Genomic DNA, 56,930 nt, shown 5'->3' on the forward strand with positions numbered 1-56,930 from the left:
CTGTTCCCCGCCGCGTTCGCGCGCCGGCGGCGCGGCGTCCCGACCTTCGGCGTCGCCGTCACCGTCGTCCTCGCCTCGCTGCTCACCGTCTACAACTACACGTCGGGTTCAGCCAAGGTCTTCGAGATCCTGGTCCTCGTCACCACGTTCACCGCGACCGTGCCGTACCTGCTGGCCACCGCCGCGCAGATCTTCCACCTCGTCTCGGGGCGGCGCGAACGGGTCGACCGGGCACGGCTGGTGCGCGACGCCGTGGTGGCGGGCGGCGCGGCCGCCTTCTCGCTGTGGCTCGTCGCGGGCGCCGGGTACGCCGCGGTCTACCAGGGCGTGCTGTTCCTGTTCGCGGGCGTCCTCGTCTACGCGGTGATGGCGGCCCGCCGGAACAAGGCTGCAGAGGGCCCCTCACATGTGCTCTGACCTGCTATTTCTCTCCGACCTGCGCAAACTTCCACGCTTCGGCCCACGTCAGCCCCTTCCGACCCGCCTCGGGCCGCCTCGGGCCGTCGTCCCTGTTCCCGTGGGAACACCACCGGGAACACCGGAACGCGCAGTGCCCTGACCAGCCCGTACCCCCTCGCCGGCTCCACGGGCCCGCAATGGCCGCCATGTTGACCGAAAGCCGCCCCGCGTCAGCACTCCGGCTCAGGGGGGCGCTGCATCAGCGCGGCCGCGGCCTCGTCGAGGGTGACCGTGCCGTGCAGCAGAGACGAGATCACCTCGGTGATCGGCATCTCGACGTCATGAGCGCGGCCAGTGCGAGGACCGCCTCGGCGGACTTGACGCCCTCGGTGGTCTGCCGCGTGGCGGCGGCGGCCTCGTTGACGGTCATGCCTTGGCCGAGGTGGGCGCCGAAGGTGCGGTTCCGGGAGAGCGGGGAAGGCAGGTGGCCACCATGTCCCCCAGGCCGGACAGCCCGGCGAGGGTGGCCGGGTGGCCGCCCATGGCCGTCGCCAGTCGGGTGGTCTCCGCCAGGCCCCGGGTGATGAGCATGGCCGCCAGGTTGTCGCCCAGGCCCATGCCGTAAGCAATGCCGGCCGCGAGGGCGATGACGTTCTTCACCGCGCCGCCCAACTCGCAGCCGATCACGTCGGTGCTGGTGTACGGCCGGAAGTACCGGGTGTGACACGCCGTCTGCCGGCCGTCGCCGGCCGGCAGCACCCCGGTGAGATCTTTCAGATCTCGTAGGCCGGCGCCCCGATCGGGACGATCCGGCTCGGCTCGCGGCCGAAGCCCTCGATCAGCAGGTGGTCCTCGTACGCCTGCACCGTCGCGTACGAGGTGGTCGTGGTGTCGACCATGCCCTTGAAGTTGACGAAGTGCGTGCCGCGCGTGAACCCGTAGTTCCCAGCGTGGTTGTGCCCGTTGAACCAGGCCACGACGTTGTCGTACGAGGTCACGAGGTCGATCAGCTGCGTGTCGTTGTACGCGTTGTGCTCATTGACCGGGTAGATCGGGTGGTGCGCGTTGAGCACGACCTTCTCGCCGTTACGGTGGGCGTGCGCGAGCGTCTGCTCCAGCCACGCGAGCTGCTCCGCGCCCACGCCGCCATTCCAGGTCTGCGCGTTGGGCTTGCCTGCGGCCCGCAGCTCGGCGAGCATCCGCTGCGCCAGGCCGTACTTCTCAGACCCCACAGGGTTGCCGTACGTGCTGATGTCGTTCGTGTCGACGACAATGAAGCGCCACCCGTCACGGCGGAACTGGTAGTACGACGACGGCATGGCGAGGGCCTCAAGCACCTGCTCGCGCGGCATCTGGAAGTCGTGGTTGCCGAGTACGTGGCGCTTGGGCATCCTCAGCTTCTCCCAGATCGGCATGACAGCCGCAAAGCTCTCCGGGTACTCGTCGACGAAGTCGCCCAGGTGCAGTGCGAAACGCAGGTCGGACTCGTTCAGTGTGCCGACGGCCTCTTGGAGCTTGGCGATCGACCGCCGGTAGAGGCGGACGGGACCGTCGGGCTTGTCCGCGTACTGGCAGTCGGCGATCACACCGAACCGCAGAAGCGGATTGCCCTGCGCGGACGCGGACGCGGCCGGCGCAGCGACGGCGGCAGCGACACCCAGGCCGAGGCCGAGGAAGCCGCGACGGCTCGTCGTGAGCGCCAGGTCGTGGACGTGCTGATGGGAGTCGTGAGGCGTGTGCATCGTGCACTCCAGGCTGGAAGTCGTCTTCATGGCGGGAACGCCCCGCAGCGAATCGCCCGAACGTACGATGCCGCTTGCACCACGACTCCACACGCGCATGAACTCGACCCGAACTTCTCTCGGGAGGTTGGTGTGGTAGCCCCCGATCCTGCGGAGCCTCGACCCCGGTCCCCGCACTCGCGCTCACCGGCGCGTCGCGACAGCGCTCGCCCCACCATCACGTACGCAGAGCCGCTCGCGCCAGAGCACGAGGAGCCGGGCATAGGTCTCAGCGTGCTGCGGGCCGCACTCCCCGCTTCCTCGCCGCGCCGGTTCGACCCAAGGGTTGTTGGTGTCCGCCTCCGTGTCGAGGATTTCGCCTCTACGGCGCCGTCGGCGGGTCGGCCGACTGCTCGAGCGAGGTGGCGCGGTTGGGCTCCGGATCGGGGCACATGCGGCAAGACGGCGGTTGACCTCGTCGACGGCGTCCCGCAAGCTGCCGCCACCGTTCTGCCCCACTTCGTGCTGCACGCGGCGCAGGCCGGTCTCCAGGTCACCGAGGCGCTGCATGACACCCGGCAGCTCGGGGACACCGGGGCGCCCCTCCTCGCCGTACCAGTCGTCAAGGAACTGCCCTGTGCGGCCGAGGAGATGCGAGGAAGTTGCCCGGCCCACAACCAGCGGCGGCAAAAGTCTATTCAGCCGACCCGCCGACCGTGTCTGGTTCCGGTCCCTCATACCCGGACAGGCGGCGCGCCGTGGCGGCGACGATTCCGGCATCGACGAGCGCCTGGCAGTCGCTGAGGGTGCGCGCCGCGTCCTCCGCCTGGAGCGCTTCCACGCGATCGGCGACGCCCACCTCCCAGGCCATACGCCGCGCCTGATACTGCTCCTCGGTCAGACACTGGCCCGGCTTGGACAGGCGGGGTCGCTTCTCGCTGGTCGTCTCGATCAGCCCGAGCGTGCCGTCCTGATACAGCACGTAATGCTTCGTCAGAGCAGCGACGTGGGGCAGTTCCTCGAAGGGGGTGTGTGCATGAGGCTCCTCACAGGCTGATCAGGATCGCCCTCAAGAGCGACTGGATCCGGTTGTACGTGGCACCGGTGCTGCCTCGGCCGATCTCCACAGACATCGTGATGGTGCTGCCGGCGCCCGGTCCCAGGGCCGCGAGGACCTGGGACACCTTCGTGAGCTGGCTGTGGATGTTCGTGATGGCGCTCGACCCGCTATTGCGCATGTAGTACATCTCGTCGCCGTCCGCGCCCCACGCAGCGCCAGCGCCCGCTGGCAAATTGAACGAGACGTCAAACTCGCACTCGAACAGGACGATGGCCGGTCGGCACTGGCCCGCTGCTACGAACGCCGGATCGACGTCATCAACGCCTTCTTCGACCTCGCGGATGCCGTCATCACCGTACGCAGCCTGATCCGCCGCGCCTGGACCACCCACCGCTGGGACGACGCGTCCCAGCCGGCGACCATGACCCCGCCTATCTGCGCGAGCTCTTAACGGCTGTGTGTCTGTCCTGCGATCCAGTCGGCTGCATTGATGCAGTCAGCCAGATGGCGGCCGGTGAGGGCGTTGAGGGCGACATCGAGGCGTTCGATGTCGCGCATCTGCTGGAGGCGGGGGGCGAGGGTGCGAAAGCCGCCTCCGGCGAACCCGGCGTCGGTCAGGGCCTGCTCCTGTTCGGGGGGCAGTGCGGCGTCCCGGCGTCCGCTGAGGGTGTTGACCCTTACCGGTCCCGCCCCTTCGGTCGAGGTGAAGACCTGGGCGTTTCCGGTGTCGTAGTAGCAGCTACAGGCCCGGCCGAAGGACTGTGACAGGGACCTGAGCATCGGGCGGGCGCAGCCCACGTAACCGGTCATTCCGTCGACTTCGACGGCGACGGACCATTCGCCATCGAGGCACGCGGCGGCGATCTGGGGTGTTTCCTGGTCTTCGGGGGCGTCGATGTTCTCCATCGACCATGCGTATTCGTGATGGTCCCGCAGTTCTTTGACGAGGTCACCGACCGGCTCGGGCGCCGTGGTGACACCGAGCGCGGTGAGCAGGTTCCGGGGCGTGGTGGGGGCGAGGGTGAAGCAGGCGGCGCCAAACTCGCGGTGCCAGGCGGACAGGTCCATCAAATGTGTGTCTTTCTGTCGTGCACGGGAAGGGGCGGCAGTCTTCAGGTGCCGGCCGAAGAACCGGGCCCCGTCCTCCACCTCGAACCACGGGGTGCCGGTGTGCCCGCCCAGATTGGCGTGCAGCGTCTTCTCCTTGGTGCCGAAGGCGTCGAACAGGTCCAGGGCCCGCTGCCGGGGGCTCCCTTCATCGTCCCACTGCAGCAGGAACAGCAGTGGAATGGTGACCTGCCGGGCCTCCTCGCGCTGGGCGCGGGTCACGTAATCCCCGGCGAAGAAACCGGCGGCCGCGATGCGCGGCTCGAGGACCGCCAGCCGAATGCCGATGGCGGTCATCCCCGAGTACCCGACCCGGCCGCCGATCTCGGGCAGCGAAAGGAGGGCGTCCAGGGGGGTCCGCCATTCCGGGACCGCCTTTTCGACCAGCGGGCCGATGAAGGACTCGAAGATCTCATCGACCGGCTCGCCGGCCAGCATCGCCCGGCGGAGGTCGGCGCGAGCCTGCTCGTCGGCGGCGGAACGGGGCCGGTCACCGCACCCGGGGCGTCAATAGCGGCCACCGCGTAGCCGTACGCCGCCGGCTGCCGGGCTCGGCCACCAGCCGGGATTCCCCCGCCCGTATCGCTGGGCCTTGTAGGCGAGCATGTGCGCAGCGGACCGCATGGACGCCGGCAGGTGCCGCCGGCGGCCCTCCGCCCGGGCACCGGCAGCGGAAACGGCATGGCGCACCACCGGCCGGGCCGGTGGTGCGCCGTGCGGGGCCGGTTCAGCCCACCTCGACGAGCAGGTCGCCGCCCTCCACCTGCTGGATGCGGTTGATGGCCAGCCTGGTCACCCGGCCGGCCCTGGGGGCGGTGATGGCGGCCTCCATCTTCATCGCCTCGATGGTGGCCACGGTCGCGCCGGCCGACACCTCGTCGCCCTCCGCGACCGCGAGGGTCACCACACCGGCGAACGGCGCCGCAACATGGCCGGGGTTGGCCCGGTCGGCCTTCTCGGTCACGGGGATGTCGGATGCCGCCGCGGCGTCGCGCACCTGGATCGGGCGGAGCTGGCCGTTCAGCGTGGACATCACGGTGCGCATGCCGCGTTCGTCCGCCTCGCCGATGGCCTGGAGCTCGATGAGGAGCCGCACGCCGGGCTCGAGGTCGACGGCGTACTCGTCGGCGGGGCGCAGCCCGTAGAAGAAGTCCTTGCTGTCCAGCACGCTGGTGTCGCCGTAGGCCTGGCGGTGGGCCTCGAAGTCCCGTGTCGGCCCGGGGAAGAGCAGCCGGTTGAGCGTGGCGCGGCGGGACTTCTCCAGGCCGGTGCGGTCCTCGGCGGTGAGCTCGGTGACGGGCCTGGCGTCCGCGCGGCCGTTGAGCGCCTTGGTGCGGAACGGCTCGGGCCAGCCGCCGGGCGGGGTGCCCAGCTCACCGCGCAGGAAGCCGATCACGGAGTCGGGGATGTCGAACCGGTCCGGTGCCGCCTCGAAGTCCTCCGGCGCCACACCGGCGCCGACCAGGTGCAGGGCGAGGTCGCCGACCACCTTGGACGAGGGGGTGACCTTGACCAGGCGGCCCAGGATGCGGTCGGCGGCGGCGTACATCGCCTCGATGTCCTCGAAGCGGTCGCCGAGGCCCAGCGCGACCGCCTGGGTGCGCAGGTTGGACAGCTGACCGCCGGGGATCTCGTGGTGGTAGACGCGTCCGGTCGGCGAGGCCAGTCCCGCCTCGAACGGGGCGTAGATCTTGCGGACGCTCTCCCAGTACGGCTCCAGGTCGCCGACCGCCTTCAGGTCCAGGCCGGTGGGCCGGTCGGAGTGGTCGGTGGCGGCGACGATCGCCGACAGCGACGGCTGGGAGGTGGTGCCGGCCATGGAGGCGACCGCGCCGTCCACGGCGTCGGCGCCGGCCTGGACGGCGGCGAGGTAGGTGGCGAGCTGGCCGCCCGCGGTGTCGTGGGTGTGCAGGTGGACCGGCAGATCGAACTCGCGGCGCAGCGCCGAGACGAGCCTGGCCGCGGCGGGCGCCCGCAGCAGCCCGGCCATGTCCTTCACGGCCAGGACGTGCGCTCCGGCGGCCACGATCTGCTCGGCCAGGCGCAGGTAGTAGTCCAGGGTGTACAGGCGCTCGGAGGGGTCGGACAGGTCCCCCGTGTAGCACAGGGCGACCTCGGCGACCGCCGTCCCGGTCTCGCGTACGGCGTCGATGGCCGGCCGCATCTGGCCCACGTCGTTCAGGGCGTCGAAGATGCGGAAGATGTCGATGCCGGTGGCGGCGGCCTCCTGGACGAAGGCGTCGGTCACCTCGGTCGGGTACGGGGTGTAGCCCACGGTGTTGCGGCCGCGCAGCAGCATCTGGAGGCAGATGTTGGGCACCGCCTCGCGCAGGGCGGCCAGGCGCTCCCAGGGGTCCTCGGCGAGGAAGCGCAGGGCGACGTCGTAGGTGGCGCCGCCCCAGCACTCCAGGGACAGCAGCTGGGGCAGGGTCCGTGCCACGATCGGGGCGGCGGCGAGGAGGTCCTTGGTGCGCACCCGGGTGGCGAGCAGCGACTGGTGCGCGTCACGGAAGGTGGTGTCGGTGACGCCGATGGTCGGCGACTCGCGCAGGCGGCGGGCGAAGCCGTCCGGGCCGAGTTCGACGAGCTTCTGCCGGGAGCCGGCGGGGGGCTCGCCCGCGGGCAGCGGCGGCAGTTTGGTGACCGGGTCGATCACCTCGGGGCGCTCCCCGTGGGGCTTGTTCACGGTGACGTCGGCGAGGTAGGTGAGCAACTTGGTGCCGCGGTCGGCGGAGGAGCGCGCGGTCAGCAGGTGCGGGCGCTGTTCGATGAACGACGTCGTGACCCGCCCGGCCTGGAAGTCGGGGTCGTCCAGTACGGCCTGGAGGAACGGGATGTTGGTGGCGACCCCGCGGATGCGGAACTCGGCCACGGCGCGCCGGGCCCGGCCGATCGCGGCCTTGAAGTCCCTTCCGCGGCAGGTGAGTTTGACGAGCATCGAGTCGAAGTGCGCGCTGATCTCGGTACCGGCGTGGGTGGTTCCGCCGTCCAGGCGGATGCCCGAGCCGCCCGGGGAGCGGTAGGCGCTGATGCGGCCGGTGTCCGGGCGGAAGCCGTTGGCCGGGTCCTCGGTGGTGATACGGCACTGCAGGGCGGCGCCGCGCAGGGTGACGGTGTCCTGGGAGAGCCCGAGGTCGGCCAGGGTCTCGCCGGCGGCGATGCGGAGCTGGGCCTGGACCAGGTCGACGTCGGTGACCTCCTCGGTCACCGTGTGCTCGACCTGGATGCGCGGGTTCATCTCGATGAAGACGTGGTTGCCGTCGCGGTCGAGGAGGAATTCCACGGTGCCCGCGTTGCGGTAGCCGATCTCCCGGGCGAAGCGCACCGCGTCGGCGCAGATCCGCTCGCGCAGCGCGGGGTCGAGGTTCGGCGCGGGGGCGAGTTCGATGACTTTCTGGTGGCGGCGCTGGAGCGAACAGTCACGCTCGAACAGGTGGATGACGTCGCCCTGGCCGTCGGCGAGGATCTGCACCTCGATGTGGCGCGGGTCGACGACGGCCTTCTCCAGGAAGACGGTGGGGTCGCCGAACGCGGACGCCGCCTCCCGGGACGCCGCCTCGATGGACTCGCGCAGCGCGGCGGGGTCCTCCACCCGGCGCATGCCGCGCCCTCCCCCGCCCGCGACCGCCTTGACGAACACGGGGAAGCCGATGTCCTCGGCGGCGCGGACCAGTTCGTCGACGTCGGTGGAGGGCGCGGAGGAGCCGAGCACCGGCACGCCGGCCGCGCGGGCGGCCGCCACCGCGCGGGCCTTGTTCCCCGTCAGCTCCAGCGTGCCGGCGTCCGGTCCGACGAAGGTGATGCCCGACTCCTGACAGGCGCGGGCGAGTTCGGGGTTCTCGGACAGGAACCCGTAGCCGGGGTAGACGGCGTCCGCGCCCGCCCGGCGCGCCGCGCGGACGATCTCCTCGACGGAGAGGTAGGCGCGGACCGGGTGCCCGGGCTGGCCGATCTGGTAGGCCTCGTCGGCTTTCAGCCGGTGCAGCGAATTGCGGTCCTCGTACGGGAAGACGGCGACGGTTCGCGCGCCCAGTTCGTAGCCGGCGCGGAAAGCGCGGATCGCGATCTCGCCCCGGTTGGCGACCAGCACCTTGCGGAACATGCTCTATCCCTTCGGCCTGCCGGTGAAAGGACCATGGTGTCGGGCATGCCCTCGTCATGCCATGTGAGCCGGGCCACTCATCCCGATTGTCTCCCGCGCTTCCGCCGCTGTCGTGGTGCCGTCGTCACCCGCCGAGTGCCGCGTGGACGACGCTTGCGGCCTCGTCCTGGACCTGGGAGAGGTGGTCGGGGCCCCGGAACGACTCGGCGTAGATCTTGTAGACGTCCTCGGTGCCCGAGGGGCGGGCCGCGAACCAGGCGTTCTCGGTGGTCACCTTGATGCCGCCGATGGGCGCGCCGTTGCCGGGCGCCTCGGTGAGGACGGCGGTGACCGGTTCCCCGGCGAGGGTGTCGGCGGCGACCTGGGCCGGGGACAGCTTGGCCAGGCGGGCCTTCTCCTCGCGGGTGGCCGGTGCGTCGACGCGGGCGTAGGCGGGTTCGCCGAAGCGGGCGGTGAGTTCCGCGTAGTGCTGGGACGGCGTCCGGTCGGTGACGGCGGTGATCTCGGAGGCGAGCAGGGCCAGGACGACGCCGTCCTTGTCGGTGGTCCACACCGAGCCGTCCCGGCGCAGGAACGACGCTCCGGCGGACTCCTCCCCGCCGAAGCCGAGCGAGGAGTCGATCAGCCCGTCCACGAACCACTTGAAGCCCACGGGCACTTCGACCAGCCGACGGCCGAGGTCCGCGGCGACCCGGTCGATCATGCCGGAGGAGACCAGCGTCTTGCCCACGCCCGCCTCGCCGGGCCACCGGGTGCGGTGGGCGTAGAGGTAGGAGATGGCCGCGGCGAGGTAGTGGTTGGGGTTCAGCAGCCCGGCGTCCGGGGTGACGATGCCGTGCCGGTCGGCGTCGGCGTCGTTGCCCGTGGCGATGTGAAAGCGGTCGCGCTGCCCGATGAGCGAGGCCATCGCGTACGGCGAGGAGCAGTCCATACGGATCTTGCCGTCCCAGTCCAGCGTCATGAAGCGCCAGGTGGGGTCGGTGAGCGGGTTGACCACGGTCAGGTCGAGTCGGTGCTGTTCGGCGATGCGGCCCCAGTAGGCGACGGAGGCGCCGCCCAGCGGGTCGGCGCCGATGCGCACGCAGGCGGTCCGGATCGCGTCGAGGTCGAGCACGCTCGGCAGATCGGTGACGTAGGCGCCGAGGAAGTCGTAGCGGCCGGTGCCGGGCGCGGCCAGCGCGCGGGTGTAGGGGACGCGCCGCACGTCCTTCAGGCCGCCGGCGATGATCTCGTTGGCCCGGTCCTGGATCCAGGAGGTCGCCTCCGAGCCCGCCGGGCCGCCACTGGGCGGGTTGTACTTGAAGCCGCCGTCGCCGGGCGGGTTGTGCGACGGGGTCACGACGACACCGTCGGCGAGGCCCGAGGTGCGGGAGCGGTTGTGCGTCAGGATCGCGTGGGAGACCGCCGGGGTGGGGGTGTAGCCGTCCGCCGTGTCGATGAGGACGGTGACGTCGTTGGCCGCGAAGACCTCCAGCGCGGTGACCCGCGCGGGCTCGGACAGGGCGTGGGTGTCCGCGCCCAGGAAGAGGGGGCCGTCGGTGCCCTGCCGCGCGCGGTACTCGCAGATGGCCTGGCTGGTCGCGGCGATGTGGTCCTCGTTGAAGGCCGTCGCCAGGGACGATCCGCGGTGTCCGGAGGTGCCGAACGCCACCCGCTGTCCCGCCTCGGCCGGGTCGGGGTGCAGCGCGTAGTACGCCGTCACCAGCCGGGCCACGTCGATCAGGTCCTCGGGTCGGGCCGGCTTGCCCGCTCGCTCGTGCTGCATGGCACCCACGCTCCTCCGCGTCGTCGTGCGTCCGCTGTCCGCTCGCGATGTCATCTTCCCCCGTGCGCAGGTCGCTGGTCAGGCTCGCGCCGGTCCTGGGTCATGGGCCGGTGGTCGCAAGCGTGAAGAAGGCCGTTCGGGGCAGCCCCTCCAACACGCACTGGACGCCCGGAGCCTAGGGCCTCGTGTCCGCACGGGTCGTCCGCCGTGGGAGAGTGGTCCCCTACACAGGGCATGTCGGGAGGAAGAGCAGTGCCGGAAGGGCGCTCGAAGCGTTCGAGCAAGTCGCGTCTTGCGGTGATCGCGCTGATCGTCGGTCTGGGCACCTGGCTGGGCGTGGTGTGCTATTCGATCGCGACGGAACCCCCGCCCGGCGCGCCGAGCGTGGCCGCGCTGGCCGACAGGGTCCAGAAGGCGGCCGCCGACCGGGACTCGGACGGCTTCCAGGCCCTGTTCGACGCGGACACCGTCTCCGACGACTACGCCGCCGACTATCTGGGCCGCCTGGGAGAGCACGCCCCTCGGTTGCAGGCCCGGGTCGAGCACCGCGACGGCCACGACTTCCTGCTGCTGCGCTCCGCGCAGGGCGACTCCCTCTGCACGGCCTGGCACATCACCGAGCGGGACGGCCGCCGGCTGCTCGACGGCGTGCCACCGGCCGGGAACCTGTGTGCCCGCTGAACCTGTGCGGCGCTGCCGGAAGACCGGCATGTCCGCAGCTGATCCGCGCCCTTCCGGTTGCGGATGCAGTCCCTACCGCCGTCGGCCATCCTGAGAGGAACCACGGCGCGAAGGAGTATGCGATGAGCATGCTGGACAAGCTCAAGGGACTGCTGAAAGGTCACGAGGAGCAGGCCGGCAAGGGCATCGACAAAGCCGGTGACTACGTCGACGAGCGGACTCAGGGAAAGTACCGGAGCCAGGTCGACACCGGTCAGGACAAGCTCAAGGAGCAGCTCGGCCGGCCGGACCCGGGCCAGGACCAGCCGCCGCGGTGACGCTCCCGTGATCACGGCCCGGCACGGTGGGCCGGCGCAACGGGCTCGGGCGGCCCCCGTGAGGAGGGCGGCCCAAGCGTTTTCGTCATAGGCCGGGCGGGACGGATCCGCGGTCTCAGGGCCGTGCGAGGGCCAGGGCCAGGACCGCCGCCCCGGCCAGCACCGCGAGGGCGACGAGGACGAACGCGAAGCACCGCGCCCGCAACTGCTGGTAGCGCTCCTCGTACTCGCCGCGCAGCGCCCGGCACCGTTCGGCGACCCGCTGGAGGTCCGCCCGGGCCCGCAGCAGGCAGTCGGAGACGTAGTGCTCCTCGATCTCCTCGCGCTGCGCCGTGGTCAGCCACTGCATGGGCTCGGTGAAGGCTCGGGCCCGCTGCTCGGCCTCGGCGACACGGGTCTGCCACAGCAGATAGCCCTCGACCTGCTCGACCAGTCCGGCGGGCCCGGCCGGCTGCCCGTCCGGGCGTTTCGCCGCGTCGGTCATCCGGGCAGGCCCAGGTTCTCCCGCTTGTCCGTGACCGAGACCTCCGGGTGGTGCAGGTCGAAGGCCGGGGACTCGCTGCGGATGACGGGCAGGGTGACGAAGTTGTGCCGCGGCGGCGGGCAGGAGGTCGCCCACTCCAGGGAGCGGCCGTAGCCCCAGGGGTCGTCGGTCTCGACCTTCTGGCCGTACTTGGCCGTCTTCCACACGTTGTAGAAGAACGGCAGCATCGACAGCCCCAGCAGGAACGACCCGATGGTGGAGATCTCGTTGAGCGCGGTGAAGCCGTCGGTCGCCAGATAGTCGACGTACCGGCGCGGCATGCCCTCCGCGCCCAGCCAGTGCTGCACCAGGAACGTGGTGTGGAAGCCGACGAACAGCGTCCAGAAGGTCATCTTCCCCAGGCGCTCGTCGAGCATCTTGCCGGTCCACTTCGGCCACCAGAAGTGGAAGCCGGCGAACATCGCGAAGACCACGGTGCCGAAGACGACGTAGTGGAAGTGGGCCACCACGAAGTACGAGTCCGAGACGTGGAAGTCCAGCGGCGGCGAGGCCAGCAGGACGCCGGTCAGACCGCCGAAGAGGAACGTCACCAGGAAGCCGGTCGCCCACAGCATCGGCGTCTCGAAGCTCAAGGACCCCCTCCACATGGTGCCGGTCCAGTTGAAGAACTTCACCCCGGTCGGGACCGCGATCAGGAAGCTCAGAAAGGAGAAGAACGGCAGCAGCACACCGCCGGTGACGAACATGTGGTGCGCCCACACGGTCACCGACAGGCCCGCGATCGAGATGGTGGCGCCGATCAGGCCCATGTAACCGAAGATCGGCTTGCGGGCGAAGACCGGGATGACCTCACTGACGATGCCGAAGAACGGCAGGGCGATGATGTACACCTCGGGGTGCCCGAAGAACCAGAAGAGGTGCTGCCACAGCAGCGAACCGCCGTTGGCCGCCTCGAAGACTTGGGCGCCCCACTTGCGGTCCACCTCCAGGGAGAGCAGAGCGGCCGCCAGGACCGGGAAGGCCAGCAGCACCAGGACGCTGGTGAGCAGCACGTTCCAGGTGAAGATCGGCATGCGGAACATGGTCATGCCCGGGGCGCGCATGCAGATGACCGTGGTGATGAAGTTGACCGAGCCGAGGATGGTGCCGAAGCCGGACATGCCCAGGCCGAGGATCCACAGGTCCGCGCCCAGGCCCGGGGTGTGGATCACGTCGTTCAGCGGGGCGTAGGCGAACCAGCCGAAGTCGGCGGCGCCCTGCGGGGTGAGGAAGCCGGCCACCGCGATGAGCGAGCCGAACAGGTACAGCCAGTAGGCGAACATGTTCAGCCGCGGGAAGGCCACGTCCGGGGCGCCGATCTGAAGCGGCATGATCCAGTTCGTGAACCCGGCGAACAGCGGCGTCGCGAACATCAGCAGCATGACCGTGCCGTGCATCGTGAACATCTGGTTGAACTGGTCGTTCGACAGCAGTTGCAGGCCCGGACGGCCCAGCTCGGCGCGCATCAGCAGCGCCATGACACCGCCGATCAGGAAGAACATGAAGGAGGTGATCAGATACAGCGAACCGATCGTCTTGTGATCGGTCGTCGTCACCCAGTTCACCACCACGGCACCGGGCCGCAGGCGACGACGGGGAGCGGCGGTTTCCCGCGTGGTGTGCTGGACGTCTGTCATGCGGCCCGTGACACGCTTTCTCTCAGGAGATGGGTACGCGAAGGTCCACGCGGTGTCCCGCAGGGCCCGGGCCCCATCCTTCCGTTTCGCGCCGCCGAACCGGAGGCAGCCGTCGCCGAGACGGAGTAACGCCCGGCGGATTGCACCCGGTTGGCCTACGCGCCTCACGCTCATGGCGGGCAGGCGCGCGGCGCGGCCTGCAGGGCGGCGGACGGGGGCAGCTGGGCCGGGCTCACCCGCTCCCCCAGGACCTCGGACATGAACCGCACCAGCCACCGCTGGGACGGGCTGCGCGAGGACTCGTGCCGGGCGTACAGCGCCACCTCGATCGGCTCGGTGTCGAACGGGAGCCGCACCATGCGCAGTCGGTGGAACGATGCGAAGACCTCGCCGACGTGCTCGGGGACGATGGCGATCAGGCCGGTCTGCTCCAGCAGGCCCACCTGCGCGCGGGCATCGGCATCTGGGTCGCCTCGTTCATGGGGCTGCCTGGTCTACGGCCTGAACACCTGGCCGCCCAAGCTGATGAACGACGCCGGCTACCCCGTCCCCACGGCCGTCACCACACTGCCCCGGGACAGGGATCGCCCGTCACCCGGCCCGGCCGCCCGTCGCCTGGCCGGGGAGCACCGGTGTACCCGGGACGGTGGGCCAGCCGTCGGCGGGGCTCGCGGCCGTCACGGACGCGGCCGTGCCCGGGTTCTCGACGCCCTCCACGCCCTCGGGCAGGGCGAACTCCGCCCAGATCACCTTTCCGTGCGGGGAGTAGCGGGTGCCCCAGTGCTCGGTCATCTGCGACACCAGGAACAGACCGCGGCCGCCCTCCTCGGTCGTCGCGGCATAGCGCAGGTGCGGCGAGGTGCTGGTGCCGTCGGACACCTCGCAGATCAGCGTGCGGTCGCGGATGAGCCGGACGTGGATCGGCTCGCCGCCGTAGCGGATGGCGTTGGTGACGAGTTCGCTCAGCACGAGTTCCATGCCGAAGCCGAGCTCGGACAGGCCCCACTCGTCGAGCGTGCGGGCGGCCGCCACGCGGACCCGGGCGACGGCGGCCGGGTCGGGCGGTACGTCCCACTCGGCGACCCGGTCGCACGGCAGCGCCCGGGTGCGGGCGATGAGCAGGGCGACGTCGTCCTTGGGACGCGCGGGCAGCAGCTCGTCCAGCACCGCCTGGCAGCTCTGCTCCGGCGAGCGGTCGGGGTGGCCCGCGAGGACCTGGCGCAGCATCTCCATGCCGACGTCAAGGTCCCGCCGGCGGTCCTCGACGAGACCGTCGGTGTACAGGGCGAGCTGGGTGCCTTCGGGGAGCTCCAGCTCGGCGGTCCGGAACGGCATGCCGCCCAGGCCGAGCGGCGGCCCGTGCGGCAGATCCGGGAAGGTGACGCTGCCGTCCGGGCTGATCAGCGCGGGCGCGAGATGACCGGCGCGCGCCATGGCGCAGCGGCGGGTGACGGGATCGTAGATCGCGTACAGACAGGTGGCTCCGACGACGGCCGCGGCGGCGCCGGTGGAGGCCTCGTCCTGGTCGATGCGGCCGACGAGGTCGTCCAGGTGGCTCAGCAGCTCGTCCGGGGGCAGGTCGAGCGTGGAGAAGTTGTGCACCGCGGTCCGCAGCCGTCCCATGGTGGCGGCGGCGTGCAGGCCATGCCCGACCACGTCCCCGACGACCAGGGCGACCCGCCCGCCGGGCAGCGGGATCACGTCGAACCAGTCACCGCTCACGCCCGACTGTGCGGGCAGATAGCGGTAGCCGACATCCAGCGCGCTCAGCTCGGGCAGGGCCCGCGGCAGCAGGCTGCGCTGCAGGGTGACCGCGAGCGCGTGCTCACGGGCGTACCGACGGGCGTTGTCGATACTGACCGCGGCCCTGGCCACCAGCTCCTCGGCCAGGGACAGCTCCTCCTCGTCGAACGGGCCGCGCTCCTTGGAGCGCCAGAAGTTCGCCATGCCCAGTACGACACCGCGGGCCTGGATCGGGGCCGAGATCAGCGAGTGGATGCCGTAGTTCACGATCGCCTCGGCGCGTTCCGGGTCCTGCGCCTGCCAGCCGTACGCCGACGACAGGTCCGTGACCAGTTCCAGGCGGCCGGTGCCGAAGCTGCGGGCCTGGGGCGTGGACGGCAGGAAGTCGATCAGCCGGCCCTTCTCGTAGAGCGGCGAGTCGTCCTGGACGCCGTGTACGGCGACGCGGCGCAGGCCCGTCGCGGTGGTGGCGGGCTCCTCGCCCTGCAGTACGCCCTCGGCGAGGTCCACGGAGACGTAGTCGGCGAAGCGGGGGACGGCGACCTGGGCGAGTTCGTCGGCGGTGCGGGCCACGTCGAGGGTGGTGCCGATGCCCAGTCCGGCGTCGTAGAGCAGCTCGAGCCGTTCCCGGGCGACCTGGGCCCGGCCGGAGACGGCCTGGAGTTCGGTGGAGTCGCGCAGCGTCACCACCGTGCGCCCCTGTTCTCCGTCACGGTGTGTGGGCCGCTGGTTGACCGCCAGCAGGCGGGATCCGGCGAGGTGCACCTCGTCGGTGGCCATGCGGCCGGAGGTGAGCAGTTCGACCGTCTCGGACTCCAGCGTCGGGAAGTGCGCCACCTGCCTGCCCTCGGCGTCCGCCGGCAGGTCCAGCAGCCGCCTGGCCTCGTCGTTCGCCAGCAGCAGCCGTCCGTCGTCACCGATGATGAGCACTCCTTCGCGTACGGAGTGCAGCACCGCGTCGTGGTGGTCGTACATGCGGGTCATCTCGTCCGGAGCGAGGCTGTGGGTCTGCCGCCGCAGCCGCCTGCCCACGAGGGCCGTCACGCCGGTGGCCAGGCCCAGCGCCGCCGCCCCGGCGCCCAGGATGATCGGTATCTGCCGCTGTACCTGGCTGGTCACGTGCTTGACCTGGAGCCCGGCGGAGACCAGCGCCACCACACGGCCGCCGTCCTTGATGGGAACGGTGGCCTGTACCTCCTCGCCGAGCGGCCCGTGGACGCTCTCGGTGAAGACCTTGCCGTCCAGTGACGGCTCGATGGTGCCGACGAAACGCTGCCCGATGCGGTCCGGCAGGGGGTGGGTGTAGCGGATGCCCTTCGTGTCCATGACGACGATGAAGTCGACCCCCGCGGACCTGCGCGCCGTCTCCGTGAGGGGCTGGAGCACCTTCGACGGGCCGGGCGTCCGCAGTGCGTTCACGACGCCCGGGGAGTGCGCGAAGGTCTGCGCTACCGCCACGGAACGGCGCTTGGCCTCGGCGTTGATGTCGCGCTGCGACTGGAGGACGAGAGCGAAGACGGCGAAGGCCACAAGCAGCACCACCAGCGCCACCTGCAGAACGAACACCTGTCCGGCGACGCTTCGCGGGCTCTTTCCCAGCAGCGAGCGCAACGATATGCGTCGAAGACGGGTAAAACGGTCGGCCATCCGGCATTTGTAACATCCACCCTCCCGCATCGTCACGACCTGCACGGTTGATCGTTCAGCGAGAGCCCTGCCCGAACCGCGCGGGCGACTCTCGGATCCCGGGCATTGCGGCGGGTGAAAGCGCTGTCCTCGACAGTGAGTACGAATTCGACGAACCGGTCACCGACGCGACGGCAACCCTCGGCGCCCGGGTGCGGACCGTGCGCAAGCAGCAACGGATCGTAGCGGCCGCGCCGTCACTTTCCCGACCCCGCTCCTTCGCCGACCCGGCCGGGCGGTCGCCGTGGACCGCACGTGCCGCGCGGTCGGCGTCGTCTCGCAGCAGACCATCGGCGACGAGGCCGTACCGGGGCAGAAGCCGACGCGGGGGCCGCAGCAGAAGCCGGCGCCGACGCCGGAGCACCGGACCCGCCCACGGTCCGCAAGCGCAGCCGTACGGCAGGCGGGGACCGGGGCCGCCCTCGCGACATCGCGGCGAACACCAACCGCGACGTCACGCGCAGACAGACCGCCGCGCGGCCCCTTGGGCGCGCACACCTACGCGCGCCGCAGCCGTGCACGGACGCGCGGACTCACCGCCCCACGCACAACCCGCCAACGCGGCCGCCACCAGACGCGAACCCACGCGTACACGGCCACGACGCGTCAGCGGCGCGAGCCGCGACCCCGCACGGGCCACGTCCCCGCACGACCGCCGCAAAGGCGCCGCAGCCATGGGAGCCGCAGGCGCGTGCGGCCCGCGCCGAACACACGCCACCCGTACGCGACCGACCCGACTCCAGGACCGGGCAGGCGGCGCGGGCGTCAGCTCCGCACGAGCCGCAGCCCCGCACTACCGATGCGGAGGCGCCACAGACATGCCCGGCCCGCAGACGGACGTGCGCCGCGGACGTGGAGGCGCCGCGGACATGGAGGCGCCGCGGACATGGAGGCGCCGCGGACATGGAGGCGCCGCGGACATGGAGGCGCCGCGGACGTGGAGGCGCCGCGCCGCCGGGCGTGTGCCCCTCCCGCGGGCGTCGCGGGCGTCGCGGCGAGGGCGGTCACGTCCGGGGCCACGTGCGCAGCATCGTGTCGAGGCGGTCGAGGATCCAGGTCCAGGTCTCCTGGGGGTCCGGGGCGCTGTGGGCGAAGCCGCCGGCCAGTTCCAGGCTGACGTAGCCGTGGAAGGCGCTGCCCAGCAGCCGGACGGCGTGGGTCTGGTCCGGCTCGGGCAGGTCGTAGCCGCGCAGGATCGCGCGGGTCATCTGCGCGTGCCTGCCCCCGGCGCTCACGGCGGCGGTCTCCGGGTCCAGCCGGAGCCGTGCCGCCGCGTAACGGCCGGGGTGTTCCCGGGCGTAGTCGCGGTAGACGTTCGCGAAGGCGGCGAGGGCGTCCTTGCCTGCCCGCCCGGCCAGCGCGTCGGCGGCCCGGTCCGCGAGTTCCTCCAGGGCGAGCAGGGCGATCCTCGTCTTGAGGTCCTGGGAGTTCTTCAGGTGCGAGTACAGGCTCGCGGCCTTGACGTCGAACCGCCGGGCGAGGGCCGAGACGGTCACGTGCTCGAAACCGACCTCGTCCGACAGCTCCGCCCCAGCCCTGACCAGGCGATCCGTGGTCAACCCCGCACGCGCCACGCCGCTCCTCCCATCGGAAACCGCCAAGAGCCTGAAGCCATTGAATAACTACCTAAACCTATTAGGCAAACAGGATGGCGGTCGAGTCCGTCCGTCGCGCCCCCCCTGTATTGGCATGGACCTGATAACCCAGTTTCCCGCTAGGCTGCTCTCCGACCGGTTGAGAGCGCTCTCACGAGGCGTCGGCCACCCGGCGGACCCGGTCCCGGGCGACCCGGGCCGCGGCGTACCCGGTGCCGGCGACGAAGCGCATCATCGGCCCGAACATCGGGGCGGCGAGCGATCCGGTGAAGTACAGACCCGGCACCGACGATTCGAACCCCGGGCTCAGCCGCGGCGCCCTCGAACCCGGCACCCGCCTGAGCGCACGGCGCACCGCCGGCGACAGGAACGGAACGGCGTCCAGGTCCAGACGGTAACCGGTGGCGGCCAGCACGTGGTCGACGTCGAGCACCTCCGCCACACCGCCCGGCCCGACGACGTCCAGCCGTACGCCGGACCCGGCGGTTGCGGCCCGTACGACCCGGCGCGAGGTGCGCACCGGCACGACGCCCGCGACCCGGTCCCGCAGCCACCAGCCGCCCGACGGCCGCAACGCGCGCCGGAACAGCAGCAGTCGGGCCGCGGCCGGCAGAAGCCGTACCGCGCCGGGGGCCCGGCAGACCACGGCCAGGATCCAGCCCGTGCCCAGGGGCGAGGCGGGCCTGCCGATCCGCCGCGCCCAGGACCGGCCCGGCTGCGGCGCCGTCCCCCACAGCACGGCGCTCTCCCGGACCAGCACCTGGGCCCGGGCACCGGACTCGTGGAGCAGGGCGGCGCTCTCCAGGGCGGACTGGCCCCCGCCGACCACGGCGACCCGACGGCCGGCGTAGCGGGACAGATCGGTGTGCTGGCCGGTGTGCGACACCGGCGCGTCGGGCCCAGGACCTTCAGGCGCGAGGCCGCGCAACTCGCCGGGGATGTGGGCCAGTCCGTTCAGCCCGGTGGCCACGACGACGGCGGCGGCCGCGAATTCCTGTCCGTCGTCCAGCCGTACGGCGAACGCCGCGCCGGACGTGGCCGGGGCGACGGCCACCACCCGGGCCGGCTCCACCTCACCGACGTACTGCTTCTGGAACCACTGTCCGTAGCGTACGAACACCTCGCACGGGATGGGCGTCAGTTCGGTCAGCTCCGGCTCACCGTGCACTTGGAGGAAGTCCGCCAGCCGCCCGCCGGGCTCCGGGGCTGACAGGTCGACGGCGTCCGGCGTCGACTTCAGGAACATCCCGGTCGCCATGGCATGCCGCCAACTGCCCATGACCTCCCCGAAGACCCGCACCGGGACGCCCGCCCCGCGCAGGTGCGCGGCGACCGACAGCCCGTACGGCCCGGCGCCGACCACCACGACCGGAAGCGCTCGGCGCCCCGGCCGCGCTCCCCCGCGGGCAGGCTTCTGCCCCGGAAGCGACCGCGTCATGCATCCCCCCGCTGGTCCACTCGCCGCCTTCCCCAAGGCCGGCGTGACACTCCGGGATGTGCGCGCCGGCACAGCACCGCCGCGCATCTCCCCCCTCCGCCGCTCAGTGTTACCCATCCACCGGTGCCGGAATGCGATATGGGGGCACATTGTCAAAAATTGGTCGGAGTGTTCACCGGCCGCACCCGCGCGAGCCTCAAGGAGATGGAGAGCGCGCACCCGGCTCCCGTCCTCGCGGCGGAGGACGGGAGCCGGGTGCCAGGACCTACCGGTCCGTAGCGGCGGGAGAACCGACCGCGGGTGGTGCGGTCATCAGCTTCCCGAACAACGCCATGCAGGTGGAACAGTGTCCAGCCCGCTGTGCGCTCACGCCGTCGACGTGCTGACCCAGTTTCTGGCCGCACAGGGTGGTGGTCGTGTGCTTGGCCATGACGTGCCAGACCAGAGCCCCACCGGGCTTCTCTACTCCTGCACACATCTCATACATGATCGGCTCCACTCCCTCGATGGACGCCTCTCTCACTCAAGGAGACACCCAGTGGGCCATCTGCACGCAGCCACGGACGGCCATTCAGGTGAAAAACGGGCCGGCGGTGGTGCCATCATGGGGCCCATGCGAAAGGGTGGGGCGTTGCGGACGGCGGCTGTGGTGGCGGCCGGTGGGGCGCTGGCGATGTCGCTGACGGCCTGCGGCGGCCCGGGCCACCGGCGCCCGGCCGGCCACGGCGGGAAGGCGGAGCACGCGCCGGGGCGCGACGCCTCCTTGAGGCGGGTACCGGGCATCGGTGACCGGATGTGGCATCGGGTGCCGGCCGGGTCCCGCCAGGTGGTCGCGGTCTACGGCGCGGGCCCAGACTCCCCCGACTCGACGGTGGAGCTCTTCGCCGAGCACGGCTCGCACTGGGAGCGGACGGGTTCCTGGCCTGCCCACAACGGCAGGAAGGGCTGGACGACGGACCATCACGAGGGCGACCGGCGCACACCGGTGGGGGTGTTCACACTGAGCGACGCCGGCGGCGTGCTCGAGGATCCCGGGACGAAACTGCCGTACACCCGTTCCGCCGCGTTCCAGGCTCCCCGGTCCTGGACGAAGAACGCCTGGCACGATTTCGACTACGTCATCGCCATCGACTTCAACCGCGTCAAGGGAACGTCGCCCAACGACCCCACCCGGCCGGAAGGACATTCCAGGGGCGGCAGCGTCTGGCTGCACATGGACCACGGCAGCGGCACGTCCGCCTGCGTGACCCTGTCCAAGTCGGCGATGCGGTACCTGCTGCGCTCCCTCGACCCGGGTCAGCACCCCGTCGTGGTCATGGGGGACAAGGCGGAACTCGAAGCCTGACGCCACGCGGCGCAGCCGTCGGCCGGTGCCGCCTCACCGCCGCGCGGCGTCGAGCAGGGCGATGCGGGCTATGACGCGCTTGCCCACCGGCTCGCGCCGCACCTCGAAGCGCTCCACCACGGCCATCACGATCTCCAGACCGTGCTGGCCCACCCGCCCCACATCGGCGGCCCTGGCCACGGGCAGCACCGGATCGCTGTCCCAGACCGCGACGTCCACGGCGTCACCGGCGATCCGCAGGTCCATCAGGACGGGACCGGCGGCGTACTTGCGGGCGTTGGTGACCAGTTCGCTGACCACCAGCTGGGTCAGGTCCACGGCCCGGTCCGACACCGTCACTCCGTGGCCGGTCCGCGCCCGGCTCAGGAACGCGGCCGCGAGATGGCGGGCCTCGGCGATGCACGCGCCGTCGCCGTCGAGGGCCGCCGCCATGCGCATCACGCCGGTGTCCGGCGCCGACTCCTCGTCACCGAGGAGGACGGATTCCGTCCCTACCGCCTTCACCACCCTGTTCACGGCCTTGTTCACGGCCTGCACATACCCCCCTTCCGGCCGGGCACGAACCCGGCCTTCGTGTCGGCTCCGTCACACGCGCGACCGCCCGCCTCGGCGGCGCACCGGGCGGGAAACGGCGGCGGCCTCGCCGCGTCCACGGACCCGTTGCCGGCCTGGCCGCCACCGTCGGCGCCCTGCTTCGGTTCCTGCTGCCCGTCCCCTCGCCGGCTCCGGTCCCGGCCGTTCCGCTCCGGGTCCTCTGCGCGTGTTACGTCTCACCGAACTTCTCCCACGCGTCGCGGCCGGCCAGGAATGTGAATCCCCCCGCCCGTACGGAGTTCGCCCAGGGGATGTTCAAGCGCCTCACGAATTGCCCCGCATCGCACGGCCGGCGACGATCAGGGCGCCGTGGATCACCATGTGGTACGAACGCCCGTTCGGCGGGCAAGACGAAAGCCCCACTCCCATGATGGGAATGGGGCTCGCCCACGAGCGCCGGGCAGGCCTCGCACCTGCATCTCCCCGCAGGAAGCGGGGCGTCCTTCCTTGGACCACCAACGCACAGCCGATCACCGGGAGTTCCGGTGACTCGCTCAAGATCGAGCATAGCGCAGACACCCGGACCCGGCACGTCGCCGCGCGGGCCGTGGGCCGTATCGCCCCGCCGCCAAGGCGATGGTGGCCGAGATCGCCAGACGCGCCGCGCCAGTTCTCCCACATATCGGCGCAAAACGTGTGTTATTCGAGTCATGCACACATATACGCGGCGCACCTTGCTCAATGCCTCGGTCACGGCTGCCGCTTCGGGACTCCTGACCGCCTGCTCCGGGGCCGACTCCCACTCGGAGCCCGGCCCGCACTCGGGGTCCGCGCAGGGCGCGGGGCGGAGCTCGGGGTCCGCGCGGGGTCCCGGCACCATCGACGGTTTCCGCCCGTTCGTGCCCAAGGGGCCCAAGGGGTACGTGAACCCGTCCGACCCGGAGGTCCTGGCCGCCGAACGCAAGCGCGGGTCCGGGCCGGTGCGCACATACCGGTTCACCGCCCGGGAGACGTCGTTCGACCTGGCCGGCAAGACCGTCAGGACCTGGGCGTACAGCGACAGGATCCCCGGCGAGGTGGTCCGGGCCACCGCGGGTGACATCCTCGACTTCACGCTCGTCAACCGCCTGCCCGTGGGGACGACGATGCACTCGCACGGTGTGCGCCTGCGCTGCGACATGGACGGCGTGCCGGAGCTGACCCAGAAGACCATCAAGCCCGGCTCGGAGTTCAACTACCGCTTCGTCGTGTCCCACCCCGGCACGTACCTGCTGCATTCGCACGAGGGCATGCAGCTCGACCGCGGCCTGTACGCACCGCTGATCATCGACGACCCCAGGGAGCCCTTGTCGTACGACAAGGAGTGGGTGGTGGTCCTGGACGACTGGGTGGACGGCCTGGCCGGTTCCACTCCGGACGCCGTGCTCGCGCAGCTGCAGAAGGTCAAAGGCCCCGTTCCCAAGCGCATGGGCGGCATGGACATGGGCCGCGGCCACGGCGGGCATTCGGCCCCGCGCGGCTCGTCGCACGGCCCCGATCGCATCCTGCGGGGCGGTCTCAGCCGCATGCTGCAAGGCATGGGCGGCAACGTCGACTACCCCTACTACCTGATCAACGGCCGTGTCCCGCACGCTCCATCGGTCTTCCGGGCCCGTCCCGGCGACCGCATCCGGGTGCGGTTCATCAACGCGGGTGCCGACACCGCCTTCCGAGTGGCCCTGGGCGGCCACGAGATGACGGTGACGCACACGGACGGCTACCCGGTCGAGCACCGTGCGACGGAGGCGCTGGTGATCGGCATGGCAGAACGCTACGACGTCGTCATCACCGCCAAGGACGGGGTGTTCCCCCTGGTCGCGCTGGCCGAGGGCAAGGACGCGCGCGCCCTGGCCGTACTGAACACCGGAAAGTCAAAGGACCTGCCCGCGCCCTCCGTCCACCCCGACGAGCTGGACGGCCGCTTCATGCCCGCCCACAAGCTGGTCCCCGCCGACTCGGTGGCGTTCTCCGACGACAAGCCGGACCGCGAGATCCAGATCAAACTGACCGGCAACATGAAGTGGTACGACTGGAGCTTCGACCGCAGACCGTACTCGGTCGAGCAACGCCATCCGGTCCGCCAGGGCGAGCGGGTCAGGATCACCTTCTTCAACCGCACCGGCATGTGGCACCCCCTGCACCTGCACGGGCACACCTTCGCCATCACCGGCCCGGACGGCGGCGGAGCCCGCAAGGACACCGCGATCGTGCTGCCGCAGGACAGGCTGGTGGTGGACTTCTACGCCGACAACCCGGGCCTGTGGATGCTCCACTGCCACAACCAGTACCACTCCGAGTCCGGGATGATGACCATCCTCGGCTACCGCAAGTGACCGATGCGCCCGAGCGGCCGCTTCGGACGCCGCGCGCGGCCGGGCTGGCCGGGGTGCTGTTCGCGCTGCTGCTCGCGGCGGCGATCGTCCTGATCCGGCTGGGGATTCCCGAGGGCGCGGGCGCGGTCACCTTCCAGGAGTCCACCGACTCCGCGCGGCGCGGTGCGGTGCGGTGCGGGCGGCACTGGCTCTGGTGCCGTTCGCCGGCAACTTCTTCCTGTGGTTCACCGGCGTGGTACGCGCCCATGTCGGGGACGCGGAGGACAAGTTCCTGGCGACCGTCTTCCTCGGCAGCGGACTGGTGTTCGTGGCCGCGATGTCCGGGGCGGCCGCGGCCGCCGACGCGGTGCTGGCGGTCGCGCATCCGCCCGGTGCGTCCGGCGGGCCCGCCGCCTGGGACTTCGGCCGCCACTTCGCGTACACGCTGATGACCGGGTACGCGATGCGGATGGCGGCGGTCTTCGCGTGCTCGCTGTCGGTGATGGGGCACCGGCTGGGGGTGCTGCCGCGGTGGCTGACGCTGCTGGGGCTGCTCACCGCCCTGGTGCTGCTGCTCGCCGCGTCGAACGTGCCGTGGGCCGAGCTGGTGTTCCCCGCGTGGGCGCTCGTTCTCAGCGCGCACATCCTGCTGGCCGGCGGCCGCCGGGCGCGGCCCCGGACCGTGCCTGCCGTTTGACGCTGCTCCCGACAGGGCCGCGCGGCCCCCGTCACCCCTTCGCCGCGCGGCCCCCGTCACCCCTTCGGCGGGTCCTGGCGCGCGGGGACGGCACCGGAGCTTCGATCCTGACGTGGGATGACCGCCGTCCGAGGGTGCCCGCCGAGCGGGTGGTTCCCGAGGACCTGGCCGCCGGAAGGGCGGGTCGCCAATGAGGCTTGTCGTCGATCTCAACAAGTGCCAGGGATACGCGCAGTGCGCGTTCCTCGCGCCGGGCGTGTTCACCATGCACGGCGAGGAGTCGCTGGTCTACAACCCGCGGGCCCGCACGGAGCAGCGGGAGAAGGTCGCGCGCGCCGTCGCGGCGTGCCCGGTGCAGGCGATCATGGCGGAGGGCCTGCACGACACGGGCGAGGAGCCCGTCGGCGCCGGGCGGGAGGCCTCCGATGCCCGCTGAGGCGTTCCACGAGTGGCTCGGACGCGAAGGCCGGATCGTGATCGTCGGTGCCTCGCTGGCGGGACTCAGAGCCGCCGAGACGCTGCGTGCCGAAGGGTTCGCCGGATCGCTCACCATGATCGGTGACGAGCCCTACGAGCCGTACGACCGTCCCCCGCTGTCCAAGGCGGTGCTGCTCGGCAAGGCGTCCCCGGACCACACCGAGCTGCCCCGGCGCCGGGACATCGACGCGACCTGGCGGCTCGGGGTCGCGGCAGCGGGCCTGGACATGGCGGGCAAGCGGGTGCGGCTGGCCGACGGCGAAGAGGTGCCCTACGACCGGCTGCTGATCGCGACCGGTGTGCGCGCCCGGCCCTGGCCGAAGGACGACGAGGCCCAGCTGGATGGGGTGCTCGTGCTGCGCACCCGGAACGACGCGGTCCGTCTGCACCGGCGGATGAAGGCCCCGCCCCGCCGCGTACTGGTCATCGGGGCCGGCTTCACCGGTTCGGAGATCGCCTCGGCGTGCCGGGACCAGGGCATCACGGTCACGGTCGCGGAGCGGGCCGACGCTCCCCTGGTGGGCGCGCTCGGCGGGGTGATCGGCTCGGTGGCCGCGGAGCTGCACCGCGAGAACGGGGTGGACCTGCGCACCGGCATCATGGTCACCGGCCTGGAGGGGGACGCGACGGGCCGGGTGCGGGCCGCGCACCTGTCCGACGGCAGTGTCGTCGAGACGGACCTGGTGGTCGTCTCGCTGGGCGCGACCCGCAACACCGACTGGCTGGCCGGCTCCGGGCTGGGTGCCGGCCCCCGAGGCATCGCCTGCGACGCGGGCTGCCGGGCCTTCGACTTCCGGGGCATCGTCACCGACGACATCTACGTCGCCGGTGACGTAGCCCGCTCCCCGCATCCGCTGTTCGGCTACCAGTTCCTGTCCCTGGAGCACTGGGGCAACGCCGTCGCCCAGGCCGAGGTGGCCGCGCACAACATGATCAGCGCCAGCGCCGACCGGCGCCCGCACATGTGGGTGCCCGCCTTCTGGTCCTCGCAGTTCGGCGTGAACATCAAGTCGGTCGGCGTACCGTCCATGGGCGAGGAGGTCATGATCACCCAGGGGTCGCTGACCGAGCGGCGGTTCGTCGGGGTGTACGGCTACCAGGGCCGTGTGATCGCCGCCGTGAGCTTCGACAACACGCGGTGGCTGGAGTTCTACCAGCGGCTGATCGAGACGGGCGCGCCGTTCCCGGTGGAGTTCACGACGGTGGACCGCCGGCCCGAGGGCCGCAAGCCGGTGCCGGCCGACTTCCCCGACCCGTCGCTGCCGACGCACGGCCCGACCGTGACCCTCAGCGGTTACTCCCCGGCCGACCGGCAGCTGGTCTTCAGGCCGGCCCGCCACTGAACCGGCGCGCCCCGACTCCCATCCCGGACCTCAACGCCCCAAGGACCCGACATGACGCACGCCCCGCTCCTGCGCCGGATCACCGACTACGCCAACCGCGCCAACCCGTATCCCCTCTACGAGGAGCTGCGCAAGACACCGGTGCTGCACGAGGAGGAGGACGGCCCCTACGTCGTGAGCTCGTACTACGACATCCTCGGCCTGCTCCACGACCCGAGGGTCAGCTCCGACGCCGCCAACCTCACCGCCGCCGGCGCGGACGAGCTGTCGGGACCGGAGGCCACGGGGCTGCCGCCGAGCTTCATCAGGCTCGACCCGCCCGAGCACGACCGGCTGCGGCGGATCGCCAACAGCTCCTTCGGCCCGCCGCACCGGCCCCACCGGATCGATTCCATGAGCGGGGAACTCAGCGGGATCATCACCGAGCTCATCGACGGCTTCGGCGACGCCCGGGAGATCGACATCGTCGACCAGTTCGCCTACCCCTTCCCGGTGACGGTGATCTGCCGGCTGCTCGGAGTGCCGCGCGAGGACGAGCCGCGCTTTCGCACCTGGGTGGACCCGATCGTCGCCGCCCTGGACCCGGAGACCCGGCAGCGCACCGACGACGACTTCCAGCGCGCCGCGCAGGAGGCCCGGATGCAGCTGGGCATGTACCTGGCCGGTCTGGTCGAGCAGCGCACCAAGGAGCCCCACGACGACCTGCTGTCCGACCTGGCGGCCAGTCACGGCCCGGACGGGACGATGTCGATGATGGAGGTGCTCAGCACAGCGGTGCTGCTGCTGATCGCGGGCCACGAGACGACGGTCAACCTCATCACCAACGGCATGCTCACCCTGCTGCGCCACCCGGAGCATCTGCACCGGCTGCGCGAGGATCCGGGACTGTCCGTCAGGATCGTGGAGGAGCTGCTGCGTTACGAGCCTCCGGTGCAGCTGGTGCCGCAGCGCACCTGTGTCGCCGACATCGAGCTGCGCGGGGTCTCGATTCCCAAGGGTTCGCGGATCTGGCTGATGCTCGCCGCGGGCAACCGGGACCCGGAGCGTTTCCCGGATCCCGACCGGTTCGACCCCGACCGCGAGGACATCGAGCACCTCGGCTTCGGCAGCGGCATCCACATCTGCTTCGGCGCGCCGCTGGCCCGGCGGGAGGCGCAGCTCGCACTGGCGGAACTCGCCCGCCGCCTGGACAACCCCCGCCTGGTGGAGGATCCGCCGCCCTATCGGCAGAACGCGGTGCTGCGCGGTCCGCGCCATCTGAAGGTCGCCATCGACTCGGTGCGTTCGTAGAGACACAACCCACGGCCCGGATCTGGAGCCGACCCCAAATCCAACCGACCCCAAATCCAACTCTCGCTACAGCCTGTGCGGGCCCAAGAACGGGAAAAGAGTCTGGACAGATTTAAAAAATAGGACAAAATGGTCCGTATCCCCCCACACCACCGCTTCGAGGAGCCGCCCCCGTATGGCGTACGGAGCCGACCACAACGCCACCCCGCCTCCCCACCCCGATCTGGGGCTGGCCCGCGACTGCGAGGACTGCCTGGGTTGGGGAACCGTCGTCACGCATGACGGTCACCACGAATTGTGCGCCACCTGCCAGCAGGACGCGGAGGACGACGACCCGCCACTCGACACGGACGCGGCGCCGCCCCGCACGAGTGGTACGTCGCCCGACTCGGTCGTAGCGTCATTAAGGAGCCAGGACGTCGTCGGCCGGGAGCGGACATGGGGAGACACACAGTGAGGACAGCGGTCGCGCTCTGCGCCGCGGGGCTGCTCACGGCCGGCGTGGGAACGGCCTCCGCCGCACCGGCGGCCTCCCACGGGGACACGCGCTCGGCGCACGCCGTGCAGCGGACGGGCGGGCAGCCGGTGCTCGTCGACTGCCTGTGGAAGCCACGGCACCGACCCGGCACGTTCATCCTCGCCTGCGGTGACGGCAACAGCGTCCTGTCCTCGTTGCGGTGGTCGCAGTGGAACGAACGGTCCGCGACGGCCAGGGGCTTCAACCTAGTCAACGACTGCAAGCCCTACTGCGCGGCCGGAAGGTTCCACGCGTATCCGGTGATCGTGCGGCTGGGCAGCCCGGCGCCCTGGAAGAAGCGCCCGGAGGTGCGGCACTTCACCCGGCTGAGCCTGTTCTTCACGGCGGCCCGGCCGGAGGGCTTCCCGCGGGTGCAGACCTATCCCCTCTGGGACTGATCCGGCCGCCCCACGGGCCTGATTCATCGGGTTCACAAGGGCGGCTCGTTGAAGAGTTCCAGCAGCCAGCGCGCGCTCTCCGCGCTGCCGGGAGTGCCGGCGCCGCCGCCGGACACGGACGGGAAGACACGGCCCCAGGAACAGGCCCGGGCCAGAGCGGCGAGCCGCCAGGCCAGTGTCACCGCGCGGGTGAGTTCCGCTCGGCTGCGGCCCGCGCCGGTCCACGGCTCCAGGTAGGCCTCCCGCAGCCGGGGCAGTACCTCCGGTCCGTGCCGGGCCCGGGCCGAGCGGGCGGGGACGAGCAGGCTGCAGAACGGATGGGAGACCACGGCGTCGCCCCAGTCGAAAAAGGTGAACCGTCCCGGTTCCGGTTGGAAGAGCTGGCCCTCGTGCAGGTCCGCGTGGTCGAGGGAGTCCGGGACGCCGACGGCCGCGAGCTCCTCGCACCAGGCGACGAGGCGCGGCCGGAGGCCGTCGAGTGCGCGCCGGTCGTCCGGCCGCAGCGCGGAACTCTCCGCGAGGACCCGGTCGAAGAGGTCGGGCAGGGCGCGGGTGCGTGCGCTGGGCACGCCCAGCCGTTCCATCCGCCGTGCGTGTGCGACGAGGGTGTGCTGAAGGCCGGCGTACTGGCGCAGCAGGTCCTCCCAGACACGCGGACCGGCCCGCCCGTCGTCGAGCGCGGTCCGCAGCAGTTCTCCGCCGTCGGGCAGCAGCGTCCAGGCGCGGCCGTGGTCCACGGCGAGCGGCTCCAGCACGTGCTGCGGCGCCCAGCGCGTCAGCGCCGCGGTCAGTGGTCCTTCGAAGGCGCTGTCCGGCGGATTGGCCTTGAACCACACGGCGCCGCGCCCCTCGACCGGTACGCGGACCAGGACGGACCACGGCCGCAGCCGTACTCTCAGCTCCCCCACCACACGCAGTCCCCGCGCGGCGAGTTCGCCGTCCACCCACTCCAGGGCGGCGCCCCGCCAGGCCGCTTCCTCCCACGGTGTGACCGCGTCCGGGTGCCTGCCCCGGTCCACGGTCGTCGACGTCCGGTCCCGCATCGCGCCATCCCAGCATCGCGCCCGCCGGACCGCCACGGATTTTCCTCCGCCGGCCCGGCTCAGCCTCCCGGGCACTGCCCTGGACAGGGTGCCGGGCGCGCGGACGGGGACGGCCGCACGACATCGGAGGCGGCCGCGAGGCTTGTGAAGGTCCCGGTCTGGGCACTCGGAGGTCCCGGAGCCGCGGTGGTCCCCAGCGGGACCCGAACGCGGCGGCGGGTGATCATCCAGGCAAGGGGAGAACGTGACGTGACGCTGCGCATCGGGGCAGAGGAAGAGTTCCACGTGCTGGACGTGGAGAGCGGTCGGCTGGTGCCACGCGCCCGCGCCGTACTGGACCGGCTACGCAGGCCCGGATTCACCACCGAACTCCACCAGTCCGTCGTGGAGGCCAACAGCTCGGTGCACGACACCCTCGACGCCCTCCTCGCGGACCTGGCCCGGTCACGGCGGCTGCTGGACGCGGCGACCTCCTCGCTCGGCCTCGCCGCGGTGGCCGCCGGCACCGTGCCGCTGGCACGGGTGAGCTCCGGCAACGTCACCCCCGGGCGCCGCTACCGGCACATGGCCGACGAGTACCGCAGGGTCGCCGACGAGCAGCTCATCTGCAGCGCGCAGGTGCACGTCGACATACCGGACCGGGACACCGCCGTACGCGCCATGTGCCTGGTCGCGCCGTGGCTGCCGCCGCTGCTCGCGCTGTCGGCCAGTTCGCCGTTCTGGCTCGGCACGGACACCGGCTACGCGAGTTGGCGGACGATGCTGTGGCAGCGCTGGCCGACCGCCGGACCACCCGGCTGCTACGCCGACGCCGCCGCGTACGACGCGGCGCTGGAGGAGCTGATCAGCTCGGGCGTCATCGGCGACGCCGGCATGATGTACCACGACGTACGGCCCTCCGCGCACCAGCGCACGCTGGAGCTGCGGATCTGCGACGCCTGCCCGCGCGTGGAGACGGTCGTGCTGGTCGCGGGGCTGTTCCGGGCGCTGGTCCGGGACGCGTGCGACCGGCTGGCCCGCGGGGACGGTGGCCGGTGCGACGGCCACCACGAGTGGCTGCGGGCCGCCGGCTGGCGTGCCGCCCGCTCGGGCCTGGAAGGCGCGCTGGTCGACCCGGTCACCCGGCGCGCGGCCCCCGCCCCCGACGTGCTGCGCGGCATGGCGACCCGGCTGCGCCCCGCGCTGGAGGCGTCCGGCGACTGGGAGACCGTGCACGAACTTCTCACCCGGGCTCTGGCCTGCGGCAGTGCCGCGCACCGGCTGCGGCGGGCGGCCGAGGACGAGGACCTGCTCGCCAGCATCGACCTGATGGTCGCCGAGACCCGCGGCGTCGCCGGCCCGCGCGCGGTCGCGCCGGCCCGCCCCGTCCGCAGCCCCCGTCCCAGCCCGATCGCCGGAGGCGCCGGAACCTGACGGGCCCTTCTCATCCCGGCCCGACCCGCCTCATCCCGGCCCGACCCGCGCGCCGCCGCCACCGGCGGTGCCCGACGACCGTCCCCAGGAGAGTGGTCATCGCCATGTCCCCCGTCCCCGCCCCCGCAGCCACCGCCGACTGCCCGGCCGTCCCGGCCTCCGTCGCAACCCCGCGCGCCTCCGTCACCGACGGCAGACCCCCTGCGGCGGCCGAGGAGGCCGCCGCGGAAGGGAGGGCCGTCTGATGTGCGGGCTCAGCGGCGAGGTGCGGTTCGACGGCCGGCAGCCCGGCCTGGCCGCGGTCGAGCGCATGACCGACCGGCTCGCGCCCCGCGGGCCCGACGGCCGCGGGCTGTGGTCGCAGGGCCCCGTCGCCCTCGGCCACCGGCGACTGAAGATCATCGACCTGACGGACAGCGGCGCGCAGCCGATGACCGACCTCCGGGCGCGGGTCGTCGGCGTGTTCAACGGGTGCGTCTACAACTACCGTGAGCTGCGCCACGAGTTGGCCTCGCGGGGCCATCAGTTCTTCTCGGAGTCCGACACCGAGGTGGTCCTGAAGGCGTACCGGGAGTGGGGCACCTCCTGCGTCGAGCACTTCGTCGGCATGTTCGCCTTCGTGATCGTCGAGCAGGACAGCGGGCGGGTCGTCCTGGCCCGCGACCGGCTGGGCATCAAGCCGCTGTACCTCGCGGAGTCGCCCGGACGGCTCCGGTTCGCCTCCTCGCTGCCCGCGCTGCTGGCGGCCGGCGGCGTGGACACCTCCGTCGACCCCGTCGCACTGCACCAGTACCTCAGCTGGCACGCGACCGTGCCCGCGCCCCGCACCGTCCTCAACGGCGTGCGCAAACTGCCGCCGGCCACCGTCCGGGTCGTCGAGCCGGACGGCACGTACCACGACCACTGCTACTGGCAGCCGGCCTACACCCGCCGCCCCGAGTACGCCGGTCTGAGCGCGGAGGACTGGACGGACGCGGTACTGGAGGCGCTGCGCACGGCCGTGCGGCGCCGGATGGTCGCCGACGTGCCGGTGGGTGTGCTGCTGTCGGGCGGCCTGGACTCCAGCCTCATCGTGGCGCTGCTGGCCGACGAGGGGCAGTGCGACCTGGCCACCTTCAGCGTCGGCTTCGAGTCCGAAGGAGGCGAGGAGGGCGACGAGTTCCACTACTCCGACCTCGTGGCACGGCGCTTCGGCACCGACCACCACCAGCTGATGGTCCCCTCCGACCGGGTCTCGCAGTCCCTGGAGAGTGCTGTCATGGCCATGAGCGAACCCATGACCAGCCACGACGCGGTCGCCTTCCACCTGCTGTCCGAGCAGGTGGCCAAGGAGGTCAAGGTCGTGCAGAGCGGTCAGGGCGCCGACGAGGTCTTCGCCGGCTACCACTGGTACCCGGCGATGGCGCGCGTGCCCCGGCACCACGCGGCCGACACGTACGCCGAGACGTACTTCGACCGGCCGCACGCCGACCTCGCGCGCATGCTGGACCCCTCGGTGCTCCCCGGCCATGACGTGTCCGGCGACTTCGTGCGGGCGCACATGGCCGCGCCGGGCGCCGAGACCGCGCTGGACGCGGATCTGCGGCTGGACACCCACGTGATGATGGTCGACGACCCGGTCAAGCGGGTGGACAACATGACCATGGACTGGGGTCTGGAGGCCCGCGTGCCGTTCCTCGACCACGAACTGGTCGAGTTGGCCGCCGCCTGCCCGCCCGGACTCAAGCTCGCGGACGGCGGGAAAGGGGTCCTGAAGGCTGCGGGCCGCACGGTGCTGCCGCGGGAGGTCGTCGACCGGCCCAAGGGCTACTTCCCCGTCCCGGCGATCAAGCACATGGCCGCACCGGTACTGCTACGCGTCCGCGAGGCTCTCTCCGCCCCCGAGGCGCGGGCCCGCGGCCTGTTCCGCCAGAGTTACGTCGACGAGTTGCTCGCCGCGCCGGACGCCCACCGCACCAAACGCGGGGCGAACGCGCTGTGGCAGGTTGCTTTGCTGGAAATATGGCTGCAGACCCACGGAATCCACTGACCGGCACACCCTCACCACCGCTTCCGGCCGGGGACGCGGGGGGTGCGCGAGCTGCCCCGCCGAGTGACACGCCGGGGGGACCACGCCCCGGTTCGGTCGGACGCGGGGCGGACCCCGCGTGGAGCCAGGCCGTGGCGGCGGACGGGGGGCGGGGGGGCCGGGCAGAGGATGCGGCGCACCAGTCGCGTACGAAACCGGCGGAGCGCGGAGCGGACCGGCCGCGCACCGCCGGGGAGGGGCACGGGGCGCATCCCGTGCGTACCTCGTCCGCAGGGCGGGCCGGGAGCCGGCCGCATCCAGCGGGGGGCATCACGGGCCGGCCGCACCCCTCGGAGGGCGTGGCCGGGCAGTCGTCGACGACACCGTCAGGTCCCGGTCTGGAGCGCTCGGTTCCCGGCCGGGTGGGTGGCGGTGGGGCGCAGGCCGCGCCCGAGGTCGTGTTGGTGCCCGACACGGCCCTGCCGCTCGACGCGGTGCCGCGGGTGCTCGTCTCGCACGGATGCTGGTACCCCTCGGTCGACCCTGGTGGACGGTATGTCGCGTTCATCTGCGACCGGGGCGGGGTGCCTCAGTTGTGGGCGGGCCCGGTCGACGGCGACGACGTGCACCTGCTGGACACCGGGCTGGATCCGGTGACCGAGGTCGCCTGGTCCCCCGACGGGCGGTGGATCGCGTACACCACCGCACCTGGCGGCAGCGAGCACACGCGCGTGTTGTGCGTACGCCCCGACGGCACGGGGCGGCGAGTCCTGGCGGGCGGCGAGCCGGGGAGTTCGGCGTACCTCGGCTGCTGGACGCACGACGGTTCGGCGCTCGCCGTGACGGTCGCCGAGGCCCCCGCGTACCTTCCCCAGGCCGGTGCGGAGGGCGGCGCCGGGCTGAGCGGGGCGCTCGGCCCCGGCGCGGGCGCCCCCTTCCCCGCCTCGCTCGCCTCCGGGGCCGCCGTGACGGTCCACCCGGAAGGCTGGACCGCGCGGGACGGCCGCGCCACCCTCCTGGGCGCACCGTCCCGCCCCACCCGGCCGACGACTCGCGTCACCGGTGTCTCCGCCGCCGCCGACCGCGGTACGGCCTCGGCCGAACCCACGCCCAGGACCCTGTCGGCGTATCTCGTCGACCCTGACGGCTCGGCCGCCCCCGTACTGCTGGCAAGCGAACGGGAAGCCGCCACCCTGCGCGTGTGCGACATCAGCAGGGACGGGCGGCTCGCGCTGGTGCGCCGGGGACCGCGGGCGCGGCGGGAGGCCCTGGTCGTGCGCACCCGGGATCTGCGGGTGACCTGCGCGGTGCCGGTCGCCGACGGCGACCCGTGGATCGGCGCGTTCGCGCCGGACGGCCGTACGCTGTGGCTGCGCAGCGACCACGACCGTGAGCACGCCGCCCTGTACGCGCTCGCCCTCGACCGCCGGGGACGGCGGCTCGCCCTGACGGTGGCCGCCCAACGCGAGGAGAGCGGACTGGAGTTGCTGGCCGTGGACCGCGACGGCTGCGGCGCCGTGCTGTCCTGGAACGTGCGCGGGGTCAGCGAGCTGGAGGTGGTCCCGCTGGTCCCGGTACCCGGGGCGGCGCTCGGTCCGTCCCGCTCCGCGCCGCTCCCGCACGAGGTCGTCACCCGTGTGGCCGTCACCGCGGCCCCGGACGCGCCCGTCGTGGCGCTCTCGGGATCGCTGCGCCGGCCGGGCGTGTGGTGGCTGCCCCGGGGCGGCGCGCTGCGCACCCCGTGGTCCTCGCGCGACGAGGACGTCGTCGCCCCCGGCGTCCACCGCCCCGTACGGCCGGTGCCGGTGCGCCCCGTCGCCCGGGACGGACTCGACCTCGGCGGCTGGTACTACCGTGCGCCGGGCCGCTCGCCTCGGGAGCCCGCCCCCTGCGTACTGCATCTGCACGGCGGCCCGGAGGAGCAGGAGCGCCCGGTGTTCGACCCGCTCTACCACGAGCTGCTGGGCCGGGGACTGGACGTCTTCGCCCCCGATGTGCGCGGCTCCTCCGGCTACGGCCGTTCCTTCGTCGACGCGGATCTGGGCAGGGGCAGGTTCGCCGCGATCGACGATGTCGCCGACTGCGCGGCGCACGTCCTCCTGGAGGGCCTGGCCGACCCGCTCCGGCTGGCCGTGATGGGCCACTCCTACGGCGGCTACCTGGTGATGGCGTCCCTCGTGTGGCATCCGGAGTTGTTCCGCACCGGTGTCCCGGTGTGCGGGATGTCGGACTTCGCGACGTTCTTCGCGGGCACCGAGCCGTGGCTGGCGCAGTCGGCCGCGCACAAGTACGGGCACCCGGAACGCGACCGTGAGCTGCTGCACGCGCTGTCGCCGATGAGCCGCATCGACGCGCTGCGCGTGCCGGTGCTGGCCGTGCACGGCGAACACGACACCAACGTGCCGCCGGGCGAGTCCGAGCAGTTCGTGCGGGCGGCCCGGGAGCGCGGGGTGCAGGCGGAACTCCTCGTCCTGCGCGACGAGGGCCACGACTTCCGGCGCGCGGACAACCGCCGCATCTTCCGCAGGACCGCCGCCGACTGGATCCAGCGTCACCTGACCGGCTGACACAGGGGAGGTTTCGACGCCGGCCACCGCGGCAACCTCTTTTCCTCGAGTCCTGGACGCACGGCGACGGGGAGGTGCGATGTGGAAACGCGGTAAGCGCGGACGGCCCTGCGAACCCCTGCCGTTGGAGCTGTGCGACCTGTGCGGTGCCACCTTCCCCGAGGACGAGGCGGTACGCGGCTACGTTCCCGACTCCTCCTGCGTCCATCCCACCAACGACTGGTTCGACGGCCTGCGCCGCGTCACCGCCTGCGGTGCGGCGCACTTCGCGGTCGTCCGGGACGAGTACCGGCGCCGTGACTTCGTGCCGGAGGAGCTGTGGGCCGCCAAGATCGACCGAGCGCTCACCGGTGGCACTCCGGTCATGACGCTGGAGGAGCTCGGACGCCGTACGGGGCTGCACGAGCCGGAGATCCGCCGTGCCGTCGCGTGGCACAACGCACGGCGACGGCAACAGTCGCAGCTCTGAGCCCGGCGGTACACGTGGCTTCAGCCCGGCGGCACGCGTGGCTTCAGCCCGGCGGCACGCGTGGCTTCAGCCCGGCGGCACGCGTGGCTTCGGGCGCTCACGTCGAGCCGAACACGCCGCCGACCGACGCGGCGATCCTCCGCCGCAGGGTGCGTCGTGCGATGCGAGGCAGGGACAGCTAGGTTGGCGTCCTTCGTGCCGATGGCCGGCGCCCGGTCGGGCGGGGTTTCGCCGTCCATCACGAATTCCAGCAGGATTGGCCCGGTGGCCCTCTCGTCCCGCTCGTCGCCGAGCACGCCGACCAGGGCGTCCACCCCTGGACCTGGGCGACCGAAGACCCGGTCCACGCCCCACGCTCGCAGGCGTGCGGCAATGAGTCCACTGACGCCGGACACATGGACCTCCCGCAGCGAAGAGCCGAGGATCGCGGCACCGGGCAGCCCGCTCCCGCCCGGCCAAACCGCTCGTTGATCAACGTCATGCGGACGGCCGTCGCGCCGCCGGCCGGTTCCCCGCCCGCCACACACCCGCGACTTCACGCAGCGGAGAACCGCGCGACACAGGCTGCCGGTGTCCCCGGGCGCGGTTTTGGGCGAGCGGGGTCCGGGCACCCGTGCCAGGCTCGAAACGAGCACCGTGATGCGGGCTTCACGCGGCGGCAGAAAGGCGGGCACGGCGTGGCGGTGGCTGACGGGCACGCATCGACCCAGCCGCCCGCGCGCGGCGAGCGGGTGGCTCACGCGGTCGACAAGCGCCTGCCGCTGTCCATGGCGGGCCGGCAGTTCCTGCGCAAGGCGTTTCCCGACCGTGTACGCCGTGCTGCTGCTGTCGGGCGGTCAGGACGTCCTGTCGTACGTGTTCCACATCCCGTTCGAGCTGTTGACGTACTGCCTGCGCGTCGCGCTGTTCCTGGTGCCGTTCGTGGCCTACCACGCGACCAGTCGGGCCTGCCTCGGGCTCCAGGCGGCCGACCGGCGCCGACTGCTGTAAGGCCGGGTCACGGCGCGGGTGCGGCGCCGGCCCGGAGGCGGACACGAGGAGGCGCGGACCCTGCTGCCGCGCGAGGAGGCGTACCGCATTCTCGCGCACGACGAACCACGGCCCCGCGCGGCGGGTACGGAGGCGCGTGCGCTCGCCGGCCGGGTCGAGGACGTGGCCATGGGCCGCAGTTGATCCATGGACCATGGCGCTGGTTCCGCAGACACCGGATCCGCAAGGCCCTGAGCCGGTGGTGCTTCGCCCAACGCGTGGAGTTGCCCGCCACCGAGTTCCAGCGGCAGCGGATCGAGGTCGCGCGGGCCGGTCCGCGCCAGACCGGGAACACCGATGAGAGCTGAGCGAGGAGGTCCGGACATGACCGACAGCAACACGACGGCGGTGAACGCAGCGGGCGGCGATCCGCCCGCGTCACGGAACCAGTTGTTCGGTCCGCTGCCGAACGTGGCGCAGGCGTCCGGATACACCGACGCCCCGCCCCGGCTGGGCTTCTTCACCGACACCTCCGTGTGCATCGGCTGCAAGGCCTGCGAAGTGGCGTGCAAGGAGTGGAACTCGGTGCCGGAGGACGGCCTCGAGCTGACCGGCATGTCCTATGACAACACCCAGGGACTCGGCGCCGACACCTGGCGGCACGTGGCCTTCATCGAGCAGCGCAAGCCGCTGGGCGGTCAGGAGCCGGGGGCGGGCCACGGCGGGTTCGACGCGTTCGAGGCCGCCCGGCAGCTCGGTTCCACGCCCTCCCCCGGTCCGGGGGTCCCCGTCCCCCCGCCGGGGCCGGCCCCGGCGGGCGCGCCGGCCGGCACGATCTCCCCCGTGTCGCCCGACGGGCGGACCGAGCTGCGCTGGCTGATGTCCTCCGACGTGTGCAAGCACTGCACCCACGCGGCCTGCCTCGACGTGTGTCCCACGGGGGCGCTGTTCCGCACCGAGTTCGGCACCGTCGTGGTCCAGGAGGACGTGTGCAACGGCTGCGGCTACTGCGTGCCCGCCTGCCCGTACGGGGTCATCGACCAGCGCAAGGAGGACGGCCGGGTCTGGAAGTGCACCCTGTGCTACGACCGGCTCGGCGTCGGCATGGAACCGGCCTGCGCCAAGTCGTGCCCCACCGACTCCATCCAGTTCGGCCCCCTGGACGAACTGCGCGAACGGGCGGCCGCCCGGGTGGCGCAGCTCCACGCGGCCGGCGTCACCGACGCCCGGCTGTACGGGGAGAGCCCGGACGACGGGGTCGGCGGCGACGGCGCTTTCTTCCTGCTGCTCGACGAGCCCGAGGTGTACGGCCTGCCGCCGGACCCGGTGGTCACCACCCGGGATCTGCCCGCGATGTGGAAGCACGCGGCGACCGCGGCCGTGTCGCTCGCCGCGCTGGCCGTAGCCACTTTCGTCAGGAGGCCCCGATGAGCGGATCGGACGTCACCCGTGAGGGTGTCGAGGGGGCGCGGCCCGGCCGGGACGCCCCGATCGGCGCCGAAGCCGGGCGCGGGCGGCACAGGCGTCGCCGCGGACGCGGCGAGCAGCCGGTGGTCCCCGAGGCCCGGTTCTCCTCCTACTACGGCAAACCGGTCCTGAAGAAGCCGACCTGGAAGTCCGTCGACATCGCCGGCTACCTCTGCCTCGGTGGGCTCGCCGGGGGCTCGTCGCTGCTGGCCGCCGGGGCGCAGGCCACGGGGCGGCCGGCGCTGGCCCGGACCGCGAAGCTGGGCGCGGCGGGCGCGATCTCCGCCTCGCTGGCCGCGCTCGTGCACGACCTCGGCCGGCCGGCCCGCTTCCTCAACATGCTCCGCGTCCTCAAACCCACCTCGCCGATGAGCGTGGGCTCCTGGCTGCTGGCCGGGTACGCGCCGCTGACGATGGCCGCCGCGGCCACCGATGTCGCCGGCCGCTACCGCGTCCTGGGCGCCGGTGCCACGGCGGGTGCCGCCGTGCTGGGCCCGGCGGTCGCCACCTACACCGCCGTACTGATTTCCGACACGGCGGTGCCCTCGTGGCACGAGGGCTACCGGGAGATGCCCTTCGTGTTCGCCGGTTCCGGCGCCAGTGCGGCCGCCGGGCTGGCGCTGGCCTGCGTGCCGGCGGAGCAGGCGGGGCCCGCGCACCGTATGGCGGTACTCGCGGCCGCGCTGGAGATGGGCGCCTTCCAGCTGATGAAGCGCCGGATGGGCCTGGCCGCCGAACCGTTCGAGCAGGGCAGGGCCAAGCGTCTGCTGCGGACGGCGGAGGTGCTCACGGCGGGCGGCACCGCGCTGGCGATGGTCGCGGGGCGGCGACGGGGCGGCCGCGCGCCGGCCGTGGTGGCCGGGCTGGCCCTGCTGTCCGGCTCCGCCGCGCTCAGGTTCGGCGTGTTCCACGCGGGGGTGGCCTCGGCGGCGGACCCCAAGTACACCGTCCTACCGCAGCGGGAGCGGCTCCAGGCGGCCGGCGCGGACTGACGGGCCTGACGGGCCGACGCGAACCTCACCCTGCCGCCGAGCGAACCCGGCGCCCGACGCGAACCCTCACCCAGCCACCGAACAACCCAGACCCCGGACCCGGACCTCACCCGGCCACCGAACAACCCAGACCCCGGACCCGGACCTCACCCGGCCACCGAACAACCCAGACCCCGGACCCGGACCTCACCCGGCCACCGAACGGCCCAGACGCCGGGCGAGGTCCGTCACCCCGGTCGCCTCCAGGTCGGCAGGGCGGAGAGCGGAGGGGTAGGGGACGGGCGTCCGGCGCAGCCAGGCGGTGCGCAGGCCTGCGCGGGACGCGCCGTCGATGTCCCACGGGTGCACGGCCACGAGCAGCGCGGAAGCCGCCGGCACGTCGAGTGCGCCCAGCGCGTGGGCGTAGGCGGCCGCGGCCGGTTTCCACCGGCCGCCCGCGCCCTGGACGTCGAGGTGGGCCTCGAAGCAGTCCGCGAGCCCGGCCCGGGTCAGGACCGCACGGGTGGTGTCCACGGAGCCGTTGGTCAGGGTCGCCAGCCGGTGGCCGGCCGCGTGCAGGGCGCGCACGCCGCCGGGTACGTCCGGGTGGACGGGCAGTTCCGACAGCCCGGCCAGGACGTGCTCCACCAGCGGCTCGGGGTCCCGTTCGGGCCGCTCCCGGGCGAGCAGGGTGCGCAGGCCGTCCCCGGCGACCTGCGCGAAGGGCGCGCGGCCGCCGGCCAGGGTAAGGGCGATGCCGTCACGCAGCACCCCGGCGAACCACTGAGGCAGCAGACCGACGGACAGGCCGGCGTCCTCGAGGCGTGCCCCGAGCGCGGTCATGTCGGTGAGGGTCTCGTTGACGTCGAAGACGAGGACGAGTCCTCGTGCGTCAGGGGACATACGCGCCACCACCCAGCGGGAGCAGGGATCGTTGACGGCCCGCCGCTCCTCCCGGTTCACCCAGGACCAGGTGACGGCCGCCACGGTGATGCCGACCGGCAGCATGCCCGTGATCATGGCGAGCCCGTCCGCCGGACGGCCCGCCGCGACGACACCGACCGCGGGCAGGTCCAGCAGCGGTGCGGCCGGGAACAGGTACAGGCACCGGCCGGGATCGCTCCTCTCGCCCCGCGAAAACGGCAACCACCCGGACACTACGGACCCGCTTGGTGCGGGGCGAGTTGACACACCGCAGGCACGCGGCCGCCGGTTTCACGCCGTACGCCGGGGGTACTTCGGAGCAGCTACCGGACCGGAGGGAGGCCACGCTCATGCCCAGCCGCAGTCAGGTGCAGCGTCTGCTGGCGGACGGCCTGGACTACGAGGAGGCCGGACACCGGCTCGGGGTGCCCGCCGGTCAGGCCTTCCTGATCGCCACGGGGTTGCCCGCCGACGGGGGCGGCACCCTCACCACCGCCGAGCAGCACCGTTCCGGTATGCCGCAGGAGTCCACCCAGCACCTCGCCAACCCGCCCGCCGGCAACCCCACCGGCAAGGACGAGACGCGACGCTGGCTGCGGCGCAGGGCCGTCACCGACCGTCAAATGCGGCAGTCCGCCGAGCAGTGGGACGCCCGTCCGAAGGGCGACCGCGCACCCGGTGGCGTGCACGAGCTGACCTCCGTGCTGACCCGCGACCACGACCGCGTCACCGCCCTGCTGAAGCAGCTGAAGGCACTTCCCGGGGTGACGGAGGGCGGCTCCGAGACCCAGTTGGCGCGCCGGGGGTCCGTCGTGGCCCTGATCGCGGAGGCGCTGGAGAGTCACGAACCGGCCGAACAGCGCCATCTGTGGCCGGCCGTGCGCGAGGCGCTCGACGGCGGTGACCGGCTGGCCGACCAGGCCCTCGAGCAGGAACGCGAGGGCACCGGCACGCTGGCCGCCCTTCGGGGGACCTCGCCGGACAGCGAGGAGTTCGACGACCTGGCCGAGCGGCTGGAGAGCCAGTTGCGCCGGCACGTGGCGTTCGAGGATGCCGTCTTCGTCCGGCTGCGCGAGAATCTTCCGCAGGAGGACCGCGAGCGATTGGGTGCCGAGGTCGTCGAGGCCTGGCAGAGCGCACCGACCGTGCCGCGCCCGCACGGGCGGCAGGAGTGACGGCACCGAGCAGCAGTAGCGAAAGGGCTTCACCTCATGGGTGTACGCACATGGATCGACTCCTGGCCGGTCTACCGCCAGCTCAAGGGCACCGACCCCCTGGGCCGCGGAGCGGCCGCCAAGAGCGGGCCCAGCGCACGGCTCACTCCCCGGGTCGCCTCCGCCGACCGGGTGGTGAAGTCGATCTGTCCGTACTGCGCCGTCGGGTGCGGCCAGAACGTCTACGTCCAGGACGAGCGGGTCACCCAGATCGAGGGCGACCCGGACTCCCCCATCTCCCGCGGCAGGCTGTGCCCCAAGGGCGCGGCCAGCCTCCAGCTCACCACCGGCAGTGCCCGTGAGCACTACGTCCTCCACCGGCGCCCGCACGGCACCCGGTGGGAGCGGCTCGACCTCGACACGGCGATGGACATGATCGCCGACCGGGTGATCGAGGCCCGTCGCGCCGGCTGGGAGTGGGAGGTCGACGACACCCGCACCCGGCGCACGATGGGCATCGCCAGCCTGGGCGGGGCGACGCTGGACAACGAGGAGAACTACCTGATCAAGAAGCTCTTCACGGCTCTGGGCGCGATCCAGATCGAGAACCAGGCCCGTATTTGACACTCCTCCACCGTTCCCGGTCTGGGAACCTCGTTCGGCCGCGGCGGCGCGACCACCTTCCAGCAGGACCTGCAGAACTCCGACTGCATCGTCATCCAGGGCTCGAACATGGCCGAGTGCCATCCGGTCGGGTTCCAGTGGGTGATGGAGGCCAAGGCCCGTGGCGCGAAGCTGATCCACGTCGACCCGCGGTTCACCCGCACCAGCGCGCTGGCCGACGTGCACGTGCCGCTGCGCGCCGGCTCGGACATCGCCTTCCTCGGCGGGATCATCAACTACGTCCTGAGCAACGACAAGTACTTCCGTGACTACGTCGTGGCCTACACCAACGGGCCCGTGCTGCTGAGCGAGGACTTCCAGGACACCGAGGACCTCGACGGCGTGTTCTCCGGCCTCGACCCCGAGAGCGGCGGCTACGACAACAGCACGTGGCAGTACCGGGGCACCGAGGTGCAGGCGGCCTCCGGCGCGCGCGACCAGGAGTACGAAAAGCGCTCCGGCGGCGGCAGGTCGCTGGCCGAGGCCGCACGCGGCGAGGCCCACGGGGCGGGCGGCGCGTACATCGGCGTGGGCGAGCCGGAGCGGGACGAGTCGATGACCCATCCGCGGTGCGTGTTCCAGGTGCTCAAGCGGCACTACGCCCGCTACACGCCGGAGATGGTGGAGCGGATCTGCGGGGTGCCGCAGGACCTGTTCAGGCAGGTGTGCGAGCTGGTGACGGAGAACTCCGGACGGGACCGGACCACGGCGTTCGCCTACGCGGTGGGTTGGACCCAGCACACCGTGGGGGTGCAGTACATCCGCGCCGCCGCCGTGCTGCAGACCCTGCTCGGCAACATCGGCAGGCCGGGCGGCGGCATCATGGCCCTGCGCGGGCACGCGTCGATCCAGGGGTCGACGGACATCCCCACCCTGTTCAACCTGCTGCCCGGGTACATCCCCATGCCGCACGCGCACAAGAACGAGGACCTGGACGCCTTCGTGAACGCCGAGGCGGCGCGCAACGGCTACTGGGGCAACATGCGCTCCTACCTGGTGAGCCTGCTCAAGGCGTACTGGGGTGAGGCGGCGACGCCCGACAACGACTTCTGCTTCGACTACCTGCCGCGGCTCACGGGCTCCCACTCCACCTACGAGACGGTGATGGCCCAGGTGGAAGGTGTCTGCAAGGGCTACTTCCTGCTGGGCGAGAACCCCGCTGTGGGCTCCGCCAACGCCAAGATGCAGCGCCTTGGCATGGCCAACCTGGACTGGCTGGTCGTACGCGACTTCTCCCTCATCGAGTCGGCCACCTGGTGGAAGGACGGCCCGGAGATCGAGACCGGGGAGCTGCGCACGGAGGACATCCGCACCGAGGTGTTCTTCCTGCCGGCCGCCGCGCACACCGAGAAGGACGGCAGTTTCACCAACACCCAGCGGCTGCTGCAGTGGCACCACCAGGCCGTCGAACCGCCCGGCGAGGCGCGCAGCGACCTGTGGTTCACCTTCCACCTCGGCCGGATCATCCGGCGGAAGCTCTCCGGGTCGGTCGACCCGATGGACCGGCCGGTACTCGACCTGACCTGGGACTATCCTACGAAGGGCGAGATCGCCGAGCCGGAGGCGGAGGCGGTCCTCGCCGAGATCAACGGGTTCGACGCCGAGGGCCACCCGCTGGCGTCCTACGAGCAGCTGAACCCGGACGGTTCCACCGCGTGCGGCTGCTGGATCTACTGCGGTGTGTACGCCGACGGCGTCAACCAGGCCGCCCGCCGCAAGCCGGGCACGGAGCAGAACTGGGTCGCCAACCAGTGGGGCTGGGCCTGGCCCGCCAACCGCCGGATCCTCTACAACCGGGCCTCGGCCGACCCCGACGGCAAGCCGTGGAGCGAGCGCAAGGCGCTGGTGTGGTGGGACGAGCGCGAGGCGCAGTGGACCGGCCACGACATCGCCGACTTCGCCAAGGACAAGTCCCCGTACCACCGGCCGCCGCCGGACGCGACCGGCCCGCAGGCCCTGTCGGGCATCGACCCCTTCGTGATGCAGGCCGACGGCAAGGCCTGGCTGTACGTGCCGTCCGGGCTCACGGACGGGCCGCTGCCGACGCACTACGAGCCGCAGGAGTCGCCGTTCCCGAACCTCCTGTACGGGCAGCAGCGCAATCCGGCGCGGTACGTGACGCAGTCGCGCCCGGACAACCGCTACGAGCCCAGTGCCGGCGAACCGGGTTCGGAGGTGTTCCCGTTCGTGGCCACCACCTACCGGCTCACCGAGCACCACACCGCGGGCGGCATGTCGCGCTGGCTGCCGTATCTGGCGGAGCTGCAACCGGAGTTCTTCTGCGAGGTGTCGCCGGAACTGGCCGCCGAGCGCGGTCTGGAGCACACCGGCTGGGCGACGATCGTCAGCGCCCGGGCCGTCATCGAGGCACGGGTACTGGTCACCGACCGGGTGCCGCCCCTGACCGTGCACGGCCGCACCCTGCACCAGGTGGGCCTGCCCTACCACTGGGGCCCGAACGGCTACAGCACCGGCGACGCCGCCAACGAACTGCTCCACCTCTCCCTCGACCCCAACACGCACATTCAGGAGGCCAAGGCGTTCGGCGTCGACATCCGCCCGGGCCGCCGCCCCAGGGGCCCGGCCGCCGTGGAACTGGTCCGCTCCTACCAGGCGCGGGCGGGCATCGACGAGCACACCGGAACCCAGCCCTGACCGGCGGCCGGCGCGGGGCTCACCTCAGCGCGACGGAGTGGGCCCCGCGCGGGACGAGTTCGCCGATCACCGGAAAGCCGGGGACCTCCCCGGCGATCAGGAGGCCGCCGGAGGTCTGGGCGTCGGCCAGCAGGAGGCGGGTGTCGGCGTCGGCGTCACCGAAGTCGGTGAACGGCTCCACCCAGGCCAGGTTGCGCCGGGTGCCGCCGCTGACGTAGCCGTCGCGTACGGCCTCGCGGGCGCCGTCCAGGTAGGGCACGGCGGCGGTGTCGATCACCGCCGTCACGTCCGAGGCGCGGGCGAGTTTGTGCAGGTGGCCCAGGAGGCCGAAGCCGGTCACGTCGGTGGCGCAGGAGGCCCCGGCGGCCAGGGCGGCGGCGCAGGCGTCCCGGTTGAGGGCCACCATGGTGGCCACGGCCTGCTCGAACCGCTCGCCGGTGGCCTTGTGGCGGTTGTTCAGCACCCCCAGGCCGAGCGGTTTCGTCAGGGTCAGGGGCAGTCCGGGCCGGCCGGCGTCGTTGCGCAGCAGCCGGGCGGGGTCGGCCAGGCCGGTGACGGCCATGCCGTACTTGGGTTCGGGGTCGTCGACGCTGTGCCCGCCGCCCACGTGGCAGCCGGCCTCGGTGGCGACCTCCAGCCCGCCGCGCAGCACCTCGCGGGCCAGCTCGAAGGACAGCACGTCACGTGGCCAGGCCAGCAGGTTGACCGCCAGGACCGGGCGGCCGCCCATCGCGTAGACGTCCGACAGGGCGTTGGCCGCGGCGATGCGTCCCCAGTCGTAGGGGTCGTCGACGACGGGGGTGAAGAAGTCGGCGGTGGACACCACCGCCTGCGCGGCGCCGCCCCGCGCGGGCAGCGTCATGACGGCCGCGTCGTCGCCGGTGGCCAGGCCGACCAGCAGCGGGGTGTCCCCGGCGGCGGGCAGCACCGCCGGCAGTGCGCCGAGCACGTCCTCCAGCTCGCCCGGCGGGATCTTGCAGGCGCAGCCGCCGCCGTGGGCGAACTGGGTGAGCCGTACGGGGGTTTCATGGGTGGCGGTCACGCTGGGTCTCCCGGTCTCGGTGGTCTGTAGGTCTCCTGGGGGGCTGGACGGTGCGCCGGTCACCCCGCCGTACGGCGGGCCCGGACGCGCCGCGCCCGCGCCGCCTCCGCCGGGCCTCCGGTAGCCTGGCGGCCGGTGGAGGCGTGTGGGTGCCTGGTGGCCCTCCCGGTCTTCAAAACCGAGGTGTCCGAGGATCTCGGGCAGGCGGGTTCGATTCCCGTCCGCCTCCGCTCCCCTCCGCGTCCGGCCGGCAGCGTCTGTGCTGGTCGTCGACTCGCTCCGTGTGCCCGCGCGCGTCGAGGAACTCGAGCAGCGGCACGGCGACCCTGCGGGTGGTGTCGAGTGCCTTGCGCGCCTCGCTGAGCGTGAACGGCTGGGGCAGGCGGCGGAGCACCGCGGCGGCCTCGGCGTCCGCCCCCGGCAGCAGCACGATCCCGTCGCCGACCCGCAGCAGCGCACCGGCGGAGACCGCCGCGGCCACGGCTTTGCGGTCGAGTCCCAGTCCGGTGAGGCGGTCGGCCTCGGGTGCGCGGAACGGTGCCGTCAGCAGCTCGCGCCGCACCACGTCGACGGCCGCCCGGACCGGCGGCGGCAGGGTCGGCCCGGCGTTTTCGGGCCGGTACAGGCGCCCTTCGCGTCGCAGCAGGCGCGGCTCGCCCGGCGTCGCGGCGAGGGCGTCCACCAGTGCCCGGTCGGGCAGGTCCAGCAGGTGCCGGGCGGCCTCGGCCGGCAGCCCCGGCTCCATGGGGTGCAGGCGTGCGTGCTCCTCGACCGCGGCGGCCAGCCGCTCGCGCAGCCGGGCCCAGTGGGCCTCGTCCGCCAGCCAGTCCCCGGTGACCGGTTCGGTGGGCGAGGGGATGCCCATGGCCAGTAGGTGGGAGCGGCGGACGAGCCCGCGGCGCCGCAGTTCCGCCGCTCCGTCGGGACGGTCCGTCATCGCGGCCAGTACGGCGGCCCTGGCCCGCCCGGCGCCCCGCCGGGTCAGGTCCGGCGGGCACACGTCGAGCACGGTCACCCCGCGGGGCCTGCGCCCGCCGCCCGGTTCGCGCAGAACGGCCCGGTCCCCGACGCGCAGCGGCAGTGGGGGACGCAGGGTCAGCCGGGCGGTGTCCTCGCCGAGGGGGCGGACGGTCACCGCGACGGCAGCCGTGCCGATGTGCAGGGCGACGCTCCGGGGCAGGTCGCCGACCGGCTCGCCGGTGACGCGGACGTCGATCCGGTCCGTGAACAGCCAGCGGTCCGGCGCCAGCAGCACCTTCCCCCGCCGCAGTTGCCCGGCGAGGGGGCCGTGCACGTTGACCGCGACCCGCGCCACCCCGCTGACGGCGCTCCGGTCCTGTTGCAGGCACTGGAGCCCGCGCACCCTCAGCGTGTGCGCGCCGGCCCCGCTCACCAGCCGGTCGCCGACGCGCAGGGTGCCCGCGCCGAGCGTGCCGGTCACGACGGTGCCGTGGCCGCGCACGGTGAAGGCGCGGTCCAGCCACAGCCGTACGTCCGCGTCGGCGGGCGGCACGGGCAGTACGCGGGCCATCCGGGCCAGTTCGGTGCGCAGCTCGTCCAGTCCGGCGCCGGTCACCGCGCTCACCGCGACGGACGGCACGGTGCCGAGCGAGGTCCGGGCCAGCCGCTTGACGGCCTCGGCGCGCACCGGCTCGGGGTCGGCCAGGTCGCTGCGGGTCACGGCGAGCACCGCGTGCCGTACACCGAGCGCGTCGAGGATCGCGAGGTGCTCCTCGGACTGCGGCTGCCAGCCCTGGTCGGCGGCGACCACGAACAGCACGGCGGGCACCGGGCCGACCCCGGCCAGCATGGTGGCCACGAACCGCTCGTGGCCGGGCACGTCGACGAAGGCGAGGCGTTCGCCCTCGGCGTCCGGCGGCGTCCACACGAAGCCGAGGTCGAGGGTGAGTCCCCGGCGCCGCTCCTCCTCGTAGCGGTCGGGTTCCATGCCCGTCAGGGCCCGTACCAGGGCGGACTTGCCGTGGTCGACATGCCCCGCGGTGGCCAGCACTCGCATGGCGCCTACCTTTCCGCCGCCGAGCGCACGGCCCCGGCGAGGCGTTCGTCGTCCCTCGGCGGCACCGCCCGCAGGTCCAGCAGGCACCGCCCGGCCTCCAGGCGCCCCACCACGGACACCTCTCCGGTGCGCAGTACGGCGGCGTACGACTCCGGCAGGGACAGCGCGGCGCTGGGCAGCGTCACGCCCGGCGCCCCGCCGCCGCCGACGGTGGCGGTCCCGGCGACGGCCCGGACGTCCTCGACCCCGGCGGCGCGCAACTCGGCGGCGAGGTCTTCGGCCCGCCGCATGAGCCCGGCGGCGTCGGCGGTCAGGAAATCGGCCGTCGGGGTCCGGGGACCCGTCAGGGTCGCCTCCAGCGCGGCCAGGGTGAGCTTGTCCACCCGCAGGGCGCGGGCCAGGGGGTGCCGGGTGAGGGTGTGCAGAAGTTCCGCGTCGCCGAGGAGCAGTCCGCACTGGGGGCCGCCGAGCAGTTTGTCGCCGCTCGCCGTCACCAGGGCCGCGCCGGACCTCAACTGGGTCTCCGCGTCGGGCTCGTCGGGCAGCAGCGGATGGGGGGCGAGCAGTCCGGAGCCGATGTCGGCCACCACCGGCACGCCCAGCGCCGACAGTTCGCGGACCTCGGCGGCCCGAGTGAAGCCGGTGATGCGGAAGTTGGAGGGGTGGACCTTCAGGACGAACGCCGTGTCGGGGCCGATCGCGTCGGCGTAGTCCCGGACGGTCGTACGGTTCGTGGTGCCGACCTCGCGGAGCCGGGCCCCGGTGGAGACCAGCAGGTCCGGCAGCCGGAAGCCGTCCCCGATCTCCACCATCTCGCCGCGGCTGATGACGATCTCACGGCCGGCGGCGAGCGCGGTGGCGGCGAGGACGAGCGCGGCGGCGCCGTTGTTGACGACGTGGGCCGCGGCGGCGGACGGCACCCGGCCGCGCAGCGCGTCCAGGGCGGTGCGGCCCCGGCGGGCCCGGACACCGGTGCGCAGGTCGAGTTCGACGTCCGTGGGCCCGGCGGCGTCCTGCACCGCCTGCCGGGCCGCCGCGGACAGGGACGCACGGCCGAGATTGGTGTGCAGCAGGACCCCGGTCGCGTTGATCACCGGACGCAGTCCGCCGACCGACCGCGGCAGCAGCGCCACGGCGGTGTCCGCCACCTGCTCGGGGGCGATGGCGCCCTGGCGTGCCCGCTCCTGCGCCTGCCGGACCGCGGCCTTCACCGGGCCCGGTCCGAGCCGAGCCGCCGCGTCCAGCAGGCGCGCGTCCCGCAGGACGGCGTCCGTGCGGGGAATCCGCCGCCGGGCATCGCCCACCGGTCGGCCGTGACCGGTCGGGCCGTGACCGGTCGGGTCGGTATCGCGGGCGTCCGCACCGGTCTCCCGGCCCGCTCGTTGCCCCGTGACCTGCTGCTCCACCTGGCCTCTCCGTCCCCAGCCCGACCTCGTGGGTGTCAACGCTCGCCCATCGTCTCCCAGTGCCCGCGGCCGTCCGCACGACACGCCGTACGGCAGGTCAGGACTCCGCGCGCCCGCTGCGCGGCCGCACCGCCGGGCAGCCGCCGTGTACCCGGCCGGGGCCGGACGACGCGTCCCGGACGCAGGGCTGAGCGCCGTGGCGGGTGGCTGCGTGCCGGTACCCGCCGGACCCGGGCCGACGGGCCGACGGGACTTCTCGCGGCGCCTTCCTGCCTCTTCCGCCCGGTTTTGTGTCTCCGCCGTCCGTCCACGCGTCCTCCCGAGACACCGACTCACGAACCGGCGACTGGCGTCCACCCCTGGAAAGCCGCAACCGGGACACGCCCAGTCCGGCGAGTCTCCACGACGGGGCCCCGTGGTCGCAGTGCTCGCCCGTGGAACCTGGCGCGGGCGGCATGGCGTATCGGTCCGAGACGTGCTTCTCGTCAATCCAGCGGCGACGCCTACGACCGCGCCGCTTCATCTCATTCGGCGGGCGCGGCCATCATCCTCGCGCCCCTCCTTCACGCGAGACGGCGATCACGGCGACCACGGTGGCCGCGGCGGTGGCCATGGCGGCGGTCACGGCGGTGGCGGCGGGCGCTGATCCGGCCATGTGACGTCACGGTGTGCGATTCCGTCATGGAGCCGCACACCGCGGCATGTTCTGGGGGATGGCCCCGGAGTCGCGGGGGGCGAACCGCCGACGGCAGGCGGTGGGTGACGGCTCGTCACCGTGGGAGACAGTCGTGTGGCGCGGCCCGGTCGGAGCGGTCAGCCGCTCGTGTGGTCGGTGTGGAGCCGTACCTGCTCCTCGAGGCGGCGCAGGCTGCTGTCGAGGGCGTCGCAGGCGGCACGCTCGCCCGGATCGTGGCGGTCGTCGAAGAACGACAGGTGGACGGTCACCTCGCTGGCCCCGCTGCCGATGCCCGCGACCTGGAGCCAGCCCGCGTAGCCGCCCTGCTCGCGGGTGCCCCACTCGATCCGCATCTGGTCGCGTTCGGCGCGCAGCTGGGCGGCGGTGTCCCGGTCCGTCTGGTCCTCGTGCACCGTGACGGCGGGGGGTTCCTCCGCGTGCACGTGCAGTTCGCCCGGCAGCCAGGCGTCGAACCGGCCGACGTCGGCGGCCTGGTCGAAGACGTGCTCGGGCAGAGCGGGCATCGTGCGTGAACGTTCGTACTCGGCCATGACGGCACCGCTCCTTCGCTCGGGGGCCGTACGACGAACGCGTGCCCCTTCTGCCGCCGCCGAAAAGCCCCGGCGCCGGAAACGGCGCGGGACGTCAGGGCGGGACGGGCCGCAGTGCGCGCAGCACCGCCCAGCTGACGGAGACGAACGGCACGGCGACCACGGCACCGATCACGCCCGCGACGATGCCGCCCGCGATGACGGAGACGGCGACGACGAGCGGGTGCAGGCGCACCGCCCAGCTCATGACCACAGGGTGCAGCACATGCCCTTCGAGCTGGCCGATGACGACGATGAGGGCGAGCACGGCCAGCGCCGTGAGCGGGCCGCGCCCCGCGAGGGCGACCACCGTGGCCACGCCGAGCGCGACCGGTGAGCCCACCAGCGGCACGAACGTGGCGAAGAACTCCAGCAGCGTCAGCGGCAGCGCGAGCGGGACGCGCAGCACCAGCAGGACGACACCGACGAGTACGGCGTTGGTGGCCGCCACGATGATGATGCCGCGCGTGTATCCGGCGAACGTCCGCCAGGCGGCGTACCCGGCCCGGTCCCACACCGGCCGGGCCTCGCTGGGCAGCAGCTGGTCGCGCACCCACCGCCAGAGGTTCTCGCCGGAGTGGATGAAGAAGACGGAGGAGAAGAGCGCGAGGGCACCCGCGGTGACCAGTTCGACGAGCCTGCCGAAGCCGCTGAGCGCCCTGCTGAGGAGCCCGGCGCGGTGGGCGGACAGGTAGGACAGGACCTGCTTCTGAACGTCGGCCAGTTTGGTCTGGCTGAGCCGGAACGGCGGGCGCTGGAGCCACTGCTCGATCCTGTGGATGCCGCCGCCGAACTCGCCCGCGAGCTTCGCCGACTCGCCCGCCACCGCGTTGCCCACGAGCGCCAGCAGGGCGAGCAGGAACAGCAGGCTGCCGACCAGGGCGATTGCGACGCAGAGCGCTCTGGGCAGGAAGCGGTTCAGCAGGTCGGTGAGGGGACGCAGGATCGAGGTGATGACCAGGCCCAGGAACAGGGCCACGGCGATGAGCTGGAAGCGGCCGAGGACGGTGAAGAGCCCGTAGACGACGACGCCGACGAGGATGAGGCGCCAGGCGTAGGCGGCGGCGACCCGCAGCCAGGGCACCGTGCTCTCGGCCTTCCGGACCGTGGGAGCGGTTCGGGCACGCGGTGGGAGGCGCACGGAGTGCGCCGGGCGGCTGCCGGGCACCCGGACGGCTGCCCGGCGCCCGCGGCCCGGCCCGCCCGCCGGAGCGCCCGCACCAGCCACCGCGCCTCCCCTTCCGGACCGGCCGTCCCGTCCGGGCCGTCACACCCGGACCGCCGGACCGCCGCCTTCGCCCATCGCCTGTCGAGCGCTCGTGAGCCCTCTGAGCCCTCTTGAGCACCGTAAGGGCTGGTCGGGCGGGAGCAGAGGTGCAGTTCGCCCGGGTGGGCGGTCATCGGGGGCATCAGGGGGAACGGATGCCCGTCCGGCGCACGGTGCCGTGCGGGGAGACCGAGGCGGTCCGGTCCGTCACGACGGCACCTCCTCCAGCAGTTCGGGGCCGTTGTTGCGCACGTTGTTGACGGCCGTGGAGACGGGCCGGGCGCCGAGCCTGCCGCCCGCCGGAGGACTCAGCAGAGCCCGCAGTTCGCCGGGGTCCTGATGGCGGGGGTCGAGCCAGGCGTCGTAGTGGTCGGGGGTGAGGGCCAGCGGCATCCGGGGGTGGACGCGGCCGGCCTCGTCGGTGGCCTCGGTGGTGATGATGGTGCACGTGGTCAGCCAGGCGGCGGGGTCGTCGTCCCGCGCCACGTGCGGGTCGCGCCAGTACGCGTACAGGCCGGCGAGCGCCATCGGCGCGCCGTCCTCGGGGCTGATGTAGTACGGCTGCTTGTGGGTCCTGCCGGTGTCCGCGGACTTGATCTGCTGCCATTCGTAGAAGCCGTCGGCGGGCAGCAGGCAGCGGTGTCGGACGAAGGCGCGGCGGAAGGCCGGCTTCTCGTGCACGGTCTCCACCCGGGCGTTGATCATCCGGGCGCCGGCCTTCACGTCCTTCGCCCAGGACGGGACCAGCCCCCAGCGCAGCGGCCGCAGCTCCCTGCTCACGGCGGCCGCAGTGCGGTCCCCGCGCGGGGCGCGTTCGAGGACGGCCCACACCTCGTCGGTCGGCGCGACGTTCCAACTGGGCGCCAGCGCCTCCGCCGGGCGCCACTCGGTGACCCGGAAGTGCCGGACCAGGTCCTCCGGACCGCGGGTGGAGACGTAGCGACCGCACATGGGGCCAGGGTGCCACGGCGGCACGCCTGCGGGCGGGAGCGCCTCACGGGGCGGGGACGGGGCAGGCGGGGACGCGCGGGCGGGGCTCGCCCGTCCGGTGGTGCTCAGCCCTCCGGTGGGGTTCGCCCCTCCGGTGCCGGCAGGGTCACCTCGAAGCGGCAGCCGCTGGGGGGTCGGCGGCCACACCGTCCCCCAGCGCTCGGACACGGCACGCAGTCCGGCGAGCGGGGTGCGCAGGTCGTGGGAGATCCAGGCGACCAGCTCCCGGCGGGAGGACTCCAGGGCGCGCTCACGCTCCCCGGACCGGGCGAGCCGGGCACTGGTGGCCGCCAACTTCCAGCTCAGCGTGCCGAGTTCGATGACCGCCGGACCGTGGGGTGCGGCGTAGTCGCCGCCGTCGCCCAGTGAGCGGGCCGCACGGGCGAGCTCGCGGCTGCGGGCCACGACCCAGCGGCCCGACAGCAGCGCGGTGGCCAGGGACACCACCGCCGCCATCGCCACGACGGCGCCGACGACGTCACGGACGACCGGACGCCGCTGCTGGCCGAGTTGACCCCGGGAAAGAACTGACCTGGGCCGGGGAAGGCTCGTCGGGCTCCCTCGCGGCCGCTCTGGACTGCTTGTCGCATGAGCGGAGGCGGCCGTTCGAGCGGTGCCCTCACCTGATGTGGTGAGGGACCGCGGCGCGAGGCGTACGCAGGCGGCATGAGCGCCGTTTGCTCCGGCATGGAGAGCACTTCTCGGGCCGTGCCCCGCTCACTCGGCCACCTCCCCGCGGAACGGCCCTACGCGGAACTGACCAGCGGGCCCTCGAACCAGTCACCGGCCCACTCGGCGCCCCGCGCCGCGGATCTCGCGCCAACGCGGATCACCGGGCGGCACGCGCCCGAACCGTCCCCAGTGCAGTGGGCGTCCTTCGCGGACGCCGGCTCACCGCCGACCGCGGCGTCCGCGGGGCGGGAGCCCGGTACGCCGTTGCTGCGGCCCTGGGGCGTCGGTTCGGGAGAGCGGCCGCCGGAAGCGTCGGCGCGGGTGGCCCCCTCGGTGCCCGCGGTGCCCGTGCCGCGTGGGCTCCCGGGCCTGTGAGTCCGGACGGAGAAGGGGCCGGGCCGTTCCGTGGGGCCCGGCCCCGACCGCCCGGGGCACCGCTTGCTCACGGCTCGGTGACAGCGGCATCACGATGGTGGGCGTGGGCGTTGCCCGGCCCCGGGGGTGTCGTTGAGCGCGGCATGGAAGCGTGGGAGGACGGCGAATGCCCCTGGTGCCGCTCGCTGCTCGGTTCCGGCCGGGCCCTCACCGTTCCGGACGCCGGGCTCCGCGTCGATCGCCCCTGGCACCGGAGCGGCGGCTGGCCGGCCTGGTGGGAACGCGCGCGCCTGATCATGGTGCCGGTGGCGGCCCTCACCGTGGTGGCCGCACTCATGATGGCCCTGCCCTGACCGGACACCCACCGTGAGCGCGACCGCCGCGGGGCCGGCGGGGCTGGTTGATCGGCCCGGCTCAGGCAAGAAAGGTGACGCCCTCACCATCGCGGTGAGCTGCCAGGGCAAGGGGAAGATCACGTCGGCGATGCGGCCTGTGCACGTCTCGTTCCCCCCGGAGTGTGCTGCCGACCAGGTCAGCACCGTCTCCGACGAGGTGGCCGTGTCCGGGGTGGAGCGCAGTGGAGTCGTGGCCGTCGAGGCGCCCCCAGCCGCGCGTCGGTCGTTGACCGTCGGCCGTGGCACACCGACAGAGGCTGAGTCGCCGGGTGCGGGCTGAACTCCTTCCGACCGGCCGGACCCCATCAGGCGCGGAAGCCGATGTGGACATGGTCGTGGTGGGTGGCGTCGCTGAAGAACTGGTTCACGGTGCTGCCGCCGGAGGGCAGGACGGGGCCGCCGACGTTGTAGGAGCCGGCGGCCGCCGCGTCGCGCATGAAGCGTTCGACGAGGGAGCGGGGAGTGGCCGGGTCGACGACCGCGTGGCCGTCGATCTGCCAGACGTCGAAGGCGCGCCCACGCGGGTGGTCGCTGGGCCGGCTGGTGCCGAAGACGTCCAGCGGGTGCCCCGAACGGACCACGCTGATGTACATCCGGTACGTCCCCGCCAGACGCAGCATCGCGGTGAGCACGCTGTCGTGGACCTGACCGCTCCGCAGGTCGGCCCGCGCCGCGGGCGGCAGCACGATCCGGGAGTCCGCCAGCGCCCGCCGCGCCCCCGCCGGCGGCGAGGCCTCCGGCACGCCCGGCCGTGCCGGGTGCAGAGCGGTGACCGTCCATCCGGTCCGGGACCGCGCCAGCCGTACGTCGACCGTCGTCCCGCCCGCCCGGACCGCGCCGCCGTGCCGCGTCCACTGCCGGCACACCACCAGCACGCTCGCCGAGTCGGCGAGGATCCCGCCGTACTGGGCGTCCACCACCTGCAACACCGCCTCGTCGGCGGACGGCAGCAGCGGCCCCGCCTGCACCACGAGAGCGGCCGGCAGGCCCTGTGCCGTCACTCTGGCCCGGGCCGCGGACGCGCCGCCCCTGCCGCTGGGCCAGGCCCCGATCGCCTCGACCAGCTCGACGGCCCGCCGTTTCACCTCCGGGTGGACCTCGGCGGAGGTGGGGCGCCACGGGGTGGTGCGGGGAAGGGCCGCCCCAGTGCTCGTCGGTGGCGCGGTGGGGGACGGGGACACGGTGGAGCCGGAGGCGGACGGCTTCGGCTCCGGTGCGGCGCCCGTGCAGCCCGCCGCACCGAGCAGCGCTCCCGCCATGCCCAGCAGTACGGCCCGGCGCCCCACCGGGCGCCCCGCGCGTTCCTGCCCATCGGTCATGCCCTCCAGTGTCCGCCCGCGCGGGGCGGCGGCCGGCGGGCGACCGGCGGCCGCGCTTCTCAGGGCCGGGGTCGCAGGCGGGCCGCGATGACGGCGACGTCGTCGTCCGTCTGGCCGGAGCCCGGTCCCGGTGCGCACAGGAATTCGCCGAGGATGCCGTCCAGGAGTTCAGCCGGTCCCGGACCGGGCCCGTCCGCCAGGCCGGAGAGCCGGGCGAGCGAGGTGTCGATGTCCTCGCCGCGCCGCGCGATCAGCCGGTCGTGGAGTCGCACAGCTCCTCGACCAGGAGGGCGGCGAGTTCGGCCGCCGTCCTGCGGTCGTCGAGGGTCGTACCGATCGCGGCGACCGCCCGCCGGGCCAGTGCGAAGCGGTCCGTCGTGGCACTCCCGCGGCCCGGCACCGACTCGCCTTCCACCACCCCTTTCTACCGTGCCGCCGGATTCATCCCAGCACTGCGGGCGGCATCGGCGGGGAGCGACCCGCGGCGCCGGGACTGCCGGAGCGGATTCTTCAGCGAGGTGAGGAGTGGTGCCCGCGGCCGGGGAGGGGCGATGCCGGCCGGGCTTCACGAACAGCCACTCACCCCGGGCTTCACAAGCCCTAACATCATGGCCAACGACCCTCTGGCCAGGGCCAGATGTTCACGAGAAGTGAGGGCAGTGTGGCAGAGACCGAGGGACCGGCGGTGCCCGAGCGGCTGCTGATCACCCGTACCACGGCCGACGACGGCAGCTGTGTCGTGGTACTCGCAGGAGAGGTCGACCTCGACGGCAGCGCACAGTTCCGCGACGCACTGCTGTCCTGCCCGGAGACCGCGCCCGCCACGGTGGTCGACCTCAGTGACGTGACCTTCATGGATTCCAGCGGCATCAACGCCCTCATCACCGCCCACCAGGCCGCACAGGCGGGCGGCACCCGGCTGCGCCTGGCCGCACCGCAGGAGGCGGTCCTGCGCGTGCTCCAACTCGTCGGCGTGGACACGCTCATACCCTGCTACCCCACCCTGGAGGCGGCCCTGGCGGCCCGCTGACCCGAACGGCCCGGTCACACCGGCGTCCCGTACACCTGCCGCGTGTTGGGGCGGGGTGCCGGCCGGTGCCGGGCCGCGGGGCCCTCGGCGAAGGCGCGCAGCAGGTTCTCCGTGGAACGGGT

General features: G+C 72.8%; 47 protein-coding genes, 1 tRNA gene and 6 pseudogenes (2 of these 54 cut by a window edge). 27 read left to right on the plus strand and 27 right to left on the minus strand.

The window, feature by feature from the left end:
* Positions 1 to 417: the final stretch of an amino acid permease gene (locus ACFY4A_RS25260; RefSeq protein WP_390831634.1), read on the plus strand. Its footprint begins 1,005 nt before the window's first position; only the last 417 of its 1,422 coding nucleotides appear in the window; the start codon falls outside the window, past its left edge; its stop codon occupies positions 415 to 417.
* Between the two features lie 212 nt (positions 418 to 629).
* Here the strand turns inward: ACFY4A_RS25260 and ACFY4A_RS25265 are convergent.
* The 3 genes and pseudogenes from ACFY4A_RS25265 to ACFY4A_RS25275 all read right to left on the minus strand — a co-directional run.
* A pseudogene (locus ACFY4A_RS25265) lies at positions 630 to 1,134 on the minus strand (NAD(P)H-dependent glycerol-3-phosphate dehydrogenase); the annotation flags it as partial.
* A 38-nt stretch (positions 1,135 to 1,172) separates the two neighbouring features.
* Positions 1,173 to 2,171, minus strand: coding sequence for a metallophosphoesterase (locus ACFY4A_RS25270; protein WP_390831635.1), 999 nt, complete (start codon positions 2,169 to 2,171; stop codon positions 1,173 to 1,175).
* Between the two features lie 643 nt (positions 2,172 to 2,814).
* On the minus strand, positions 2,815 to 3,102 hold the full coding sequence (locus tag ACFY4A_RS25275) for a hypothetical protein (protein ID WP_390831636.1): 288 nt from the start codon (positions 3,100 to 3,102) through the stop codon (positions 2,815 to 2,817).
* A gap of 190 nt (positions 3,103 to 3,292) precedes the next feature.
* On the opposite strand from ACFY4A_RS25275, the pseudogene ACFY4A_RS25280 reads away from it, so the two are divergent.
* Positions 3,293 to 3,605: pseudogene (locus ACFY4A_RS25280) on the plus strand (IS5/IS1182 family transposase); the annotation flags it as partial.
* 685 nt (positions 3,606 to 4,290) lie between these two features.
* On the opposite strand, the pseudogene ACFY4A_RS25285 reads toward ACFY4A_RS25280, so the two are convergent.
* From ACFY4A_RS25285 to pgm, 3 genes and pseudogenes are all read right to left on the minus strand, one after another.
* Positions 4,291 to 4,841: pseudogene (locus tag ACFY4A_RS25285) on the minus strand (alpha/beta hydrolase); the annotation flags it as partial.
* Between the two features lie 173 nt (positions 4,842 to 5,014).
* On the minus strand, positions 5,015 to 8,389 hold the full coding sequence (locus tag ACFY4A_RS25290) for a pyruvate carboxylase (RefSeq protein ID WP_390831637.1): 3,375 nt from the start codon (positions 8,387 to 8,389) through the stop codon (positions 5,015 to 5,017).
* 124 nt (positions 8,390 to 8,513) lie between these two features.
* On the minus strand, positions 8,514 to 10,154 hold the full coding sequence (gene pgm / locus ACFY4A_RS25295) for a phosphoglucomutase (alpha-D-glucose-1,6-bisphosphate-dependent) (protein WP_390831638.1): 1,641 nt from the start codon (positions 10,152 to 10,154) through the stop codon (positions 8,514 to 8,516).
* Positions 10,155 to 10,451: 297 nt separating this feature from the next.
* Between pgm and ACFY4A_RS25300 the strand changes: the two genes are divergently transcribed.
* Positions 10,452 to 10,835 carry a hypothetical protein gene (locus ACFY4A_RS25300; RefSeq protein ID WP_390831639.1) on the plus strand — a complete coding sequence of 128 codons (384 nt, stop codon included), beginning with the start codon at positions 10,452 to 10,454 and terminating at the stop codon, positions 10,833 to 10,835.
* 122 nt (positions 10,836 to 10,957) lie between these two features.
* A complete protein-coding gene (locus ACFY4A_RS25305) occupies positions 10,958 to 11,152 on the plus strand; it encodes an antitoxin (RefSeq protein ID WP_390831640.1) in 195 nt (64 codons plus the stop codon).
* Between the two features lie 115 nt (positions 11,153 to 11,267).
* Here the strand turns inward: ACFY4A_RS25305 and ACFY4A_RS25310 are convergent, their stop codons facing one another.
* The 3 genes and pseudogenes from ACFY4A_RS25310 to ACFY4A_RS25320 form a co-directional block, all read right to left on the minus strand.
* Positions 11,268 to 11,636 carry a cytochrome C oxidase subunit I gene (locus ACFY4A_RS25310; protein ID WP_390831641.1) on the minus strand — a complete coding sequence of 123 codons (369 nt, stop codon included), beginning with the start codon at positions 11,634 to 11,636 and terminating at the stop codon, positions 11,268 to 11,270.
* Positions 11,633 to 13,312 (minus strand): cytochrome c oxidase subunit I, encoded by a 1,680-nt coding sequence (gene ctaD / locus ACFY4A_RS25315; protein ID WP_390831642.1) that lies wholly within the window; start codon positions 13,310 to 13,312, stop codon positions 11,633 to 11,635. The genes ACFY4A_RS25310 and ctaD overlap by 4 nt, the downstream gene beginning before the upstream one ends.
* Before the next feature lie 170 nt (positions 13,313 to 13,482).
* Positions 13,483 to 13,749 (minus strand): annotated as a pseudogene (locus ACFY4A_RS25320) (LysR family transcriptional regulator); the annotation flags it as partial.
* Here ACFY4A_RS25320 and ACFY4A_RS25325 point away from each other — a divergent pair.
* Positions 13,738 to 13,882, plus strand: a pseudogene (locus ACFY4A_RS25325) (MFS transporter); the annotation flags it as partial. The pseudogenes ACFY4A_RS25320 and ACFY4A_RS25325 sit on opposite strands and share 12 nt — an antisense overlap.
* A 21-nt stretch (positions 13,883 to 13,903) precedes the next feature.
* On the opposite strand, the gene ACFY4A_RS25330 reads toward ACFY4A_RS25325, so the two are convergent.
* The 4 genes from ACFY4A_RS25330 to ACFY4A_RS25345 all read right to left on the minus strand — a co-directional run bounded on the left by ACFY4A_RS25330 (position 13,904) and on the right by ACFY4A_RS25345 (position 20,252).
* Positions 13,904 to 16,702, minus strand: a complete 2,799-nt coding sequence (locus tag ACFY4A_RS25330) for a SpoIIE family protein phosphatase (RefSeq protein ID WP_390831643.1) — start codon at positions 16,700 to 16,702, stop codon at positions 13,904 to 13,906.
* A gap of 1,043 nt (positions 16,703 to 17,745) precedes the next feature.
* Positions 17,746 to 18,315, minus strand: coding sequence for a TetR/AcrR family transcriptional regulator (locus ACFY4A_RS25335; protein WP_390831644.1), 570 nt, complete (start codon positions 18,313 to 18,315; stop codon positions 17,746 to 17,748).
* A 172-nt stretch (positions 18,316 to 18,487) separates the two neighbouring features.
* Positions 18,488 to 19,699, minus strand: coding sequence for an FAD-dependent oxidoreductase (locus ACFY4A_RS25340; protein ID WP_390831688.1), 1,212 nt, complete (start codon positions 19,697 to 19,699; stop codon positions 18,488 to 18,490).
* Between the two features lie 340 nt (positions 19,700 to 20,039).
* Positions 20,040 to 20,252, minus strand: a complete 213-nt coding sequence (locus ACFY4A_RS25345; RefSeq protein WP_390831645.1) for a hypothetical protein — start codon at positions 20,250 to 20,252, stop codon at positions 20,040 to 20,042.
* Positions 20,253 to 20,387: 135 nt separating this feature from the next.
* Between ACFY4A_RS25345 and ACFY4A_RS25350 the strand changes: the two genes are divergently transcribed.
* Positions 20,388 to 21,119 (plus strand): L,D-transpeptidase family protein, encoded by a 732-nt coding sequence (locus tag ACFY4A_RS25350; RefSeq protein ID WP_390831646.1) that lies wholly within the window; start codon positions 20,388 to 20,390, stop codon positions 21,117 to 21,119.
* 33 nt (positions 21,120 to 21,152) lie between these two features.
* On the opposite strand, the gene ACFY4A_RS25355 is transcribed toward ACFY4A_RS25350, so the two are convergent.
* On the minus strand, positions 21,153 to 21,557 hold the full coding sequence (locus ACFY4A_RS25355) for an ATP-binding protein (protein ID WP_390831689.1): 405 nt from the start codon (positions 21,555 to 21,557) through the stop codon (positions 21,153 to 21,155).
* An 806-nt stretch (positions 21,558 to 22,363) separates the two neighbouring features.
* Here ACFY4A_RS25355 and ACFY4A_RS25360 point away from each other — a divergent pair.
* The 6 genes from ACFY4A_RS25360 to ACFY4A_RS25385 all read left to right on the plus strand — a co-directional run bounded on the left by ACFY4A_RS25360 (position 22,364) and on the right by ACFY4A_RS25385 (position 28,726).
* Positions 22,364 to 24,025: a multicopper oxidase family protein gene (locus ACFY4A_RS25360; RefSeq protein ID WP_390831647.1), complete on the plus strand. Its 1,662-nt coding sequence runs from the start codon at positions 22,364 to 22,366 to the stop codon at positions 24,023 to 24,025.
* Between the two features lie 172 nt (positions 24,026 to 24,197).
* Positions 24,198 to 24,701, plus strand: coding sequence for a hypothetical protein (locus ACFY4A_RS25365; RefSeq protein WP_390831648.1), 504 nt, complete (start codon positions 24,198 to 24,200; stop codon positions 24,699 to 24,701).
* 190 nt (positions 24,702 to 24,891) lie between these two features.
* A complete protein-coding gene (locus ACFY4A_RS25370) occupies positions 24,892 to 25,137 on the plus strand; it encodes a ferredoxin (protein WP_390831649.1) in 246 nt (81 codons plus the stop codon).
* Complete coding sequence (locus ACFY4A_RS25375; RefSeq protein ID WP_390831650.1) at positions 25,127 to 26,521, plus strand: NAD(P)/FAD-dependent oxidoreductase; 1,395 nt, start codon at positions 25,127 to 25,129, stop codon at positions 26,519 to 26,521. The genes ACFY4A_RS25370 and ACFY4A_RS25375 overlap by 11 nt, the downstream gene beginning before the upstream one ends.
* 51 nt (positions 26,522 to 26,572) lie before the next feature.
* Complete coding sequence (locus tag ACFY4A_RS25380) at positions 26,573 to 27,811, plus strand: cytochrome P450 (RefSeq protein ID WP_390831651.1); 1,239 nt, start codon at positions 26,573 to 26,575, stop codon at positions 27,809 to 27,811.
* A 438-nt stretch (positions 27,812 to 28,249) separates the two neighbouring features.
* Positions 28,250 to 28,726, plus strand: a complete 477-nt coding sequence (locus ACFY4A_RS25385; protein WP_390831652.1) for a hypothetical protein — start codon at positions 28,250 to 28,252, stop codon at positions 28,724 to 28,726.
* 32 nt (positions 28,727 to 28,758) lie between these two features.
* On the opposite strand, the gene ACFY4A_RS25390 is transcribed toward ACFY4A_RS25385, so the two are convergent.
* Positions 28,759 to 29,769: an aminoglycoside phosphotransferase family protein gene (locus ACFY4A_RS25390; protein ID WP_390831653.1), complete on the minus strand. Its 1,011-nt coding sequence runs from the start codon at positions 29,767 to 29,769 to the stop codon at positions 28,759 to 28,761.
* A gap of 249 nt (positions 29,770 to 30,018) precedes the next feature.
* Here ACFY4A_RS25390 and ACFY4A_RS25395 point away from each other — a divergent pair, with 249 nt between their 5' ends.
* From ACFY4A_RS25395 to ACFY4A_RS25415, 5 genes are all read left to right on the plus strand, one after another.
* Complete coding sequence (locus ACFY4A_RS25395) at positions 30,019 to 31,182, plus strand: glutamate--cysteine ligase (RefSeq protein ID WP_390831654.1); 1,164 nt, start codon at positions 30,019 to 30,021, stop codon at positions 31,180 to 31,182.
* Between the two features lie 104 nt (positions 31,183 to 31,286).
* Positions 31,287 to 31,427, plus strand: a complete 141-nt coding sequence (locus ACFY4A_RS25400; RefSeq protein ID WP_390831655.1) for a hypothetical protein — start codon at positions 31,287 to 31,289, stop codon at positions 31,425 to 31,427.
* Positions 31,427 to 33,211 (plus strand): N-acetylglutaminylglutamine amidotransferase, encoded by a 1,785-nt coding sequence (locus ACFY4A_RS25405; RefSeq protein WP_390831656.1) that lies wholly within the window; start codon positions 31,427 to 31,429, stop codon positions 33,209 to 33,211. Before ACFY4A_RS25400 ends, ACFY4A_RS25405 begins: the two co-directional genes overlap by 1 nt.
* Positions 33,184 to 35,757 carry a prolyl oligopeptidase family serine peptidase gene (locus ACFY4A_RS25410; protein WP_390831657.1) on the plus strand — a complete coding sequence of 858 codons (2,574 nt, stop codon included), beginning with the start codon at positions 33,184 to 33,186 and terminating at the stop codon, positions 35,755 to 35,757. Before ACFY4A_RS25405 ends, ACFY4A_RS25410 begins: the two co-directional genes overlap by 28 nt.
* A gap of 79 nt (positions 35,758 to 35,836) precedes the next feature.
* On the plus strand, positions 35,837 to 36,226 hold the full coding sequence (locus ACFY4A_RS25415) for a hypothetical protein (RefSeq protein ID WP_390831658.1): 390 nt from the start codon (positions 35,837 to 35,839) through the stop codon (positions 36,224 to 36,226).
* 20 nt (positions 36,227 to 36,246) lie between these two features.
* On the opposite strand, the gene ACFY4A_RS25420 is transcribed toward ACFY4A_RS25415, so the two are convergent.
* Complete coding sequence (locus tag ACFY4A_RS25420) at positions 36,247 to 36,540, minus strand: hypothetical protein (protein ID WP_390831659.1); 294 nt, start codon at positions 36,538 to 36,540, stop codon at positions 36,247 to 36,249.
* 493 nt (positions 36,541 to 37,033) lie between these two features.
* Here ACFY4A_RS25420 and ACFY4A_RS25425 point away from each other — a divergent pair, with 493 nt between their 5' ends.
* The 5 genes from ACFY4A_RS25425 to nrfD are packed head-to-tail and all read left to right on the plus strand — an operon-like array spanning position 37,034 to position 39,654.
* Positions 37,034 to 37,216, plus strand: a complete 183-nt coding sequence (locus ACFY4A_RS25425) for a hypothetical protein (protein ID WP_390831660.1) — start codon at positions 37,034 to 37,036, stop codon at positions 37,214 to 37,216.
* 18 nt (positions 37,217 to 37,234) lie between these two features.
* Positions 37,235 to 37,399: a hypothetical protein gene (locus ACFY4A_RS25430; RefSeq protein ID WP_390831661.1), complete on the plus strand. Its 165-nt coding sequence runs from the start codon at positions 37,235 to 37,237 to the stop codon at positions 37,397 to 37,399.
* On the plus strand, positions 37,396 to 37,563 hold the full coding sequence (locus ACFY4A_RS25435) for a hypothetical protein (RefSeq protein ID WP_390831662.1): 168 nt from the start codon (positions 37,396 to 37,398) through the stop codon (positions 37,561 to 37,563). Before ACFY4A_RS25430 ends, ACFY4A_RS25435 begins: the two co-directional genes overlap by 4 nt.
* Before the next feature lie 16 nt (positions 37,564 to 37,579).
* Positions 37,580 to 38,626, plus strand: coding sequence for a 4Fe-4S dicluster domain-containing protein (locus tag ACFY4A_RS25440; protein WP_390831663.1), 1,047 nt, complete (start codon positions 37,580 to 37,582; stop codon positions 38,624 to 38,626).
* Positions 38,623 to 39,654, plus strand: a complete 1,032-nt coding sequence (gene nrfD / locus ACFY4A_RS25445; RefSeq protein ID WP_390831664.1) for an NrfD/PsrC family molybdoenzyme membrane anchor subunit — start codon at positions 38,623 to 38,625, stop codon at positions 39,652 to 39,654. The genes ACFY4A_RS25440 and nrfD overlap by 4 nt, the downstream gene beginning before the upstream one ends.
* Positions 39,655 to 39,840: 186 nt before the next feature.
* Here nrfD and ACFY4A_RS25450 read toward each other — a convergent pair whose 3' ends face one another.
* On the minus strand, positions 39,841 to 40,779 hold the full coding sequence (locus tag ACFY4A_RS25450; protein ID WP_390831665.1) for a haloacid dehalogenase type II: 939 nt from the start codon (positions 40,777 to 40,779) through the stop codon (positions 39,841 to 39,843).
* 128 nt (positions 40,780 to 40,907) lie between these two features.
* Between ACFY4A_RS25450 and ACFY4A_RS25455 the strand changes: the two genes are divergently transcribed.
* Together ACFY4A_RS25455 and fdh are read left to right on the plus strand one after the other, a co-directional pair.
* On the plus strand, positions 40,908 to 41,732 hold the full coding sequence (locus tag ACFY4A_RS25455) for a hemerythrin domain-containing protein (protein WP_390831666.1): 825 nt from the start codon (positions 40,908 to 40,910) through the stop codon (positions 41,730 to 41,732).
* A 36-nt stretch (positions 41,733 to 41,768) separates the two neighbouring features.
* Entirely contained in the window at positions 41,769 to 45,029 is a 3,261-nt protein-coding gene (gene fdh, locus ACFY4A_RS25460) for a formate dehydrogenase (RefSeq protein ID WP_390831667.1), read from the plus strand.
* 19 nt (positions 45,030 to 45,048) lie between these two features.
* Here the strand turns inward: fdh and selD are convergent, their stop codons facing one another.
* Positions 45,049 to 46,071 (minus strand): selenide, water dikinase SelD, encoded by a 1,023-nt coding sequence (selD, locus tag ACFY4A_RS25465; protein ID WP_390831668.1) that lies wholly within the window; start codon positions 46,069 to 46,071, stop codon positions 45,049 to 45,051.
* A 137-nt stretch (positions 46,072 to 46,208) separates the two neighbouring features.
* Between selD and ACFY4A_RS25470 the strand changes: the two genes are divergently transcribed.
* Positions 46,209 to 46,301, plus strand: a tRNA-Sec gene (locus ACFY4A_RS25470).
* 86 nt (positions 46,302 to 46,387) lie between these two features.
* Here ACFY4A_RS25470 and ACFY4A_RS25475 read toward each other — a convergent pair.
* The 5 genes and pseudogenes from ACFY4A_RS25475 to ACFY4A_RS25495 all read right to left on the minus strand — a co-directional run.
* Positions 46,388 to 48,088 (minus strand): annotated as a pseudogene (locus ACFY4A_RS25475) (GTP-binding protein); the annotation flags it as partial.
* A gap of 5 nt (positions 48,089 to 48,093) precedes the next feature.
* Positions 48,094 to 49,392 (minus strand): L-seryl-tRNA(Sec) selenium transferase, encoded by a 1,299-nt coding sequence (gene selA / locus ACFY4A_RS25480; protein WP_390831690.1) that lies wholly within the window; start codon positions 49,390 to 49,392, stop codon positions 48,094 to 48,096.
* Between the two features lie 915 nt (positions 49,393 to 50,307).
* The gene (locus ACFY4A_RS25485) at positions 50,308 to 50,721 is read right to left on the minus strand and encodes an SRPBCC family protein (RefSeq protein ID WP_390831669.1); all 414 of its coding nucleotides are present in this window, start codon (positions 50,719 to 50,721) and stop codon (positions 50,308 to 50,310) included.
* Positions 50,722 to 50,815: 94 nt separating this feature from the next.
* On the minus strand, positions 50,816 to 51,988 hold the full coding sequence (locus tag ACFY4A_RS25490; RefSeq protein WP_390831670.1) for an AI-2E family transporter: 1,173 nt from the start codon (positions 51,986 to 51,988) through the stop codon (positions 50,816 to 50,818).
* A 246-nt stretch (positions 51,989 to 52,234) separates the two neighbouring features.
* Positions 52,235 to 52,978, minus strand: a complete 744-nt coding sequence (locus ACFY4A_RS25495; protein WP_390831691.1) for an SOS response-associated peptidase — start codon at positions 52,976 to 52,978, stop codon at positions 52,235 to 52,237.
* Positions 52,979 to 54,207: 1,229 nt separating this feature from the next.
* Here ACFY4A_RS25495 and ACFY4A_RS25500 point away from each other — a divergent pair.
* Positions 54,208 to 54,417, plus strand: a complete 210-nt coding sequence (locus ACFY4A_RS25500) for a hypothetical protein (RefSeq protein WP_390831671.1) — start codon at positions 54,208 to 54,210, stop codon at positions 54,415 to 54,417.
* 347 nt (positions 54,418 to 54,764) lie between these two features.
* Here ACFY4A_RS25500 and ACFY4A_RS25505 read toward each other — a convergent pair whose 3' ends face one another.
* From ACFY4A_RS25505 to ACFY4A_RS25515, 3 genes are read right to left on the minus strand one after another with little or no spacing between them, the layout of a single operon-like run.
* Complete coding sequence (locus ACFY4A_RS25505; RefSeq protein WP_390831672.1) at positions 54,765 to 55,778, minus strand: hypothetical protein; 1,014 nt, start codon at positions 55,776 to 55,778, stop codon at positions 54,765 to 54,767.
* Between the two features lie 59 nt (positions 55,779 to 55,837).
* Positions 55,838 to 56,050 carry a hypothetical protein gene (locus ACFY4A_RS25510; protein ID WP_390831673.1) on the minus strand — a complete coding sequence of 71 codons (213 nt, stop codon included), beginning with the start codon at positions 56,048 to 56,050 and terminating at the stop codon, positions 55,838 to 55,840.
* On the minus strand, positions 56,029 to 56,193 hold the full coding sequence (locus ACFY4A_RS25515; protein ID WP_390831674.1) for a hypothetical protein: 165 nt from the start codon (positions 56,191 to 56,193) through the stop codon (positions 56,029 to 56,031). The genes ACFY4A_RS25510 and ACFY4A_RS25515 overlap by 22 nt, the downstream gene beginning before the upstream one ends.
* A 246-nt stretch (positions 56,194 to 56,439) precedes the next feature.
* Here ACFY4A_RS25515 and ACFY4A_RS25520 point away from each other — a divergent pair, with 246 nt between their 5' ends.
* Positions 56,440 to 56,808, plus strand: coding sequence for an STAS domain-containing protein (locus tag ACFY4A_RS25520; RefSeq protein ID WP_390831675.1), 369 nt, complete (start codon positions 56,440 to 56,442; stop codon positions 56,806 to 56,808).
* 14 nt (positions 56,809 to 56,822) lie between these two features.
* On the opposite strand, the gene ACFY4A_RS25525 is transcribed toward ACFY4A_RS25520, so the two are convergent.
* Positions 56,823 to 56,930: the end of a N,N-dimethylformamidase beta subunit family domain-containing protein gene (locus ACFY4A_RS25525; RefSeq protein ID WP_390831676.1), read on the minus strand. 1,485 nt of this gene lie beyond the right edge of the window; 108 of the gene's 1,593 nt are visible here — the last part of the coding sequence; the start codon falls outside the window, past its right edge; its stop codon occupies positions 56,823 to 56,825.

The sequence above is a fragment of the Streptomyces sp. NPDC001292 genome (genome assembly GCF_042896465.1).
Taxonomy (GTDB): Bacteria; Actinomycetota; Actinomycetes; order Streptomycetales; family Streptomycetaceae; genus Streptomyces.

Coding starts and splice junctions, on each gene's coding strand:
- ACFY4A_RS25310 (WP_390831641.1), bottom strand. CDS start 11,636: ATGACCGACGCGGCGAAACGCCCGGACGGGCAGCCGGCCGGGCCCGCC.
- ACFY4A_RS25375 (WP_390831650.1), top strand. CDS start 25,127: ATGCCCGCTGAGGCGTTCCACGAGTGGCTCGGACGCGAAGGCCGGATC.
- ACFY4A_RS25485 (WP_390831669.1), bottom strand. CDS start 50,721: ATGGCCGAGTACGAACGTTCACGCACGATGCCCGCTCTGCCCGAGCAC.
- ACFY4A_RS25500 (WP_390831671.1), top strand. CDS start 54,208: ATGGAAGCGTGGGAGGACGGCGAATGCCCCTGGTGCCGCTCGCTGCTC.
- ACFY4A_RS25440 (WP_390831663.1), top strand. CDS start 37,580: ATGACCGACAGCAACACGACGGCGGTGAACGCAGCGGGCGGCGATCCG.
- ACFY4A_RS25385 (WP_390831652.1), top strand. CDS start 28,250: ATGGGGAGACACACAGTGAGGACAGCGGTCGCGCTCTGCGCCGCGGGG.
- ACFY4A_RS25345 (WP_390831645.1), bottom strand. CDS start 20,252: ATGTGTGCAGGAGTAGAGAAGCCCGGTGGGGCTCTGGTCTGGCACGTC.
- ACFY4A_RS25360 (WP_390831647.1), top strand. CDS start 22,364: ATGCACACATATACGCGGCGCACCTTGCTCAATGCCTCGGTCACGGCT.
- nrfD (WP_390831664.1), top strand. CDS start 38,623: ATGAGCGGATCGGACGTCACCCGTGAGGGTGTCGAGGGGGCGCGGCCC.
- ACFY4A_RS25290 (WP_390831637.1), bottom strand. CDS start 8,389: ATGTTCCGCAAGGTGCTGGTCGCCAACCGGGGCGAGATCGCGATCCGC.
- ACFY4A_RS25350 (WP_390831646.1), top strand. CDS start 20,388: ATGCGAAAGGGTGGGGCGTTGCGGACGGCGGCTGTGGTGGCGGCCGGT.
- ACFY4A_RS25410 (WP_390831657.1), top strand. CDS start 33,184: ATGGCTGCAGACCCACGGAATCCACTGACCGGCACACCCTCACCACCG.
- pgm (WP_390831638.1), bottom strand. CDS start 10,154: ATGCAGCACGAGCGAGCGGGCAAGCCGGCCCGACCCGAGGACCTGATC.
- ACFY4A_RS25355 (WP_390831689.1), bottom strand. CDS start 21,557: ATGCGCATGGCGGCGGCCCTCGACGGCGACGGCGCGTGCATCGCCGAG.
- ACFY4A_RS25330 (WP_390831643.1), bottom strand. CDS start 16,702: ATGGCCGACCGTTTTACCCGTCTTCGACGCATATCGTTGCGCTCGCTG.
- ACFY4A_RS25495 (WP_390831691.1), bottom strand. CDS start 52,978: ATGTGCGGTCGCTACGTCTCCACCCGCGGTCCGGAGGACCTGGTCCGG.
- ACFY4A_RS25390 (WP_390831653.1), bottom strand. CDS start 29,769: ATGCGGGACCGGACGTCGACGACCGTGGACCGGGGCAGGCACCCGGAC.
- ctaD (WP_390831642.1), bottom strand. CDS start 13,312: ATGACAGACGTCCAGCACACCACGCGGGAAACCGCCGCTCCCCGTCGT.
- ACFY4A_RS25270 (WP_390831635.1), bottom strand. CDS start 2,171: ATGAAGACGACTTCCAGCCTGGAGTGCACGATGCACACGCCTCACGAC.
- ACFY4A_RS25370 (WP_390831649.1), top strand. CDS start 24,892: ATGAGGCTTGTCGTCGATCTCAACAAGTGCCAGGGATACGCGCAGTGC.
- ACFY4A_RS25305 (WP_390831640.1), top strand. CDS start 10,958: ATGAGCATGCTGGACAAGCTCAAGGGACTGCTGAAAGGTCACGAGGAG.
- ACFY4A_RS25415 (WP_390831658.1), top strand. CDS start 35,837: ATGTGGAAACGCGGTAAGCGCGGACGGCCCTGCGAACCCCTGCCGTTG.
- ACFY4A_RS25505 (WP_390831672.1), bottom strand. CDS start 55,778: ATGACCGATGGGCAGGAACGCGCGGGGCGCCCGGTGGGGCGCCGGGCC.
- ACFY4A_RS25400 (WP_390831655.1), top strand. CDS start 31,287: ATGTCCCCCGTCCCCGCCCCCGCAGCCACCGCCGACTGCCCGGCCGTC.
- ACFY4A_RS25380 (WP_390831651.1), top strand. CDS start 26,573: ATGACGCACGCCCCGCTCCTGCGCCGGATCACCGACTACGCCAACCGC.
- ACFY4A_RS25405 (WP_390831656.1), top strand. CDS start 31,427: ATGTGCGGGCTCAGCGGCGAGGTGCGGTTCGACGGCCGGCAGCCCGGC.
- ACFY4A_RS25455 (WP_390831666.1), top strand. CDS start 40,908: ATGCCCAGCCGCAGTCAGGTGCAGCGTCTGCTGGCGGACGGCCTGGAC.